The 55813-nt window shown below is 58.9% G+C and carries 59 protein-coding genes, 2 tRNA genes and 1 pseudogene (1 of these 62 cut by a window edge); 22 read left to right on the plus strand and 40 right to left on the minus strand.

Translation table 11 applies throughout. From position 1 onward, the window contains the following. Positions 1-97: 97 nt before the first annotated feature. Positions 98-760 (minus strand): GntR family transcriptional regulator, encoded by a 663-nt coding sequence (locus P775_RS09360; protein ID WP_099910750.1) that lies wholly within the window; start codon positions 758-760, stop codon positions 98-100. A gap of 31 nt (positions 761-791) precedes the next feature. Further along, positions 792-1496, minus strand: a complete 705-nt coding sequence (locus P775_RS09365; RefSeq protein WP_099910751.1) for a M48 family metallopeptidase — start codon at positions 1494-1496, stop codon at positions 792-794. Between the two features lie 133 nt (positions 1497-1629). Here P775_RS09365 and P775_RS09370 point away from each other — a divergent pair, with 133 nt between their 5' ends. From P775_RS09370 to P775_RS09380, 4 genes and pseudogenes are all read left to right on the plus strand, one after another. Then, positions 1630-1953, plus strand: a complete 324-nt coding sequence (locus tag P775_RS09370; RefSeq protein WP_099910752.1) for a TIGR02300 family protein — start codon at positions 1630-1632, stop codon at positions 1951-1953. Positions 1954-2051: 98 nt separating this feature from the next. Next, a tRNA-Ala gene (locus P775_RS09375) sits at positions 2052-2127 on the plus strand. 133 nt (positions 2128-2260) lie between these two features. After that, positions 2261-2383 (plus strand): annotated as a pseudogene (locus P775_RS29795) (DUF6538 domain-containing protein); the annotation flags it as partial. A gap of 66 nt (positions 2384-2449) precedes the next feature. Beyond that, on the plus strand, positions 2450-2905 hold the full coding sequence (locus P775_RS09380; RefSeq protein ID WP_281256068.1) for a substrate-binding domain-containing protein: 456 nt from the start codon (positions 2450-2452) through the stop codon (positions 2903-2905). Between the two features lie 253 nt (positions 2906-3158). Here P775_RS09380 and P775_RS09385 read toward each other — a convergent pair whose 3' ends face one another. Continuing rightward, positions 3159-3485: a hypothetical protein gene (locus P775_RS09385; RefSeq protein WP_099910753.1), complete on the minus strand. Its 327-nt coding sequence runs from the start codon at positions 3483-3485 to the stop codon at positions 3159-3161. A 60-nt stretch (positions 3486-3545) separates the two neighbouring features. On the opposite strand from P775_RS09385, the gene P775_RS09390 reads away from it, so the two are divergent. After that, positions 3546-4463, plus strand: a complete 918-nt coding sequence (locus P775_RS09390) for an IS5 family transposase (protein WP_099910867.1) — start codon at positions 3546-3548, stop codon at positions 4461-4463. Between the two features lie 432 nt (positions 4464-4895). Here P775_RS09390 and htpG read toward each other — a convergent pair whose 3' ends face one another. The 4 genes from htpG to P775_RS09415 form a co-directional block, all read right to left on the minus strand. Further along, positions 4896-6755 (minus strand): molecular chaperone HtpG, encoded by a 1860-nt coding sequence (htpG, locus tag P775_RS09395; protein WP_099910754.1) that lies wholly within the window; start codon positions 6753-6755, stop codon positions 4896-4898. A 462-nt stretch (positions 6756-7217) separates the two neighbouring features. Beyond that, positions 7218-7493, minus strand: coding sequence for a hypothetical protein (locus P775_RS09405; protein ID WP_218967654.1), 276 nt, complete (start codon positions 7491-7493; stop codon positions 7218-7220). A gap of 362 nt (positions 7494-7855) precedes the next feature. Continuing rightward, complete coding sequence (locus tag P775_RS09410; RefSeq protein ID WP_143520854.1) at positions 7856-8545, minus strand: VPLPA-CTERM sorting domain-containing protein; 690 nt, start codon at positions 8543-8545, stop codon at positions 7856-7858. A 66-nt stretch (positions 8546-8611) separates the two neighbouring features. Next, positions 8612-9301, minus strand: coding sequence for a TOTE conflict system archaeo-eukaryotic primase domain-containing protein (locus P775_RS09415; protein WP_218967655.1), 690 nt, complete (start codon positions 9299-9301; stop codon positions 8612-8614). A 243-nt stretch (positions 9302-9544) separates the two neighbouring features. On the opposite strand from P775_RS09415, the gene P775_RS28020 reads away from it, so the two are divergent. Both P775_RS28020 and P775_RS09420 read left to right on the plus strand, forming a co-directional pair. After that, positions 9545-9715 carry an RSP_7527 family protein gene (locus tag P775_RS28020; RefSeq protein WP_180287386.1) on the plus strand — a complete coding sequence of 57 codons (171 nt, stop codon included), beginning with the start codon at positions 9545-9547 and terminating at the stop codon, positions 9713-9715. 183 nt (positions 9716-9898) lie between these two features. Then, a complete protein-coding gene (locus P775_RS09420) occupies positions 9899-10129 on the plus strand; it encodes a YjiS-like domain-containing protein (protein WP_099910757.1) in 231 nt (76 codons plus the stop codon). Between the two features lie 359 nt (positions 10130-10488). On the opposite strand, the gene P775_RS09425 is transcribed toward P775_RS09420, so the two are convergent. From P775_RS09425 to P775_RS09485, 13 genes are all read right to left on the minus strand, one after another. Next, the gene (locus P775_RS09425) at positions 10489-12300 is read right to left on the minus strand and encodes a TniQ family protein (RefSeq protein WP_099910758.1); all 1812 of its coding nucleotides are present in this window, start codon (positions 12298-12300) and stop codon (positions 10489-10491) included. 17 nt (positions 12301-12317) lie between these two features. Beyond that, positions 12318-13262 carry a TniB family NTP-binding protein gene (locus P775_RS09430; protein ID WP_099910759.1) on the minus strand — a complete coding sequence of 315 codons (945 nt, stop codon included), beginning with the start codon at positions 13260-13262 and terminating at the stop codon, positions 12318-12320. After that, a complete protein-coding gene (locus P775_RS09435) occupies positions 13259-15400 on the minus strand; it encodes a Mu transposase C-terminal domain-containing protein (protein ID WP_180287387.1) in 2142 nt (713 codons plus the stop codon). The genes P775_RS09430 and P775_RS09435 overlap by 4 nt, the downstream gene beginning before the upstream one ends. Before the next feature lie 8 nt (positions 15401-15408). Beyond that, positions 15409-16212: a hypothetical protein gene (locus P775_RS09440; protein WP_143520855.1), complete on the minus strand. Its 804-nt coding sequence runs from the start codon at positions 16210-16212 to the stop codon at positions 15409-15411. 186 nt (positions 16213-16398) lie between these two features. Continuing rightward, entirely contained in the window at positions 16399-16635 is a 237-nt protein-coding gene (locus P775_RS29800; protein ID WP_099910762.1) for a helix-turn-helix domain-containing protein, read from the minus strand. A 372-nt stretch (positions 16636-17007) separates the two neighbouring features. Next, positions 17008-17295, minus strand: a complete 288-nt coding sequence (locus P775_RS09450) for a HigA family addiction module antitoxin (RefSeq protein WP_099910763.1) — start codon at positions 17293-17295, stop codon at positions 17008-17010. Between the two features lie 11 nt (positions 17296-17306). Then, the gene (locus tag P775_RS09455; RefSeq protein ID WP_099910764.1) at positions 17307-17576 is read right to left on the minus strand and encodes a type II toxin-antitoxin system RelE/ParE family toxin; all 270 of its coding nucleotides are present in this window, start codon (positions 17574-17576) and stop codon (positions 17307-17309) included. Between the two features lie 44 nt (positions 17577-17620). After that, positions 17621-18451, minus strand: a complete 831-nt coding sequence (locus P775_RS09460; RefSeq protein ID WP_099910765.1) for a protein NO VEIN domain-containing protein — start codon at positions 18449-18451, stop codon at positions 17621-17623. A gap of 175 nt (positions 18452-18626) precedes the next feature. Beyond that, positions 18627-18812 carry a hypothetical protein gene (locus P775_RS09465; protein ID WP_099910766.1) on the minus strand — a complete coding sequence of 62 codons (186 nt, stop codon included), beginning with the start codon at positions 18810-18812 and terminating at the stop codon, positions 18627-18629. A 426-nt stretch (positions 18813-19238) separates the two neighbouring features. After that, a complete protein-coding gene (locus P775_RS09470; protein ID WP_099910868.1) occupies positions 19239-19778 on the minus strand; it encodes a hypothetical protein in 540 nt (179 codons plus the stop codon). A gap of 446 nt (positions 19779-20224) precedes the next feature. Next, positions 20225-20842, minus strand: coding sequence for a hypothetical protein (locus tag P775_RS09475; protein WP_218967656.1), 618 nt, complete (start codon positions 20840-20842; stop codon positions 20225-20227). Positions 20843-20924: 82 nt separating this feature from the next. Beyond that, positions 20925-21254 (minus strand): putative quinol monooxygenase, encoded by a 330-nt coding sequence (locus P775_RS09480; RefSeq protein WP_180287388.1) that lies wholly within the window; start codon positions 21252-21254, stop codon positions 20925-20927. A gap of 4 nt (positions 21255-21258) precedes the next feature. Further along, complete coding sequence (locus P775_RS09485; RefSeq protein ID WP_099910769.1) at positions 21259-21900, minus strand: LysE family translocator; 642 nt, start codon at positions 21898-21900, stop codon at positions 21259-21261. A 444-nt stretch (positions 21901-22344) separates the two neighbouring features. On the opposite strand from P775_RS09485, the gene P775_RS09490 reads away from it, so the two are divergent. Further along, the gene (locus tag P775_RS09490; protein ID WP_180287389.1) at positions 22345-22839 is read left to right on the plus strand and encodes a GFA family protein; all 495 of its coding nucleotides are present in this window, start codon (positions 22345-22347) and stop codon (positions 22837-22839) included. An 84-nt stretch (positions 22840-22923) separates the two neighbouring features. Here the strand turns inward: P775_RS09490 and P775_RS09495 are convergent, their stop codons facing one another. Beyond that, entirely contained in the window at positions 22924-23235 is a 312-nt protein-coding gene (locus P775_RS09495; RefSeq protein ID WP_099910770.1) for a hypothetical protein, read from the minus strand. 31 nt (positions 23236-23266) lie between these two features. Here P775_RS09495 and P775_RS09500 point away from each other — a divergent pair, with 31 nt between their 5' ends. Continuing rightward, entirely contained in the window at positions 23267-23446 is a 180-nt protein-coding gene (locus P775_RS09500) for a hypothetical protein (protein ID WP_099910771.1), read from the plus strand. Between the two features lie 629 nt (positions 23447-24075). After that, the gene (locus tag P775_RS27540) at positions 24076-24879 is read left to right on the plus strand and encodes a GNAT family N-acetyltransferase (protein ID WP_143520857.1); all 804 of its coding nucleotides are present in this window, start codon (positions 24076-24078) and stop codon (positions 24877-24879) included. Positions 24880-25227: 348 nt separating this feature from the next. On the opposite strand, the gene P775_RS09510 is transcribed toward P775_RS27540, so the two are convergent. Then, the gene (locus P775_RS09510; RefSeq protein WP_099910773.1) at positions 25228-26583 is read right to left on the minus strand and encodes a hypothetical protein; all 1356 of its coding nucleotides are present in this window, start codon (positions 26581-26583) and stop codon (positions 25228-25230) included. Positions 26584-27166: 583 nt separating this feature from the next. Here P775_RS09510 and P775_RS09515 point away from each other — a divergent pair. Both P775_RS09515 and P775_RS09520 read left to right on the plus strand, forming a co-directional pair. Then, entirely contained in the window at positions 27167-29410 is a 2244-nt protein-coding gene (locus P775_RS09515; RefSeq protein ID WP_099910774.1) for an ATP-dependent nuclease, read from the plus strand. Continuing rightward, positions 29398-31371 (plus strand): UvrD-helicase domain-containing protein, encoded by a 1974-nt coding sequence (locus P775_RS09520; RefSeq protein ID WP_099910775.1) that lies wholly within the window; start codon positions 29398-29400, stop codon positions 31369-31371. The genes P775_RS09515 and P775_RS09520 overlap by 13 nt, the downstream gene beginning before the upstream one ends. Positions 31372-31389: 18 nt before the next feature. Here the strand turns inward: P775_RS09520 and P775_RS09525 are convergent, their stop codons facing one another. The 8 genes from P775_RS09525 to P775_RS09560 all read right to left on the minus strand — a co-directional run bounded on the left by P775_RS09525 (position 31390) and on the right by P775_RS09560 (position 38145). Continuing rightward, positions 31390-31827: a transposase gene (locus P775_RS09525; RefSeq protein WP_099910776.1), complete on the minus strand. Its 438-nt coding sequence runs from the start codon at positions 31825-31827 to the stop codon at positions 31390-31392. Between the two features lie 324 nt (positions 31828-32151). After that, complete coding sequence (locus P775_RS09530) at positions 32152-32706, minus strand: metallophosphoesterase (protein WP_099910777.1); 555 nt, start codon at positions 32704-32706, stop codon at positions 32152-32154. A 193-nt stretch (positions 32707-32899) separates the two neighbouring features. After that, positions 32900-32974: transfer RNA gene (locus P775_RS09535), tRNA-Gln, on the minus strand. 564 nt (positions 32975-33538) lie between these two features. After that, on the minus strand, positions 33539-34504 hold the full coding sequence (locus P775_RS09540; protein ID WP_099910778.1) for a GGDEF domain-containing protein: 966 nt from the start codon (positions 34502-34504) through the stop codon (positions 33539-33541). Positions 34505-34539: 35 nt separating this feature from the next. Next, positions 34540-35148: a heme NO-binding domain-containing protein gene (locus P775_RS09545; RefSeq protein WP_099910779.1), complete on the minus strand. Its 609-nt coding sequence runs from the start codon at positions 35146-35148 to the stop codon at positions 34540-34542. A 67-nt stretch (positions 35149-35215) separates the two neighbouring features. Further along, a complete protein-coding gene (locus P775_RS09550; protein WP_180287390.1) occupies positions 35216-36931 on the minus strand; it encodes a DUF4153 domain-containing protein in 1716 nt (571 codons plus the stop codon). A gap of 216 nt (positions 36932-37147) precedes the next feature. Further along, positions 37148-37864 (minus strand): HAD family hydrolase, encoded by a 717-nt coding sequence (locus P775_RS09555; RefSeq protein ID WP_099910781.1) that lies wholly within the window; start codon positions 37862-37864, stop codon positions 37148-37150. Then, entirely contained in the window at positions 37861-38145 is a 285-nt protein-coding gene (locus P775_RS09560; protein ID WP_099910782.1) for a DUF3572 domain-containing protein, read from the minus strand. The genes P775_RS09555 and P775_RS09560 overlap by 4 nt, the downstream gene beginning before the upstream one ends. A 107-nt stretch (positions 38146-38252) precedes the next feature. Between P775_RS09560 and P775_RS09565 the strand changes: the two genes are divergently transcribed. Next, positions 38253-39629: a diguanylate cyclase gene (locus P775_RS09565; protein ID WP_180287391.1), complete on the plus strand. Its 1377-nt coding sequence runs from the start codon at positions 38253-38255 to the stop codon at positions 39627-39629. A 31-nt stretch (positions 39630-39660) separates the two neighbouring features. On the opposite strand, the gene P775_RS09570 is transcribed toward P775_RS09565, so the two are convergent. The 4 genes from P775_RS09570 to P775_RS09585 all read right to left on the minus strand — a co-directional run bounded on the left by P775_RS09570 (position 39661) and on the right by P775_RS09585 (position 41729). Next, entirely contained in the window at positions 39661-40146 is a 486-nt protein-coding gene (locus P775_RS09570; protein WP_180287392.1) for a periplasmic heavy metal sensor, read from the minus strand. Between the two features lies 1 nt (position 40147). After that, positions 40148-40498 carry a hypothetical protein gene (locus tag P775_RS09575; protein WP_099910785.1) on the minus strand — a complete coding sequence of 117 codons (351 nt, stop codon included), beginning with the start codon at positions 40496-40498 and terminating at the stop codon, positions 40148-40150. Then, the gene (locus P775_RS09580; protein ID WP_099910786.1) at positions 40485-41072 is read right to left on the minus strand and encodes an RNA polymerase sigma factor; all 588 of its coding nucleotides are present in this window, start codon (positions 41070-41072) and stop codon (positions 40485-40487) included. Before P775_RS09580 ends, P775_RS09575 begins: the two co-directional genes overlap by 14 nt. 72 nt (positions 41073-41144) lie before the next feature. Next, positions 41145-41729, minus strand: a complete 585-nt coding sequence (locus P775_RS09585; protein ID WP_143520859.1) for an EF-hand domain-containing protein — start codon at positions 41727-41729, stop codon at positions 41145-41147. Between the two features lie 173 nt (positions 41730-41902). Between P775_RS09585 and P775_RS09590 the strand changes: the two genes are divergently transcribed. After that, a complete protein-coding gene (locus tag P775_RS09590) occupies positions 41903-42292 on the plus strand; it encodes a DUF983 domain-containing protein (RefSeq protein ID WP_099910788.1) in 390 nt (129 codons plus the stop codon). 23 nt (positions 42293-42315) lie between these two features. Next, on the plus strand, positions 42316-43035 hold the full coding sequence (locus tag P775_RS09595; protein WP_099910870.1) for an NUDIX hydrolase: 720 nt from the start codon (positions 42316-42318) through the stop codon (positions 43033-43035). 76 nt (positions 43036-43111) lie between these two features. On the opposite strand, the gene P775_RS09600 is transcribed toward P775_RS09595, so the two are convergent. The 4 genes from P775_RS09600 to modB form a co-directional block, all read right to left on the minus strand. Next, positions 43112-44020 carry a DMT family transporter gene (locus P775_RS09600; protein WP_099910789.1) on the minus strand — a complete coding sequence of 303 codons (909 nt, stop codon included), beginning with the start codon at positions 44018-44020 and terminating at the stop codon, positions 43112-43114. Between the two features lie 201 nt (positions 44021-44221). After that, on the minus strand, positions 44222-45265 hold the full coding sequence (locus P775_RS09605; RefSeq protein ID WP_099910790.1) for an aldo/keto reductase: 1044 nt from the start codon (positions 45263-45265) through the stop codon (positions 44222-44224). Between the two features lie 47 nt (positions 45266-45312). Further along, the gene (modC, locus tag P775_RS09610; protein WP_099910791.1) at positions 45313-46407 is read right to left on the minus strand and encodes a molybdenum ABC transporter ATP-binding protein; all 1095 of its coding nucleotides are present in this window, start codon (positions 46405-46407) and stop codon (positions 45313-45315) included. After that, a complete protein-coding gene (gene modB / locus P775_RS09615; RefSeq protein WP_099910792.1) occupies positions 46404-47099 on the minus strand; it encodes a molybdate ABC transporter permease subunit in 696 nt (231 codons plus the stop codon). Before modB ends, modC begins: the two co-directional genes overlap by 4 nt. A 207-nt stretch (positions 47100-47306) precedes the next feature. Here modB and P775_RS09620 point away from each other — a divergent pair, with 207 nt between their 5' ends. Beyond that, a complete protein-coding gene (locus P775_RS09620; RefSeq protein ID WP_099910871.1) occupies positions 47307-47768 on the plus strand; it encodes a GNAT family N-acetyltransferase in 462 nt (153 codons plus the stop codon). A gap of 68 nt (positions 47769-47836) precedes the next feature. Here P775_RS09620 and P775_RS09625 read toward each other — a convergent pair whose 3' ends face one another. After that, positions 47837-48694: an SDR family oxidoreductase gene (locus P775_RS09625; RefSeq protein ID WP_099910793.1), complete on the minus strand. Its 858-nt coding sequence runs from the start codon at positions 48692-48694 to the stop codon at positions 47837-47839. Between the two features lie 102 nt (positions 48695-48796). Between P775_RS09625 and P775_RS09630 the strand changes: the two genes are divergently transcribed. The 3 genes from P775_RS09630 (at position 48797) to metG (ending at position 52500) form a co-directional block, all read left to right on the plus strand. Further along, a complete protein-coding gene (locus tag P775_RS09630) occupies positions 48797-49189 on the plus strand; it encodes a winged helix-turn-helix transcriptional regulator (protein ID WP_099910794.1) in 393 nt (130 codons plus the stop codon). 240 nt (positions 49190-49429) lie between these two features. Then, a complete protein-coding gene (locus tag P775_RS09635) occupies positions 49430-50653 on the plus strand; it encodes an MFS transporter (RefSeq protein ID WP_099910795.1) in 1224 nt (407 codons plus the stop codon). 134 nt (positions 50654-50787) lie between these two features. Beyond that, entirely contained in the window at positions 50788-52500 is a 1713-nt protein-coding gene (gene metG, locus P775_RS09640) for a methionine--tRNA ligase (protein ID WP_099910796.1), read from the plus strand. Between the two features lie 137 nt (positions 52501-52637). Here the strand turns inward: metG and P775_RS09645 are convergent, their stop codons facing one another. Continuing rightward, a complete protein-coding gene (locus P775_RS09645; RefSeq protein ID WP_099910797.1) occupies positions 52638-53066 on the minus strand; it encodes an FKBP-type peptidyl-prolyl cis-trans isomerase in 429 nt (142 codons plus the stop codon). Between the two features lie 280 nt (positions 53067-53346). Here P775_RS09645 and P775_RS09650 point away from each other — a divergent pair, with 280 nt between their 5' ends. From P775_RS09650 to P775_RS09660, 3 genes are all read left to right on the plus strand, one after another. Next, entirely contained in the window at positions 53347-54030 is a 684-nt protein-coding gene (locus P775_RS09650; RefSeq protein WP_099910798.1) for a haloacid dehalogenase type II, read from the plus strand. Next, the gene (locus P775_RS09655; RefSeq protein WP_099910799.1) at positions 54030-54851 is read left to right on the plus strand and encodes an alpha/beta fold hydrolase; all 822 of its coding nucleotides are present in this window, start codon (positions 54030-54032) and stop codon (positions 54849-54851) included. Before P775_RS09650 ends, P775_RS09655 begins: the two co-directional genes overlap by 1 nt. A gap of 65 nt (positions 54852-54916) precedes the next feature. Further along, positions 54917-55813, plus strand: partial view of a threonine ammonia-lyase gene (locus P775_RS09660; protein WP_099910800.1) — the 5' portion only. The gene runs 78 nt beyond the window's last position; only the first 897 of its 975 coding nucleotides appear in the window; its start codon is at positions 54917-54919; its stop codon lies beyond the right edge, outside the window.

A 55813-nucleotide genomic window follows, 5' to 3' on the forward strand; every position in this document is an offset into this window, starting at 1 on the left:
ATCATGCTGCTGTTGCGCGGAAAATCCACTCATCCCGGATGTTCAGTTTTCACAAACAACCACTAGCAGCCCAAAAAGCGCGGGCTCCGATCGCCTGTCAGGTGGTCAGCATCCGCAATCCCTGCGTCACGTCGGAGCGCACAGCCAACCGCAGCCCCGGCTCGTCCCCTGCTTTCAGCGCGGCGATGATCAACCTGTGATACTGCGGCGCCTCATTGCGGCGCATGCGGGTGTAGAGCGCGCGCATGGTCGGCCCCAGCTGCAGCCATACGGTTTCCGCCATGGCCAGCATCGCGGGCGCTTGCGCGCGAAGATAGAGGGTGCGGTGAAATTCTAGATTGGTGCGGATATATCCCACCGCGTCCCGGTTGGACACTGCATCCGAAATGGTGCTGTTGATCGCCTGCATTCGGTCGATCAGAGCGATATGGGCGCGTGGAAGGGCGCGGCTGGCAAGTTCAACCTCGATCAGGGACCGTAAGGCAGCCAGCTCCTCGATCCGCTCATTGCTCAGCTCGGGCGTCTGGACCCTGCCAGAATTGGACATCGACAGCGCCCCCTCGGCCACAAGCCGCTGCACCGCCTCGCGCGCCGGGGTCATCGAGACGTCAAAATCGCGCCCGATTCCGCGCAGGGTCAGCGATTCGCCCGGCCCCATCTGCCCCACCATAATTCGCGACCGCAGTCCACGATAGACACGGTCATGCGCCGACACCTTGGTATCGACAGATTTTTCCGGGGGGCGAAAGGGACTGAGCATGGCCAGACTGTGATCACAAGCGTGAGCACGGTCAATCCTCAAACCGATAGCGGTGTAGGCCTGCGCCATGCTCGCCAAGCCACTGCCTCGGTGCCTGCCAGTCCCCGTGAATGCGACTTACTGTCTCCCAGAAAGCACGCGAATGATTCATCTCGGCCAAGTGCGCGACCTCATGTGCGGCAACATAGGCCAGCACCTCGGGCGGGGCGAGCACCAGCCGCCACGAATACATCAGCCCCCCGGCCGCCGTGCAGGACCCCCAGCGCGATCGCGTGTCGCGCAGCGTCAGGCGCGTGTAATCCAGCCCAAGCTGCGCCGCGTAAAGATCGGATGCCACCGCAAGACGATCCCGTGCCAGCGCCTTGAGATGGCCGTTAAGTCGTGCAGCCACACGATCCGGCGGACCGGGCACATGCAGCTCTGATCCTGTTTCAGCCTGAAATGTCCTGACAATACGCCCTTCCCCGGGAAAGACGCGGTGCTCAACACCCTCTACAGGCAGGAGGACGCCGGGGGCAATTTTCACGCTGCTGACCTGATCCGCCAAGTGACGGCGCAGCCAGCTTTCCTTTTCCTGCAGAAAGGCCAGTGCTTGCGCCTGAGGCAATCGCTTGGGTAGGGTCAGCGTCACTCGCCCGTCCAACTGTGAAAGCCTCAAGGAAATCCTCCGCGCCCGCGCAGAGCGGCGCAGCAGCACAGGGATCGGGGGGTTGCCCCAGAGCGTGATATCACCCATATAAACGCCTCGGAGGTTCGGGGCCAAGAAGCCTTTGACACTGGCATACTGTTATGGCAGTTGGCCCGGATCGTCCACAGGACCAATCCCATTGGACCAAGCCCATTGGACCAAGCAACGAGAGGGACTTCCCATGCCCAAAGAAGAATGGGGCGTCAAACGCGTCTGCCCGACGACCGGCAAGCGGTTTTATGACCTGAACAAGACCCCGATCATCAGCCCCTACACGGGCGAAGTCGTGGAACTGGATCACGGCAAGCGTGGTCAGATCTCCGCGGATGCGGCAGATGGAGCATCGCGCAAATCCAAGGTCGAAGAAAAAGAAGACGTCGATGTGCTGGACGACGACGATGATGTCGATGTCGAGCTGGACGACGATGATGTTCTCGAAGATGAGGACGACGATGAGAACGTCTCGCTGGACGACATCAAGGATGTTGCGACCGACGACGACTGATGTCGTGAAATGAATCGGCGTCGGCCTGGATTTTCCTCTTGATCCCGGCCGCCGCTTTGCGTAATTGCTCGCACACCGCCGGAAACGGAAACTGGAATGGGGCCTTAGCTCAGCTGGGAGAGCGCCTGCATGGCATGCAGGAGGTCAGGGGTTCGATCCCCCTAGGCTCCACCATTCACCACAAAAGTCCTTTTAGGTCAGTAAGTTGGTGATTTTACATGGTAATTTTGGGGAACTGTCACGCTGAGGTGTTACAGTGAGTACCCTAGAAAGCATGTCAGGACATACCTGACCCTATCGCCGTGGCGCTGTTTATTATCACCGCGCCGCCGTGCCCAAGGACCTAGTCGCAAGCTATCAAAAATGCGACGAGACCTTCTCTCTGAAAACCAAGGATCACACTGAAGCTTTGCGCCGAGTGCGCATCTAAGCCGTGCGAGTGGACCAGCGGTTTGACGAACACAGGCGCTGGCTTGCTGCGCAAAACGCACCCGTCGTGGATCACTTGTCTGCAGATCAGTTGGCAACCATCAAACAAGCGTATCCTCTGTCACGGACCGTGATGCGGCCAGTCGTGGGCGCGGGACATCCGCTGGCCACGGTACGGCAGCCGGTTTCGACCCACGAACTCGAACCGCATGTACAGCTCGTGCTGTCCGACCCGGTGGATCCCGCAGGTCAGAACTATGGTCTGGCCAGCGCGCGGCTCTGGCGGTTCGCGGATCTGAACCGACGTTATGACTTCGTGTTGGCGGGATTTGGCTGGTGCCGGATGCCGGAGCATCTGTTTGCCGATGCGCTGGGTGACGGGCGACTCGTCGAACTGGTGATCCAGGACGACACGGCGCCGCGCGACGGTTTGACTATCTTTGCCGCTCACGCCCGCGATCGTGTGCTCGGACCTGGAGCTACCCATCTATTATCAGCTTTGCGAAAGCGGTTCGCGGCTTAGAGCAATATTTCCCTCTGGGAATGGGGCGTGAGGCTACGCCAAAACCCGCTAATTTTCGATGCCATCCTACGTAACGCACTTATCGCGTGTGCCGTCTATGTTGCCATCGACGTGGTTCAGTATAACCGCCCGTCTCACCTCTTGACGCCTGCGGTGGTGTCCAGTTTCACGGCGCGGGTGCTTCGATGCGGCTGATCTTAGGTTCGGCGATTTGCTCAGTAACGGACGTGAACAAAGCTTCGGGACTCATGCCTCACCTCGGATCACCCTTCGATGTGAGGACGTTGCCTGCGAGCATCCGCTTCGCCGACATCCCAAATCGCGGGTGAACCTGGCACAATCGCTCTATGCGTTTCGCCTGCTCTAAGTTGGAAGCGCCACCCTCCTCGCGCAGCTGCTGAGCGGCGAGCATGTGACTGAGCACGTCATCGATCCGGCGGATGCGCAAAGCCGCATTCTTTATGGCTAATTCGGAGCCCTGCCATTTTTGCAGGGCGTTGGGTGCAGCGCGTTTATATGTAACATTATGGAAGGTCTGAAAAACCTCCCCTTTTTGGCATGATCTGGTAAACTTGGGCATCCCCTCCAAGGAGCCTTTGAGGTGCCAAAGCAACCTGCATTTCCCGGCCTGCGCGACGCGATGAAGAAGAAGCAGACGCGGCGCGAGGTTTTCCTGTCCGAGATGGAGGCAGTTGTCCCTTGGGGTCTGTTGCTGGGGTTGATCACACCGCACTATCCGAAAGCCGGACCGAAGGGCGGGCGCCCACCGATGCCGATTGAGACCATGCTGCGCGTCTATTTCCTTCAGAATTGGTATGCCCTGAGCGATCCGATGGCGGAGGAGATGCTCTATGACAGCGAGGCTATGCGCCGCTTTGCCGGGATCGAGCTGGGCGACGACCGGATTCCGGATGAGACCACCATCCTCAACTTCCGCCACCTGCTGGAGCGGCACGGGTTGACCGAGGCGATCTTTGCGGAAGTGAATACGCATCTCGCCGACAAGGGCTTCACCCTGCGCTCGGGCACACTGGTGGATGCGACAATCATCGATGCGCCGTCGTCGACCAAGAACAAGGCGAAGGCGCGAGATCCCGAGATGTCGTCCACAAAGAAGGGCAACGACTGGTTCTTCGGCATGAAAGCCCACATCGGCGTCGACGCCGAGAGCGGCGTGATCCACAGCGTTGAGACCTCAACGGCCAAGGTGCACGACAGTCAGGTCTGGGATGCGCTGCTGCACGGCAACGAGACCTCTGTGTGGGCCGATAAGGGTTATGTCAGTGCGGAGCGCGCGGCCGCGTTCAGTGGCCCTGGCCAGTTCTGGGGCGTCATGCGCAAGGCCCCAAAGGGCGGCAAGCTGCATCCACTCGAGGAAAGCACCAACCGCATCATCGCCAAGGTAAGGGCCAGGGTCGAGCATCCCTTCCGTGTCATCAAATGCCAGTTTGGCCATGTGAAGACCCGCTACCGCGGCTTGGCCAAAAACCGGGCTCAGCTCTTCACGCTGTTTGCGCTCGGCAACCTGTTTCTGGCGCGACGAAAGCTGATGGCATGAGCACGAGTCTGCCCGGAAACGGGTGTCAGGCCGAAAGAGCGGCATTGAGAGCATGACTTAGACCGCTTCCGCCTCCGAAAGGCCCCCCCCAAAGCGCTCAGGCGGCAGCCTCGCGCAGCCGGGAACGTTGATCAGACCTTCCTTATCTTTTGATGTCGTGCAGGTGTCGGGCCCCTGAAAAGCTCGGAGCGCCCGACCGCTTCGTAAACCTCTGTAAATATGCACCTCTTCTCTCAGGGACCACCGCGTAATTGGGGGATCACACGACTTGCGGGCTCGTCTGCGATGCTTCGCAAAGGAGGTCGCTGATGCGATCAGAGAGGTGAAAGTTAAATGGGAACACGGCAAGCCTTTGACCTATTGCTTCCCCTCACATGAAGGCAAACGATTTGAACCTAAGGTGTTTTTTCTTTCGCGCGCACGAATTCCCGCTCACAAAGCCTGTGCCATCACCACGCCGAGGCGGCGCGCAAACTCGGACGGGTCCGCCAGGTCCTCTCCTTCCACGATGCGCGCCTGATCCAGAAGCAGGTGAGCTGCGTCCTTGAGCAATGCATCCGATCCCGCGTCACTGCCTTTCGCGCGCTCGGCAAGCTTGATAATCACTTGATGGGTCGGATTCAGTTCTAATACTCGCGGCATGCCCTGTTGCAACTGTCCGTGCCGTTTGAGCAGGCGTTCAAGATTGACGTCCATGTCCCCTTCATCAGCAATGAGACAGACGGGGCTGCCCGTCAGGCGCTTTGAGGGGCGTACGTCTTTGACAGCGTCACCAAGCTCGGCCTTGAAAACCATAATCAAGGCGTCGAGATCGGCTGCGTTTTCGTCTTTGTCAGTCTTGTCGTCTGCCGAAGAGATTCCGTCCAGATCCGCCGCTCCGCGTGTGATGGATTTGAGCGGTTTGCCGTTGAACTCCGTGACGTGTTGCAACCAAAATTCATCGACGTGGTCAGATAGCAGCAGCACTTCAACGCCCTTGGCCTTGAAGCCCTCAAGATGCGGTGATTGTGCCACTTTGGCGGCGTTTTCGCCCGCAATGTAGTAAATCGCCTCTTGGCCGTCTTTCATACGACCAACGTAGTCAGAAAGGCTGATGACATCGCTCCCTTGCGTCGACGCAAAGCGGCAGACCTCGAGAATCCGGTCGCGCAAACCTGCATCTTCGACCAACCCTTCTTTCAGAACTGCGCCGAAGTTCGCCCAGAACACGGCGTATTCCTCGGGCGCCTTGGTCGCCTTTTTCTTGAGCTCGCTCAGGACCTTCTTGGTGATCGAGGTTTTGATCTTGGCCAGCGTAGGGTCGGTCTGGAGCATCTCGCGCGAGACGTTCAACGACAGATCCTGCGAGTCGACGATACCACGCAGAAACCGCAGATACGCCGGGATCAGGTCTTTCGTCGTTTCAGAGATAAAAACGCGGTTTACGTAGAGCTTTACATGGCTCTTGCGCTCCCCATCAAACAGATCGAACGGCGGAGTTGACGGTATGAACAGCAGGCTGGTGTGGTTGACCGTGCCTTCGACACGGTTGTGCATGACGTGCCACGGTTCATCGAAGGCGTGCGACGTGTGGCGGTAGAACTCAGTGTACTGCTCTGCCGAAATATCCTTGGCCGGGCGCGTCCAGATCGCAGAAGCCGCGTTCAGAGTTTCCTCGCCCAGCTTGACCGGGAAGCTGATGTGTTCGGAGTAAGTCTTGATAATGTGACGGACCCGTGCGTCCTCGGCGAATTCCTTGGCATCCTTTTTCAGGTGCAGCGTCACGATCGTGCCGTTCGCGTCCCGCTCGGCAGGCTCGATGGAGAATTCACCCTTGCCGTCCGACGACCACAGCCAGCTTTTTTCTTCGCCAGCCTTGCGGGTCAGCACATCGACCCGGTCTGCGACCATGAAGGTGGAATAGAAGCCGACCCCGAACTGCCCGATCAAGCCGACGGTATCCTTCTTTTCGGCCTTGAGTGCTTCGATAAAAGCGCCCGTGCCGGATTTGGCGATGGTGCCAAGTGTCTCCAGCAGATCCGCATGGCTCATCCCGATGCCATTATCCGACACCGATAATGTCTTGGACTTTGTGTCGATTGCCAGCGTTATGGCCAGCGCATCCGCAGCTTGTGCCAGCGCGGGATTGGTCAGGGCGGCATAGCGCAGCTTGTCGCAAGCATCCGAGGCGTTCGATACAAGTTCGCGCAGGAAAACCTCGCGATTGGAGTAAAGGGAGCCTGCCACGATATCGAGCAGTTGACCGACCTCGGTCTGGAACGAAAAAGTCTCTTTCACGCTTGCGTCGCTCATCACTCAAGTCTCCGTTTTGCTTGCTCGCTTAAACTGCCAGAAGATAAGAAATTACCGCCAAGTTTCAAGCTGCTCGCGCCCACCACTAAGGTTGTGATAAGTGGCATCCGTCTATGGCGCCCGCGCCGTCCTCTGCGTCAAAGAAATTGCTCCGCAGAACAACCGCGGTTCCGTTCCGGTGCAGCACGATTGAATGGGCGCCGGAGCGGCGCCGCCAGTGCAGGCGACCGACCAGCCTGTAAAGTGCTTTGGAGTCCGGGCCGATCAGGACCTCGACCACGGATGTGGGCCGTGCGGTCCAAAGTCCGGTGCCCAAAATGATCTGATCCGGCCATTCTGCGCGCATTTGCGTGACGGAGAATTTGGATTTTAGAAATAGACGGTAAAATGGGTCTTTTTCGTGGATAATCGGGATGAATTACCCGGGTTGGGTTACTGAGCGGAGCCAATGGGATAAGCTATCTATTCCAAAATGTACCCAAGAGCGCGATATCCAGTTCGTCGTTTGGCGGCCATTCTGGAGAGAACTGGCACCGCACTGTCGACATAGTCGACCACCAGGACGTCCTTCTTTGCATCATGTTGCCGATGTAACCTCCCGACATATTGCGCCAGAGTGCCCTTCCAAGAGATCGGCATCGTCAAGAATAGAGTATCGAGGCGGGCGTCATCAAAACCTTCACCGATGTAGCGCCCTGTCGCGAGGATCAGGCGCTCCTCATGATCCTCAACGTTCATAGCCGCCGTGGCGACCTTTCGATCTTTAGCTGACATGCCCCCACGAAGCACGACCAGGTTCTTGGTAAATCTGGAAAACCTATTTTGCAGATATTCAAGTCGGCATCAGCCGCCTTTGAAGCGTCAACTCGACTCAAGAGACAACGGTTCGATGCCGCTGTCGCTTGATGGGAAATCCTCGTCCTTCAGGGCGGGGAAGATGTTAACCAAACGGCTTGATCGCTTCACAAATCGGCGGCAATCTCAACCTTTAAGCGCATTTATTCCTTCGGTAGAATATCGTTCACGCGCGTCGACTAATTCAGCGGCCTGTTAAAAGGCCACGGCCGCACGAGCGACCGTGGCCTTCAAGCCTCGCAATGTCAGACGACGCGGCGTGCCGTTGCCAGGCGGCGGCCTCGACGCGATCCGACAGCGCCGAGCCCAGCAAGGCCGGTCAGCAGCACGACTGCGCCAGCGGGAAGCGGGACAGCGGAGACCGGTGCAAGATTTGTGAAATTGTCCGCTGTTGCTGATCCATAGAACGCAAGCCCAACACCGGTACCGGCGAACATTGTGGAGAGAGTCTCGGTGAAGCTTTCGCCATTGAAGCCGGCCGTGACTGTGCCATCGCCATTTTGCGTCACGAAAAAGGTGCCGCTGGTTGCAGGGTTTGAAAGGAGTTTAAGGTATTCCCCGGACACGGCAGGCAAGCTCCCGACCACCGCGCGGTAAAAGAAAATCGAATCGAAGCCGCTGGACCCATTGTTGTTCTGGATCTTGACCATCAAGGTGTCGTCAGCCGAGGTGACACCCAACGCAATCCCGATAAAGGCCGTCCCGCTAGCGCTGGTCGAGACATCTACCGAATAGCTATTTCCGGTTGCGCCATTGAGGGTCGAGAGCGCAAAATTGGTCCCCGATACACTTGTCCCGTTGTGGGTCGTGCTGCCAAGGACATCGGTCCAGTTGGACTTGTTGGTGTCATTGAAATCATCGACAATGGTGGAGGCACTTACTGTGCCGCTCGCCAGGCCAGATACCAAGGCTGCAATCGCAAAAAAACGTAACATATCCAAATCCCCAAAAAAATAAGACTCTAACAACATAACGCTGCGGTTGAATGTGCTACAATACGGTCAATTGTAGCGATACAATTTTGACTCACAAAATCCCCACCTGCACTGACGAATAAGTAGCATGGCATTGCCAAATTGTCTGTCTGGCCTAGCACTCCTTTGGCAGAATTTTGCTGATCTGATAATCTCCGGATTCACGGGAGGCGATGCCTTGTCGAAATCCGCCGCCAAAAACCAGCAGGTATCACCGGGCAGCAAAGGGTAAACACCAGCTACAAAATCTCCATTTCGGCCATCGTCGCCGCGCAGGTGTTTTTCGATGATGGATTCATCAGGTGGAATGAATTTCTGATGACCACATTCACCGCATTTGACCTTTGGCTTTCCACAAATGCCTTTCACCCATTCGTTGGCGCAAGCTGGGGAGTACCCGGATCTACCGGTCTTCTTGTTTTCCCATCTTGTGGGAAATACGTCAGGTCGACCGGCGAAAAGACGGCGAAAAAGTTTTACTTTCTCGCGGGAAGTAGAGTTGTTCGTAATTGGGGCGATTCCGAAACCAGGTTGTTGTACCGATGACCTCTCCTTGGAGGCAAGTCGAACCTCGAGTGCCGCTATCTGACGCTGAAGTTCACGTCGTTCTGCTTCAAGACTGGCCAGACGTTGCCGGACCTGCGCCAAGTCTGCAGCTATTTCACTTTGGTCATTCAACCGAAGTACCCACCCATTACGCTCAGTTGGTTCCAGCATAGTCGGACGCTACGCTTCGTATATGCCTTCAACGAAAAATCGCATGTTTTCTAAGGTAAGGCAGCACCAAAGTAGATTTGAAGCTGACCTCTTTCTTTGATTTTCCCGGAAGCCATGACATCGACGACTTTAATAGACACTTCGCCATGCAGCCATAGCATACCGTCTATGGTTAGGGATTTGGCATTTGGCCCATATCTTCGTGTCAAGCAAAGACGCAAAGTCAACACGAAAGACCGAACCATGAATACGCAATCACAATTCGAGACACCCACCCGGGTCGAAGTTCAAAAGATCATCCAGCAGGCGCACCGGATGCGCAGCGAATATCTTGCCACGTCGATCAAGGCCGGATTGTCTAACTGTCACGCGAGATTCAGTCGCAAGAAATCTGTAGGCGGCGCAACGGCCTGACCACTGCGGTCTGCGCCTGCAGATGCCATAATCACTGCCTGTCCGGGACAAGATCGCTCTCAGACTTGGTCCACACTGAGGGTCAAGTGGCGAACAGCAAGCCAATCCAGAACAGACCAGTCGCCATCATTCGCAATACGCGGTGGATCCAATTCCACAATTTGAAACGAAAGACCTAAGACCATGACACTTCAGAACATTCTCACCGTACATCCCTTCGAAGGGCTCCACAATACGATCCAACAGTTTAGGGCCGACCATGCAGAGCGGCGCAGGGCAAGAGCAGTCTACGACCGGACATGGCGCGAGCTTTCGGCAATGTCCGACCCGGAACGGGCGGATATCGGTATCCACAGCTCCGACATTCCCCGGATCGCGTCCGAAGCCGCTACCATGAGCCGCAAGACATCGTAGCTCTGAGACGGTTACTGCAGCTGCCAAGCTGCAACGCACATGGCAGTTGCCCGCCCGACCTGCTTATCACATCGTTCTAACAATACGCCCTCGCTGAACGTCCACTACGAAAAATGCTGCGCCGAGTCGCTGCGTGTCCGCTCACCGCCATCGCTACCGGTGGTGCCACGTCAACGCTGTAAAGATTTCTCAACATCGCGCTTGGGCGTCACCGGGACTGCTCCTCATTTAGATCTCCTGCGCATTTAGTATTGGGTGGGAGATAGTGTAGCTTCGGTCAGCCTACACAAGTCAGCACTCATAACAAGTTGGGCATGCACTAGGCTTCCAAGTTCAGGTAACGAGGCCCGAAAAAGGTGTCAGAGTTTCAAAATCGCCGCGCGCTCATACACCCGCGCATCACCTCCCGAAATTGCCGAGCCAAGCCCCGCGGCCTTGATCCGCATCATCATTGCCATCGGCGATACACCGAGGTGTTGGGCGGCTGTCTTCGGCGTTTGAAACTTCTCGAGGAATGCCTCGAGTTCGTCATAAGTGACGAGTTCGGCGGCGGCTCGCAGTCCGTTGCGACGTCGCCGCTCCGATGGGAGTAATCCAGCAGAAACAACTTGTCGAATTTCGCGGCTGCTTAGCGCCAGGCGTTGCCGCACCTCCTCCAACGTCATGTCGGAACGCTCTTGGCGACGTATCGCGGCGAGCAGCTCTTTATGGCTAATTCGGAGCCCCGACAGCCCGATCGCAGTTCGGTCAATATAGGAACCGGGCAGCTCACCCGCCTCGAGAAAGCAAAGGATTTGCCCCGCCGGACACCGCAAGACGAATGTGGCATGCGAAAGGCTGATCATGTCGTGGCGGACAGCATGGCAGGAGTGAAATGTCGCCTGAGCTTCCATTCCCTTGAGAAGATCATCCAGCACATCAATACTGAAACGCGGCTTCTTGAATGCCTTTGTCGCAATGCACGTGACCACCCTTTCTGACACAAGACCGTCGAACATGGTGATCCCGATGCCCAGAAATTTTGCGCTCTGCTCCGCCCCGAAGCTCGTCGCCAGTGTTGTTATATGCGCGGTGCATGCCCTGAGAAGTGATCTGACATTGAAACCGTCGGGAATACGCCCATCCGGTAAAAAGCCGTCGAGGATCAACGCACGCCCTACCCACTTTCTGGAGCGGTCGGTTGTCTCTGCAAGCTTCTTGATGCAGGCATCCACCTGCACTTGGGACGGGGCATAATGATGTCTGGACAACAGGCAGTAGTCGCCTTGATCCTTGATAAGGCCCAGCATGATGTCCCGAAACGCTTGCCGCTCGTCCCGCATTGAGGCCTGAAGCGCCCAGCCGTGGAACCAGGTCTTACTGAGCCTTGTCGAATGACGTCCGAGCGCTTGGTCGACCTCATCTAGCAGTTTCCCGTGGCCCACACGCGTGATCGAGAATCCCAGCTCAGTGAGCTCGCGCCGCCTTGCAGGTGGAGACGCATTGGGTCGTAAGGTGCCTTCGGCGATAAAGGCGCCCAGCCCCAGGCACCATCGCTCCAAGGTGTCGATCTGGATATCACCCAACCAGTCGATCATCAGCGTGTCAGCTTCAAGTCTCAGAAGAGCCGCGCGTTCGAAGTCCGACAGCGCTTGCCGTTGTACCCGTTCCTCCAATCGATGTAACCATCCACCCGACAGTTCGGCGCGCAGGACATGATCATAGCAGGTCGTGTAATCTGCGTAAGGCAGCTCAATCAGCGCTGTTTCGTGGTGGCTGCAACAGGGCATGAAACGTGGCAGCCATTGCCATCGGATCGCACAGCCGTCCGCTTGGCTACCCGTCGACGACAGATCCTCCAGCCAGCAGTTGGGGCAAATGGACAGATCGTGTTTGCGGATGGACCGGGTCAGAAAACGCTGCCCATGCAGGTCAGTGTATTTCTCACTGACCTTGCGTGGACTGTGTAAGATCAGGTCTGAGCCAGACGAGCCGGTGAGCGCCGCCAGGGCTTTGAGATGCTGCGGGTCACCTGCACAGATAGCCGCTTTGCCAAGTCCCATTGCCGTGCAAAACTCGGCGGTAGACCGCGAAGCATTTGCCGAAGCGTTTCGGGACAAGGTCGAGAATGCCGGCTCGCCCACCGTGGCAGCCAAGGCGATCGGGAGCGCAGAGATCGCTTGAGTTTCCATGTGCAAAGCTACTCCCCTCACCTGTCCAGGTTGACATCTGCGGGTATGCTGACGAAGTCTTCAGCGATGAACGGGTTCATCTCTGGAAGGCAGTCGAACCGTTGCGCGTGGGTTGATCGAAAATGCTCAATCTCCAGCACCTTGTTGCCTGCGACCAGTGCCGCTTTCAGGGCCAAGATGCAGATTTCACACAATTCGCCGAACGCGTAATAGGATGCGTGAAGCAGCCTCTCGGCGAAATCTCGTGTCTTCACGGTCTTGCTAAGTTCCAGGCCCACTCCCTGACAGTAGCACGCTAGAATTTTGATTGCGCGCGATGCGTCCACGCCAGGATCAAGGTCGGTCATATGCACGACGCTGTACCGGCGCTTGAACTGCTGGTCTGAGTTGAGGATCTCCGCGAAATCCGGGGTGCCGATCAGGATGGGGACGACCTGCCCTTTCTGGGGCTGTACCAGTGACTTGAGGGCGTCCCGCATGGACTGGCGGTCTCTGGCCCCGGCGGCACGAACATGCTGGATTTCGTCCAAGACCAGAACTCGAGTTTCCAATCTCTCGATGTAGGCGGCGACATACTGCCATATGTCCTCTGCGGAATCTCGGGCCTTCGGCGTCCAGCCATACTCCAACGAAATCAGCATGCGGAGCTTGCGGAGGGTCACATCGTCCCGAAGCGGAACGAACACGTGACCGCGCGGAGAATGCCCTACGGCCGTCCGTTGCAGACCGAGCGTTTCGAGAGCGCGCAGAACGCTCTTGGTCTTCCCGGTGCCGCTGCGCCCAAGAACGACGACACCCCGAGCGTCGGCGGGGTGTCCAAGTTCTCTTGCGGCCATAAACTCCCTAAGCGAGTTTTCTATCTGACGCGCAATGCGTTGCGCGTCAGCGTGGTCGATGAAAATGTCGCGGCGCAGTGCCTGAACTCTGCGATCAACGTCGCTCGGTCGGAGGGCGAGAGTCATAGATCCTCTCCTTCCTGCCACCAGTCGGTATCTTCCTCAGGGTCATCGAGATCGACTTCTTCATCGTCTGATGTGGAAGGTGCGTCGCCCGGTAGCGCTCCGCCTTGGCCAGCGTCAGGGTCGCCGATGACGTAGCCGATCCCGTCGTCAGCCAAATCGAGCGCGTCCAGTTCCGGTATTTCATTCTCGACGACAGACAGGCCGAGGTAGAGTTCCTTTTCCAGGCGCGCGATATCCTTCGCAGTTGCCTGTTGAGGTAGCACGCCCATGATACGCATGGCTTCATTTGCGCGGGAGCGCATTGCCTGAAGGGCGTCCGATATGGTGTCAGCAGCCAGGGCCGCTTGCCCGGCGTATCGGCGTCTTAGAATTTTCCCGACGGAAACCCACTCGTCGAGTTTCACCCCGTGGAAATTTTCGACGCTGCACTCGACCTCAAGCCATTCTTTCCCGGTGCAGACGCTGATCGTTCCTATGTCGTTGGGCTCTAGGTAAAGCGTGACCTTCGTGTTCTTTGCCCGGCGCCGGAGCTTTTGCAGTTCGCGGGAGTTGTAGGCCACCCCGAGCAATGTGATGCCTTTTGATGTTACCTTTCGATCGAGCGATATCCCGAAAGCCCTCCTCCGCATGGAGCGGGGCAACTGCGGGGGAAGTCCGACGGTGCCGCTAAGACGCTCCAGCGCCGCCGCAGGCGTCTCTCTGAAGAGCCCGGCATGGGGCGTGTTGTGGTAGACGTCGACAACATACCGAATGAAGATCAGGGCCAATTGGTCGTCCGTCAGGACGGCCGTTTCCTCCGTCGGATAATCGCCGCGTTCCTTGGGGTTTGCGAAGGTTTGTCCAGGCAGATAGGGCATCACCCTGTATGTGAAAGTCAAAAATGGGCGCTCGATCGTCCCGCGAAACTGTGGCTCTCCCACGGTGGGATAGGAGTAGGCGGCACATGTCTCATTGACCGCTCGAGTGGTCGCGCCTGCGCGGAAAGCAGATCCGGTGTCGCTTTCGACGCCTTCAAATGGAAATCCGTGCCAAATGGACTCCGCGCCTGCGGCAGCTGCCAAATCCGACTTGTCTCGTGTAGACATTTCCAGCGCTCGAATGGCTGACGCTGAATTTTGTGATGACGCAACGAGCAAACCCACGATGTATCTGGTCGCGACGTCCAGGACGACGTAAAGCCATCGACGCCCGCGTGGCAACCGGTCGATCGTCTTCTGATCGAGCCCCTCTCTGATAGGCCCATTCATAATAATCGTACGCGCATCAATCTCCCACTCGTCCACTTGGAATGTCTGACCAGGACGGGTTGCCCGATTGGTCTTGCCAACACCCAAGTAGCGGCGCTTTGCGATCGCGCTGCCCTCACGACCAGCGTCGACCTCCAAGCGATCAAAACGCTTCAGCCATTCCCACAGCGCTGTCTTTCCACGTGTTTGTAACAGCGGAAGCATGGCGGCCTCTCGTCGCTCGTTTTCGCGACGCAGCGCGTTGATCGTGTTATCAACGACTTCACGGCCTGTGTGGCGCTGGTTCAGGAGAAACTCTCTGAGTTGCTGTTGGATGAAAAGGTAGCTGTCTTGGTTGATATCGAGCTTGGAGGCCCTTCCGCGCTTATCGATAAGCGCATCCATACGGCCACCGGCTTTTTTGACAGCGCGGTACCACCGCAAGATGCTTGCCGGGGATGCGTCGAAGCCAAAGCTGTTGCCGTTCGAGCTGAAGTACTTAGCCCCGTAGATCTCATGGAATGTCTTCCACTCCTCTGCGGCATAGGCTTTGATGTGAGGGTAATGTTGTCCGACGCCATCGGGTCGAAGGGTCAGTCCACCTTCCGAATACCTCCTTGTCAGACCACAGACGAAAAACCACCGGTTACAGACAAGAGTTTGGTTCGTCCGCGATAAAGCAGAGAGGCCGATGTGGGGCTGAGGTCGAGACTTCGCCTCGTCCACGCTTTTAGATCGCTTCTCGTAGTCCCACTCTGGTTGCTGCACGATCTCATGCAGCGTCGGCCAGGTAAAACGCTCGACCGCGGCAGATCCGTCATCTCGTCGGAAGAACGCGTGCTGATCGTCCGATTCTTCGAAAAAATATGGAACCGAGTTGATATAATAGCGTGTGACCCTATCGAAGTTCATCCGGATTGTCATTGCGGCCTCCGAACGATCGAGTGGAGGTTGATGCTTCCGGTACTGACGAGGCCGAGGCGCCTTTCAAAGATGGCACGGACTGCAGCCCGGAACCCTCGCGAGCCGGTACGGCTGAGAATAATCAGATCGGTGATGGTGAACTCGCCGTCGAGTTTTGCCACCGTCTCTTCGAGGCGAGCGTCAGCTTCAGCATCCGGGCACAGAGAGAACCGCAGATAGGTCGCCGCATTCACGGCTGCAGTACGTGAAAAGCACTGCTCCGTAACCAAACGGACTTCATCCACCATGTCTGGCACCACGGCACGCCGAATCTGTTCCAGCTCGGCTAGAAAGCGACCAGATGCCAGGCGAGACGTTGGTTTCACAGCAACCGCAACTCTGCGTCCGGTCTTGTAGGTGATCAGCAGGTCGAAATAATGCGTGCCCTTCGTTCCGTCCGGCTTGCGAAACTTCACCGGACCGAATTGCTCTTGGACTTGGCGAACTCTCGGATCGATCAGCGTGACCACCAAGTTGCCGTGTTCAATTTTACTGTCCATGCCATAGATACGTGGCAAGCCGGTCTCAAGGTCGGGATACACGGCGAAGATTCTGCATGAAGATCGCGACCTTGGATTGATCCGACGCTGACCGCGGTAAGCGAGCACGGGGTAATCTTCGCGAATGACTTCCCCCATTAGATCATCCGGAAACGCTTCTGTGGGGCCGTAGGCCCTGCGGAAGGCTTCGGGCATCCCGGATAGGTCACGACCAACCGGCGTGACCGGGGCGTTTAGACTGCGTTCGATTGGCATATTCATGGCATAGCATCCCTGTTTCCGGGCCGTTGAGCGCCGGATTGCGAGGACACGCAGGAGCAAGCCGCTCATGCATGCCTGTTGACTTTTCGCTGCTGTGGTGGGATGAAAGAAGGGACCAACCTTCCAAGGGCTCTGCATGCTTCGCGCTGCGGGGCCTTTGTTCTTTCATCGGGGTCGTCGGTTTCGCTAGGTCATTGAGACAGCTCCTTCTGGTTGGGCAAGGAGCGAAGCCAGTTCCTCGGGGTCCTCGCCAAGTAGGCGTGCGATTTCTGTTATGACCGGGAGGCTCTTCCGGTGACCGCCAATGACCAAGCTGATCGTCGAAGGATTGCGCCCAAGACGGGACGCAAGTTCTTTGATCGAAAGGCCTGCCTCTATCCGCAGACGACATTTGATGATCTCGGCTGTGCCGCGAAATTTCATGTACGAACCTTGGGCAATTTTTGTTGACGGATACCCGAATCATGTGGGTTCGCGATTCGCAAGTCAACCACCATCCGCATCCATGAAAATTCAACCGTGTCAATATAGTTCAGAGTTATTTTGACAATTAACATGTGCGCGCGATTCCAGTTGCACTGACTATCTGCACTTCTGTAATCGATGGAAAACTAGGCGTATCCCATGGATCGGCACGAGGAAAAGACACGTTGGTCAGACCTGATAACGACCGATCAACGTTGTTGTCGCCTGATTTACCTTCGATCCCGCGAGGCATGGGTCCAAAACTGCGATGTTCATCGCTTCAGCCAACGCCAGATGGCCGAAGCCGCGGTGACTGGATCAACTTCTGAATCAGGAGAGCAGCGGCTCGATCCCACTCACGTCCACCTGCCTAGCCGCAGTGCGCATATCGAAATTGGTCTGCATGTTCATCCAATATTCCGGCGTCGTTTTGAACACACGTGCCAGCCGCAGCGCGGTATCGGGCGTCATGATGGTTGAGCCCTTCACCAGCCGCTCGATGAGCGTCCGGGGAACATAAAGGCGGTGAGCCAGCGCGATCGCGCCCATCTCAAGCGGATCTAGGTACAGTTCTTTCAGGACTTCGCCTGGGTGCATCGGGTCTTGAAGCAGGCTCATGATGTCTCATTTCAGCGGCAATCGACGATCTTGACTTCGGCGGGGCCATTCTGCGTCCAGACGAAGCAGATGCGCCACTGCCCGTTGATCCCCACCGAGTGCCGACCGGCGCGATCTCCCTTCAGTTGCTCAAGGTTGTTATCTGGCGGAAAACGCAGGTCTTCCACCGCAACAGCTGGGTCCAGCACCGAAAGCATCGCCCCCTGCGCCTCAAGAGGTCCGCCGGGAAATCCTTGCCGTACTTGCCTTGCAGCACGTTTGCCTTCGGTGCTCTGGATCATGTCCGCAATGTATCATTATGTGATACATGTGCGCGATGACTGTGTCATTGGAAGCTTGCCTGGAAATTAGTGGCGGTGAGGGTGACATGAGCTTCGAGCGGAGGCCGTAGTTCGAAGGCCTGAGGGGCGCGAGCGAACTCGTAAAGTCTGAACAGATACCAGTCATCCCGGCGTTCGTTTGCAACCTCCAGTTCGTTACGTGAGATGTGGAACGGTGTCCGCTCCAAACCGTTTGTCGTCTTCACCTCGATGAGGCGTTCGCGACCTTCGATTGTGAAACTGGCGATGTCATAGCCTGCGCCGTCGCCGTCCTCCTTGGAGACCCAACGCACACGCCGAGCTAAGGCGTCCTGGCCATGTTGCCGCAAGGTCTGACGTTCGTGATGAAAAACCCGTTCCTCACCCGCATGACCGAGAGCCCGATTGCGCTCGTCCCGCCCCGCGACATCGAAACGCCGCGCCACCCTCTGCATTTGCTCCAGCTCTTCTGGGGGCGGTGTATTCCGCAAGGTAGGTGCTGTTCCGACGTAGAGCGCCGGAGGCTCAGCCATTGTGGAAGCGTCTTTGCGGTGAAGCGCGAGCTCCCATTCTGGATGACGCGCCAGCCAGCGAGATGCGGCCTCTGCAAGAGACATCTGGAAATTGAACCGCGGTCGATAGCCTTTGACGATGGGAAGCCCTAATCCGACACAGGCCGCAGAGACGTTGCAGAGTTTGAACTCGATGGAGCCACGGCTCCGTCCTGTCTGATCTTGCAATGCCCGGTTCTGCGCAGCTTTGTTATAGCTGCGCACGGAGAGCTCATCGCTGAGCATCCCGAAATAAGACGCAACGACCGCGTCGTTCTCTGTGTCGGACCAATCACCTGAATTCATTTGGGCAGGTTATGTTGGCCCGGAGGGATTGTCATTGGTCTTAAGATGGGCAGCGATGCGCAGGGAGGCCCGGAACCTGTTCAGACAAGCAGAACCACCTCTGAAGCAGATCGAAAAATTACACGAAACCGCCCCTCTCAAAGTAGGTGAACGGCGATCGGGTCAGAATGCCGAGTCAATCCCCATCCTCGCATGGACGAAGCCAGTCCAAGGTGCCGTTTGACTTGCAGCGGCGAACGTTCACCACTCTCAGGACCGCCTGTTCAAACTGATGCTCGTCACCTGCTTCAAACGCGTGACGGATCAGATCAAACTGCTTGTCCAAACAGTTTCCCAAATCATAATCTGAGACATCATTCATTTTAGAGCTCCTCTTGCAGCCGTCAGTGAGATTTCCTCTTCATGGCACATTTGACAAATTCCTACTTCGTCAGGATCGCTCCAATCAAGGCTCAGTCCCTTATTCGTGACGATCATATAGCAACAAGAATCGATTAAAGTTTTTTTGCCATCATGGCCTTCTGCGAACTTCCCGCCAATCGAAACGATTCGCTGCGGGTCGCTCGACCTGCAGCAACGCGCAGAATACGCCCTTTGCAAAGTCGCGGTGGCAGCGCCCGCCGGAGCGACGCCACCGGCCCTTTGCGGACACCTGCCACCGACCCAGATTCTGCGCCGCGGCCCGTCGTTCCGGACATTCGACGCAGCCGAAAATCCGGGCGGTGGACAAGTCTCTGTCGTACTGAGTGGACACTGTTGATGCCGCACTGACCGGACCGGATAAGAACTATGTTTGCGAAGACCTGAGGTCTTCAAGGTAGCCACCAAGTTCGTCGCCATAGCCCCAGCCGGTATTGGCAACGCGTTGATATTCTTTCTCCAGAAGATCCAGCCAAGTTGCGGTCAGTTCCGGGTCGGCTTGCACGGATAATTTCTTCACGATCGAGCCAAACATGGACCCCATGCTGTTGTAGAACGTCTCATCCATATCACCGAACTCCAGCGTGACGTCATTGCCGCACTTGATGTAGTAGAACATTAGCTCCAGCGTTTCGCCGAGCTGTCCCCTAGCCTTGTTATAATCGGATATGGCACGTCGGGCGTCGCGGTATTTGATGGGTGCGTCCCACCGGCTGGGATTGATGGCTGCCTTGATCCGCTTCTTGTAGGGCGAAAGGTCGGTACCCCCATCCGAAACCAGGAATCTTGCATGCAGAAAATCCTGGTTCTTCGGGTCGGCGCGATACAGGTCTTGGACGAGGCCCATGAGCTGTACCCTCGAAAACCCCGACAACGCCCCCTTTATCGCGGTCCAGTTCTTTGTCACGATTCGAGCCCCTTCCAGTTTCTCCACGGCATCTTTTCTACCGACATTGTGAGGAAGGTGAAATCTTCAAGCCAGTGTGCCGGGGACGGTCCTAACCTGCCGTTCGCTTCCTAGCCGTGCGCTGCGGTGCAGCTTAACGAGACCGGCCATTCGTCCATCGTGCAGCATTTCGGAGGGGGAAGGTCGCCAGAGCGGACTTTTCTGCCGTTCGCCGCAAGCGCGAAAATTTGAACGTGGTCAAATTGGCATCAACATGTAAGGCGGAGAACGGACCTTCGCTGCGCCCGCAAACTAAAACGGGGAAGCCGAACAAAGCGGCCGCTCGGGGCCGCCGCGCAATATTTTTTGGGGTGCATCTGCAGCGAAGGTCGGCAGTGAGCCCTCTACGTTCATTTTCACCGATGCAGCCAAAGGCTGCTTTGCGGGTAGCGAAGCGCGGAACGACCCTACCGGGAACCCGCAACCCTGATAGCCCTTTCTGCTGCCAGAAAAGGAGACGAGATAACGGGGATACCCATGTCGCTGAGCCGTGCTTCAGCCAGACGCATGGAGGCTTGGGCCAATAAGATGCCGTCTGGCAGAGCAGAGCGGGACACCTCGGTTCGGATGGTCGTCGCTATGCTGTCTGCAAACCCTTCATAATCGCCGCGTTCAAAGTAGGGCCACGCGGCTGCACTGAGAACAACACGGGGCAAAACGACAGTTCCCGCACGATCTGCGCATGCTTTTAGGAGATCAAGTGTTGCCGCTTGCGTGCTTTCCAGGCAAATAGCGACCAAGATGTCTGGCCCAATCCCGCAGGTCTTTTCCATGACCGGACGGTCTATGCGAAGCACATGGTCGTGTGTCCGTGAAACCACATCCGCAATCGGCCCCAAGGTTGAGCAAGTGCACATCACCGCATCGGCCGTGGCAAGTTCGGACAGAGCCGCCTCGACCTTGGCGCGGACATGGTCAAGACCGTGCTGCCGCGCTTGATCAAGCAGCTCCGGCATGACCCTATGCGTGCGCGCGCCTTCATATCCCAGCTGATTCAGCAAACCATCGAAGGTTTCGACATGCACGGCGGCGGTGTGCAGAAATGCAATGTTCATCCAAGAATTTTCTTTCTGTTCGCGCGGTTAAGTGCTTTCTGCCTGCCGAGCATCAAGCGACGAAGGGTATGAACGGGATCCGTTCACGCGACGCGGCTTTGGCAACCAGTTCATCAACAGCATTCAGAAAATGCGGAGACGCGTTGTGCGCGTCCCATCCCGCCCTGTCTTCGTAAAGTTCATAGACGAAGAATTCAGACGGGTTTTCTGGCGACCGGTAGGGCATGAAAAATTTCATTCCGGGCTCTGCCATGGACGGACGGACAAGGGATTTCAGAATGTCAGCAACGGCGTCGGCTTCGCCTTCCTTGGCAACAATCCTGACGGAAACCACAAATCCGGTGTTCAGGTTAGCGGCGGTGGAGTCATCATATGCGGACATGTATTCAGCCTCTGCTGGCAAGCAGGCGCAGACCTGCGATGGCGAAGAACAGACCAAGCATCCCCTGAATAGCACGCCGCGCGCTTGCATAGGCGCGCACCATGATGGGCGTTGAAAACGCGACGGCATAAAGGATATGGATCACGACCGACATCAGGAATGTGCCAACAACAATGGCCGCCCCCACCCAAAGCGGCGCATCCTGTTTCAGCCCAAGGGATATGATGGCGATCCACGCCAACGCGGCCTTGGGATTGGTCATCTGAATGATGTATCCACGCTTGAGATAGCCGAGGGCGGTGCGACGCCCTCCGGCCAATTCCTTTGCCTCAATGTCGTGGCGGGACGCGGCGGATTTGAACGCCTTGTAGGCCAGCCACAGAAGGTAGAGGCCACCAAGAACCTTGATCGCGATCAGGGCCGAGGCATAGGTTGCCAGAAGGGCGGACAGACCAAAGACAGTCAGAACCGCCCATGTGAAAGATCCTGTCGCAATCCCCATTGCCAGCGCCATACCTGACGTGCGCCCAACGCTCATCGACGTGCCGATGACGGCGAGGATGTTTGGGCCTGGGCTTGCTATGGCAAGCAGAAAAGCCGCGTAGGCCATGAGGATGCCGGGAAGGTAAAGTGAAATGTCCTGCATGACGTGACCTTTCGTGTGGGACAGTTATGTTCCTACATTGTTCCGATGTGTGCGGTTTGACAAGCTTTACCAGTAACCGATTTTTCCGATGAAAGCAGTCATTGGTAACAACGCCGCGAACGATCAATTTGTCCGGACTGTTGCCGCTCGCCCTCCGGTTTGACGCTGATTTCGTTTGCAAGTGCAGCGAAGGTCGGCAGTGAGCCCAACTTGCGCAATGCTGCATCGACGATGAATGTCTGCTACCATCAGAGAACCAAAAACCTTTAACAACTGCTTCGGTTTTGAACGGGGTTTCTGGCAGCGTTAAACGAAGTATTTTGCGCATGTGCCAAAAAAAAAGGGTTTTTGGAACGGCATCGAAGGTCAATTTTTCTGCTCTGCCTAGATTGTCTAAAGGGGCCGTTATACGGTTCAGACCTGAGAAATATATGAGGTGAAACTATGTCAGCAGCGCAAGGGGGATGCCTATGTGGAGCGATCCGGTATGAGGTCTCGAACCAGCCCGCCAAGGTAACGATGTGTCATTGCAGGTTTTGTCAACGCGCCACTGGTAGCGCCTATATGGTTCAGCCGGCATTTGACGCCTCTGACTTTGCCCTCATCGCAGGGCATCCAAAGATATACACGCACGTCTCCGAGGGTAGCGGCAAAGAGATTTTTATTAATTTTTGCAATACCTGTGGCACCAAGGTTTTTCAGACATTTGAACGCTTTGCGGGGTCGGTTGGCGTGTATCGGGGGACACTAGATGATCCGAATTGGCTCAAAGTAACACCCGATAACTCCAAGCATATCTTCTTGGCCGTTGCTCAGAACGAAACGCTAGTTCCAGCACATACGCCTGTTTTCAAGGAACATGCCGCGCAAAATGACGGAACCCCTATTGCGCCGATGGTGTTTGATACACCGCAAAAACGAGGTGATTTAACATCGTAACGGCACTTGGCGCACAGTAGCGCAAATCGTTCAAAAAGGACCGTTTTGGGCAACTTTACTTTATCACAGGGGTTTTGACCTCGACTAGAATATCGCCGCGATCAGGATTGCGAGCAGAAGGAGCTTCAGCACCGACGCGATAAGGCTTTCTCGCCAAAGTGGGACTCGCAGGTATGAAGCAGACTTCACGTATGAAGCAGACTTCACGGCCCTGTCAGCCTCTTCCCGTATGCGACGAAACCTCGGATCAAACTTCTCGACGTCACCTTGATCTGGCCTGTAGAGCAGCGATTGTTTTGGCGCTTCATGGTGATGGTAGTCACGACCGACCTGGACGTTGTGGGACTGATCCCCAGCATCCAATTTCTGCTTCGGAAAATTGTCTTTGTCGCTCATAGTCCTGATACCAAGGTGTGAGGATCTCAGTATGACATGGATTTCCGCGAACTGGGAGGTTTTGTTCGGGGGCGTTGGCACGGCGGTCATTGTGGCGGTGCTCGGATACGTCCTTAGGAAGAGAAAAACCGAGCCGGAAGCCCCGTCTCAAAATCTCGAGGCGGGAGATCATTCAAAGAACATCCAGGTTGGAAGAGACTACAAAAAGTGAACGGATGAGGACAAAACCGGTAGGTTTTTGTCCCCGGCGAAAATCACCGTTTGTTGAACGGTTCAGCAGACCGGACATTGGTGCACGTGCCGCGAAGGTCTGAAAAGTCCGTATTCCGTTGAAAAACTCCGATGCGCGAAAAATAACCCTGAGAATTGGAATTCTGTCCTCTATATGAGCCATGTTACAAACATAGTTTTCTAGATCGCGTTTCCGCAGGAAAATATTCTGTTGATCCGGCATGTTTGTGCGGGGAGGCGAGTTTTTCAACAGAATATCCGTTATGCTGACGGTCGGGTGCTCTTGGATGATGCGCCTGCGGCGAAAGGCAGCTTCTGCGCACTGCCGCCGCCGATGCAGGCTGTAGCATCAAAGTTTGCAGCATCGCCTTGCCGAGCGGCAGCTTCCTGGAAGTCGGCCTGGGACTCTTGCGCCTGCAGCATCGATCTCGCTGCGTCTGGCATGAATGTCGTGAAAGGGCTGGCTGCCGTCGGCTGCAGCCAGCCCTGAGGCGGTTTCGGCCCGGTGCCTTCCTGCTGCACCGCCGCAAGGCGGCTGTGAGCCCTGAGTGACATTTTTCCGCGCGGCAGCTAACGTCGGCTTATTCAAAACCTTGGGTGGAGATACAAATGAGCGATGACGCCGACGACGTGTCCAACTTGCTTGAAGATGCTGAAGCCGAATATCTATCTGATCGTGTTTCAGCTTTGGTAAAAATGCCTGATAATCCTTATGGAGCAGACGTTTTTGGACATCCAAGCCAAAGAAGTTTTTTGGTGGCGAAAAGCCCAAGCCCGATGAACAATCGTATCTGCGGCTTTGATGTTAAGAGCGACAGATTGCCAACCGCCGAAATTGCACTTTTCGATCAGGCAGGCGCAACCGTTCATCTCCCCGTCATTGGAGCCCCAAAAGACGTTAAGAAGCAGGCTGAGGACTTGGGCGTTCGCGTACTTCGCGGTTGGACGCAAGGGCAGTTTTATGCCGAACTTTCGAACCTACCTCTTGCCGATGCCGCTGACCAAACCCGACCTCTCAATGCTAATGAATTAGACGCCTTTATCGAAATTCACTCTGGCGCATTTAGGTACTCGGGTACAAAAGTGAACATTACACATGAGATGATGCGAGGGCTTCTGTCCGAGGGCCGTGCTGAGGCCTACGCTGTTTGTGATGATGATGTACCTGTTGCTATTGGCTTGGTCTATTTCGCGACGAATCAAACAGCATATCTCGCAACCGCTGCCACGATACCTTCGGCGCGAAAAAGAGGCGCTCATTCATCCCTAATATCGCGACGTATTGAAGCTGCACGCCAACGCGGCTGCAAGCTTGTATCATCCACCGCGCTTATTAATTCGCAGAGCTGTCGGAACCTGAAAAGAGCAGGGCTATCCCAGTCGCATGTGCAATCTCTTTTGGTCTTGCAGTAGGTCCTTCAGCGCGGTTCGATTGTCGCTCAAATCTCCAACCAAAGCTGACATTGAACTCGGTTGTACGACAGGCAACTAAGTCCGCTCTACCGACCTTCACCATCTGAAAATGCTGCACGATGGAGGAATGGCCGGTCTGGTGCAGCCGCACCGCAGCGATTGAAAGCGCGATCAATGGCCGGTTTGGGCCGGAGTGGCGCCTTCTCCAGTGCGGCGCAGATACTATTTCTTCCGTTTCGGCACGCCACATTTTCCACCAGAGCTAGATGGCCAGATCCATTTGGGGCCATCGGAAGAGATCTGAACAGGTTGTGACCAATTACCCCCATGGCATTGATAGCATTGAGCTCAGCGCCGGTTTTTGACACTCAGATACCCCGAAAGTGTCTGGTTCCAAACACCGCCGTTTCGGACGGCTATTGAAGCATCAAACAGGCCGGGCAGCCAATCGGCAAGAACCTCATAAGCACGGTCGTTGTTGCGGGAGCCGTGATGCGGCGCGGTATAGATAATTGGCCTATTCGGTTGAACGAGGTGTTTTTCGAAATTTCTATCTGGCTGGTCGATTCCGAACGCCAAACGGGAATCGCCAAGAAAGATCGCGCTCGGTTCGGATTCTGTCTCCAGGCGTTGAAACACAAGAGAAGCAACATTCTGTTCGGTTAGCGTCAGTTTGAAGAACAGTATTAGCGCATTGGTTTCACGCTCCGCCTGCCTGAGTTCGACAGCATTCAAAGGCTGCAAAAATCCTTTTATACCTCCTGAGGGTTTGGCCCCTTTCTCAAATGCGGAAAAGTCAAACCAACGAACCGGTATGTCGAACATAACAGCGGCACTGGCGATGTTCCTAATCGCCTCAGCTGTATCAATAATGTTTCGAAACAGGCTTCTCGCGAGCTGTGAAGTTGGACTTCCGCCATCGAACACTCGTCGTGAGATCCAGTGACCAGGCTCACCGCTGCCATCGATAAAGACCTCATCGACGAAAACTTCGCCACCCAGTTGGTGATATGTACCGGTTCGGTCAGCAAGCGGCTCACCATGAATCGCGCTCGTTTCCAGGTCCGAGCGAATTGCTTCCCAGTCGTCTACGGTGAAGCCCCAACTGTTGGCAGCAAGTTCTGTGCGGCTGGAGCCGACGCTGCGGTCATCCTCCATACTGCGATTAGCTCTGGCCTGTTCCTCAGAACTGCCCGGCCAGCTACCTTCGACGTACATGTCATGCATTTCAGCTTGTATGGAACGCAAAGTTCTCCCCCGGAATGATCTCGAGGTCATCGATTCTACTTCTGTTTCACGATAGCTCTCATGCTCTCCAATGCGGTCTGCTGCAGTATTGGCACCCTCACGGAGCATTGTGACAAGCCGGTCCGGATTTGTCAGCGCCATCTCCACCGCTCCAGCCCAACCACCGGGTAGCCAGAACTCTCCGATAACATTTCCCTCGGCGAGCCATGTCTCGATGAAAGCAGGAAACCCTCCGGCATGGTCGTGGTCCCGATGCGTACAAATCGTGATATCTATCGTGTCCGTGATGTCGGGACAGAACTGCCTGATCGCTTTGTAGAGACCATTTTTCTTCGGGTTATTACTCTTCGATTGACCGCCATCGACCAGAATGACACAGCGTTTGCCCCCGTGGTCTGTTTCGAGGATGAAGCTCTCGCCACTGGAAAGTGGAAGCGCTGTGAATCTCGATGCCATGCTGCATACCTTTTAGCTATCAGCGGGTACTGTCTTGCTTGAATGTCTCTTTCCGCAGTACTCCCATGTGTTGTGATTTAGCACAACCATCGTTCAGCATTTGGCCGCCTTCATCGTTTGAAACTTAGAGTGCGGAGGTTTGGATGTGTTCGTGCTGGGTCATCTCTATTCCCCAAATGCTGCGCGCAGCACGAATGGCCGGTTTGCGGAAGCCGCACTGCAGCATAGGTCCTAACTTTGGAAGTCGGTTCTGGGCCGGTCGCTTCACCCGCACGAAGGGCGGAGAGCTGCCCTTCGCTGCAAACGCATGAGAACCCTTGGGCATCCAAGGGCGCGGCACTCGGGAAGATGGGCTGCGACCAAAAATAAGCGCCAAGGCCTCCGGCGTTGAGCCTCGAGGCCGGTGAGAGGCCCAACACCCACTATGCGATTTCCACCGCCCCCCCTATGATCCCGTAAAGCGAATAGCCTGACATGTGAAGACTGGCAGAGCCCCAGGCTGTAGAGCACGGCTACAAAACCGCAGGATAAGAATATATACAGACACCGGCGCAGCAATTCCTGCGAGGGGGATACCGATATTATGAAACTTGTACGCATTGAAGTCTTCAATTTTCGCAAATTGCGACGCGCCCGTCTGGACATGTCGGATAAGCAAACTCTCCTCGTCGGGGCCAACAACAGCGGCAAGACATCGGCCATGAAGGCGCTGCGCAAATTCCTTAAGGATCGCGGCGGTATCGACACGCGTGATGTGACAGCCTCAAACTGGGCCGCGATCGAACAGATCGCGGGCGCCTGGACACAGGAGGCCGAGGCGGATCTCAGCCCGCTCCTAGACCAGCTTCCGTTCCTCGACGTCTGGCTCCATGCGGACACGTCAGAGCTCCACCATGTCGCGCATTTGATCCCCACACTTACTTGGACCGGCGGCTTGCTCGGCGTGCGCCTGCGCCTTGAGCCCAAGAAAGGGGCCGACATCAAGGCGGGCTACCTTGCCGCGCGCCGAGACGCCGAGGCGCGGCAGCCGGATGGCACGACGGACAACGGTTTTGCGCTTTGGCCGCGCGACTTTCGGGAATATCTGGACAAACGCCTGAAGGACCTGTTCGAACTGAACGCACATCTTTTGGACCCTGCTAGCTTTGTAGCGTCCGGAGCAGTGGCGCCGCCGCCCCTGCCAGCCCTGTCAGAGGGGATTGGCGCCAACCCCTTTGCCGGTCTCCTCCATATTCGTGAGATTAACGCGCAACGTGGGTTCGCCGACGCCGGTGACGGGAAGGGCGATGATGGTGAGCTCGTCCATGCCGACAGCCGCAAGATCGCAAGCCAGATACAGCCCTATTTCCGCAAACATATTGACCCTGAAACGGACCCCACTCCGAACGACGTCAAAGCGCTCATGGCGATTCATGATGCAGAGACCACCTTCAATGCCCGTCTCAAGGATGGGTTCGCCAATGCCATCAAGGAACTGGAAGAACTCGGCTACCCCGGAGGACTCAATAATCCGAAACTCTTCATTGCCACGCAGATCAAACCAGTTGACGGGCTCGATCACCCCGCGGCTGTGCAATACGATATCTCGGGCGACACATCCGGGGTTAAGCTACCCGAAAGCTACAACGGCTTGGGCTTCCAGAACCTGATCTCCATGGTGTTTCAGCTCATGCGTTTCCGGGATGACTGGATGCAGGTAGGCAAGTTCAAATCAAAAATGGTGAGCCCGGACGACAGGGGCATCGAACCCCTGCAACTGGTGCTGATCGAGGAGCCGGAGGCGCATTTGCATGTTCAGGTGCAGCAGGTCTTCATGGCCAGGGCCCACAAGGTGCTGCGCAACCATAAAGATCTGGAGAAGGAGGACTCGGCTTTTACCACGCAGCTGGTCGTGAGCACCCATTCTGGCCATATCGCGCACGCCGCTGCTTTTGAAGCGCTGCGATATTTCAAGCGCGAGCTGCCAAGTCACGGAGTTGTGCCCACGGCCACTGTGGCGAATATGAAGGGGCTCTTTGGCGAGGACACACAAACTCGTCGCTTTGTGACGCGCTATCTGCTGAGCACCCATTTTGATCTATTCTTCGCCGACGCCATCATCGTGATCGAGGGTGCCGCAGAGCGGATTCTGCTGCCGCATCTGATCCAGCATCATTACCCTGTCCTGGCTGCGGCCTATCTATCCTTTCTGGAGCTGGGGGGCAGTCACGCGCATCGGATGCGGCCTCTGATCGAGGCGCTGGAGCTGCCGACGCTGATCATTACCGATCTCGACGCGGTGGCAGAGGTGGACAAAGGCGGCAAGGTCGTCAAACAATCCGCCCAGCCTTGCTACGGTGCCGCACAAACCACCGCTAACAACGTGCTAAAAACCTGGCTCCCCAAGCTGGATGAGGTCGACACGCTGTTAGCCCCTCTCCTCAAGGCCCTGTGTCATAAGGCCCCCGACCGCCCCATCGCCGTCAGCTACCAAACCCCCCAAAACGTCACAATTGGCGCGGTGTCCAAGAACGTCACGCCCAGCACCTTCGAGGATGCTCTTGTCCTGACCAACCCAAAAGCCGTGACGGACGCCGCAAGAACGGAATTCTCCTGCCGCATGACCCGCGCCTTTGCCAAATCCATCGCTGAGGCGCAGTCCCCTGAAGACCTCGCCAAGGAGCTCTTTGATCGGTTGGCAAAAAAACCGGAAAAGGCTGCCTTCGCACTGGACCTCCTTTATATCGAGGACATCAAAGCGCTGCGCGCGCCGCCCTATATCAACGCCGGCCTGACTTGGCTCGCAGGCCAGCTGAAGGGCGTGGAGGGCGTGTTGTGCCAGTTGTGACCGACGCCACCCGCGACGCTGGCGCTGACGCGACGATCCGCGCGTGCCTGTCCCTTGATCGGCCGCGCAGCTTCTTTCTCTTTGCCGGGGCGGGATCGGGCAAGACGCGCTCTCTCAAGGACGCACTGGAGGGGCTGGACACGCAAACCCTGACCACCTTGCGCAAACACAGCCGCAAGATCGCCGTGATCACCTATACCAACGCCGCCGCAGATGAGATCACGCGCCGCGTCAAGGCCGATCCGGTGTTTCAGGTTCAGACAATCCACAGCTTCGCTTGGTCGCTCATCGAGGGGCGCACGGCGGATATTCGGCGCTGGCTGGAGACCGACTTGCAGACAGAGATTGTAAAGATCCAGGCAGACCATGAGAAGGGCCGGGGGCGGGGCGACGCCCATGACAAACGCGTCAAGAAGATGGCATCCAAGACAAAGCGGCTGGAGCGCCTCGCCGAGATCCGCGCGTTCACCTACGCGCCCGTGGGGGACAATTTCGGCCGCGATGCGCTGCAACATACCGAGGTCATTGATCTCGCCGCGCATTTCTTGACTGAAAGCGAGACGTTTCAAAATATCGTTCTGGCGCGCTACCCGTTCATCCTGATCGACGAGAGCCAGGACACGATGAAACCATTGATGGAGGCGCTTTTGACCTTCGAGGCGCGCCATCGCGGCCGCATCGCCCTAGGGCTTCTCGGGGACACGATGCAGCGCATTTACACCGATGGTTTGCGCGATCTCGACCAACGGGTGGGGGATTTCGCGCAACCTGCCAAACAGATGAACCACCGCAGCCGCGCGCGGATCGTGGACCTGGCGAATGCGATCCGGCGCGACGATGATGGCCGCCAGCAGCGGGCGCGCGAAGACAAACCAGGTGGCACCGTGCGCGTCTTTCTTGCGCCAAGCGAAGGCACGGATCGCGCAGCCTTTGAAGCCTACACCCGGGCGGAGATGGCCCGCATCACCGGAGACCCCGCGTGGCAGAACGCAGAGGCGATCAAGACCCTCACGATCGAGCGTCACATGGCCGCCGCGCGACTTAGTTTTAGTGAGCTGTTTGAGCCCCTGAGCAAACCCGACAAGCTCAAGGACGGGTTTCGCGATGGCAGCTTGCCCGCGATGCGGCTTTTCACCCACCGGGTCTTGCCTTTGGTGACGGCACAAAAGAATGGGGATGCCTTTGCCGCGATGGCGGTGCTGCGCGACGGCTCACCGCTGGTCGATAAGAGAGGTATTCGGGCGGGGCGCGGGGGCCAGGCCACTGGCCTCGAAGCGGCACGGGCGGGCGTCGCAGCGCTGATGACGCTATTTAAGGACGAACGGGATCCGAGTTGTGCCGAAGTGTTGGCGGTCGTGGCCGAGCACCGGTTGTTCCCGATCCCCGACCAGCTTCGGACCTGTTTGCCTGACGACAGTCCCGTGGCCCAAAACATGGCCGACATCCTTGCCGAGCTTGGTCCCCTCTTTGACGGTTTAGACCTGACCACGCCCGAGGCCATACCACCCACCGAAACCACCTTCACCGAGGCCTGGATGCAGGCGCTTGTGGCCCCGTTTTCCCAGGTGGCGCGCTACCTCGCGTATGTCGAAGACCGCAGCCCCTATGGCACCCACCAAGGGGTCAAGGGGCTCGAATTTCCCCGGGTCATGGTGATCGCTGACGATTACCAAACGCGCTTCAATGGCCTTGCCTCTTACGAGACGCTGTTTGGTGTGAAACCCTTGGGGCCAACCGCTCAAAAAAAAGCCGACAATGGTGAGGAAACCACGATCGAGCGCACCCGCCGCTTGCTTTATGTCACCTGCACCCGCGCAGAAGAGAGCCTCGCGCTTGTGCTCTATTCCGAGGCCCCCGACACAATCCGCAGGTTTCTGATCTCCAACGGATGGATGGCCGAGGACGAGATCGTGATGGCTGTAGCCGACGGGACCTATCAGGAAGCTGCACTGCAGCGCTGAACTAGGGCCTGTTGATGTTCATCGTAGGCGAATGACGGTCGCGGCGACCGCGATGAAAGCGCTGTAGCTTTCGTCGGTTTTACAGCAGCGCATGGCGATCCCCCTGTATTCCTTGAGCTTTCCGAAGAAGTTCTCGATCAGGTGCCGCCACTTGTAAGTGTCGCGGTCAAACTCTGGCGGAAATCGGCGGTTGGATTTTGGCGGGAGGACCGCCTCGATCCCCGCGCCAGCCAGGGCATCGCGCACCCAGCTTGCATCAAAGGCGCGGTCGGCAAGGAACTGGTCGCAGGCCAACCCTTCGATCAAGGCCGCCGTGCCGCGCAGATCGTGGGCCTGTCCGGGCAGCAGGCGGAAGTCGATCAGGTTGCCGAGTGCATCGGTCACCGCAGGGTTGTGCGTGAGGGTTGCAGAGCCCAGCTCGAATTTCTGCTCTTTTGGTATTGCTTCGGCACCCATGCTGCGCCGTCATCAGGGCCCTCCCCGCCTATTCCACGGAAAAAAATCCTGTTCAACGAAAATCATCTCGGAAAATTGGAACGCCGTTCTCTCAATGGGCCATTTTTCAGACGTAGTCTCCAAATGGTCGTTTTTGCAGAAATAAATTCTGACGATCAGGCCCTTTCGGGTAGGGAAGAGAGTTTTTCAAAAGCATCCAGCCGCAGTGTCCGACCGACAACTTTGGCTTTGCCTACTGCAACTGTCAGCTTTAACAGGCCACCTGCCTTCAGCGAGAGTGGTCGGTCTGGCCCAGAAACACCGATCTCATTGCAGCCATCCTTGTCAGCTGAGTTCGTTCCCGTGCTCCACATCTTGCCAGTGTTTATTCACCGGAAGCTTTGCGGCACGCTTGGCGATGTCTGTGATCTGCACGGGGCGAAATTGCCACTGATCCACGCCGACATTCACGCTGTTGCGTGAGCCGGGCCATTGGTCATGCACGTGCCCGAACAACTGCAGGGCGCCCCTACGGGCACCGTTCCAGGTAATCATCGGATAGTGGCACAGGACGAGGCTCTGATCGCCGTCCTGGATTTCGGCCATGTACTCTGTGCTGGCCCAGGGCAGAGAGATGACGGCTTCGTCGTCGTGATTGCCAATGATCAGATGCTTGCGACCGGGGAGGCTGTGAAACCAACTCTCGAACTGCGCCGTATCTTCGGCGCGACCGAAGGCGAAATCGCCCAGTATCCAAAGGTCGTCATCATGGCCAACGCAGGCTTGGAAATTCGCGATCAGGGCTGCGTTCATCTCGCCGGTCGAGGCGAAAGGGCGTTTGCAGAACTCGATGATGCGGTGATGGCCGAAATGCAGATCGGCCGAATACCAGTTGGCCATTTCCGTGCCCTCCGTGTTCGTCAGGCTTCAGTCTAGAAGACAGACCGCCACGGCGCAAATGTCTGCCAAGAAAGCAAGGGTCTGGAGGCCTCGGCGCTCAAAACAGCACTAAGTGCCAGTCTTGCCCGGACGAAGTGCCAAGTCAGACCGGATAAGTTCCAATCTTGGGCGAACGTCACACTTAGGCGGAAACTGGCTGGGGTGGTAGGATTCGAACCTACGATACACGGTACCAAAAACCGATGCCTTACCACTTGGCTACACCCCAACTGTCGGGCTACTTACGCTGAGATTTCCGGGTGATCAAGCCCTGTACGCCCAAAAAATTACCCTAATTATCACTTGGGTGGTTTGGTCTCAGATCGCGGCGGCAAGACCGATATGCTCGGCGCGACAACCGGTGCAAAATCCCATTTCAAATAAATGGAAATTTCAAACGCCTGTTACTCTCTGTCCATACTGGACCCTCCGATAATAGCCGCCGACACAAGAAGATCGGCATCTTCCTAAAATGTCGTTGCAGCGGATCCCGCCCATGTCCGTCATCATCATCGTCACACAGCAATTTCGAGCATACTACACCGCCCTATTCGATCTGCGTACGCCCGGCCAGCAACATCCGCCAACGAGCAATCAGTAACGGAAATACTTCCTGGTTCTGACCTATCACGGAGCCTGTTCTGAAAGCGCTGCTCTGTCGGGTCAACACCCCGGATGCAATCAGGCAATGCGCGGCAGTGCCAGTGCCTCCAGATCAAGTCAAAGCATCACGCATCGCGCTCCACCATCCAGCAGGGCAGCGATTGCGGTGCCTGCCGGAACTGTAAAGGCTCTAGCCAGTCCCTGGCGCATTGCCTTCTGCAGTCTGAGCCATCGTTGCGTCGTAAAATCTATGCTGTGCCCTACCACCGCGTTTTGCGACATAGAGTGCTTGGTCAGCCTCGTGCATAAAGTTGGCAAGGACGGCATCCCGGCGGCCGTTCGACAGTGTGATTCCGATGCTGCCGGAAATCTGACACCATTGGCCCTCATAGGGCATGGAGCGCTCCAGACGGGCGATGATGCGCTCTGCCATGTTGGACAACCGTTGCCGATCACTAAGGCCGACGAAGATCATCAAAAATTCGTCACCTCCGACACGAGCCGCCGTATCATCTTTGCGAGTTTCCCCCACAAGGATGCGGGCCACCTGCTGCAGGACGTAATCGCCCGCAGCATGGCCTAGGGAATCGTTCACTTCCTTGAAAAAATCCAGATCCAGATGCATCAGGGCAAAATCACGCCCCCTGCGGGCCAGACGCTCCAGGATATGATCGGTCGCCCGGCGATTCTTCAGCCCGGTGAGTGTGTCGGTAAAGGCCTGCTCCTCAGCCGCGATACGGGCACCCTGCAAGCGTTTGTTAAGGGTACGGGACGCTTCCATCGCGGCTGATTTCGCTTCGACAAGATAGAGCATTTCGATAGTCAAATCAGTTGCTGCGAAATCCGAACCGCTGAGGTCATAGTCCCGCACGGCATCCACCACCGAAATCCCAAAGGACAGATTGACCACAGCGCCCCCCAGGCCATCCGGGACAAGCACCCCCTTGAGGGTTGTATGGGGCGGGTCGCGGAACCGCAGATGCAGCTTGCTGCCTTCAACAGCCAGAAGTTCGACCATGGAACGGAGAAGGCGGGGCCGGTAGACCTCGAAAAGGTCAAGAAAATTCAGGCCGACCAGCCCGATCTTCGGGCGCAGCTTCTGCAGGGTTGGCCCCGTCTGCGCGATATCACCCGTCGGCGTCAGACAAACATGCATCGGGCACAGGACCGTCAAAGCCTTCTGAGATATGGTCAAGAGGCTGACCGCCTTCTGTCCAACGCTGTGCCCCCCAGATCGAACTGGCGACCTTCTGCGTATTCTCTTTCGATCAGGGTGATGAAGATACGTTCGCAATCCCCGTTCCAACCCTGGTAGTCAAGAATGACAAGCGCGCCATAATCATCAGCCATGGCACGCAGCACGCCGACGAGAACGAGCCCGAAGCCCCGTATTGTGCCGCTGGAGGTGAGGGAGTACCGATCCTGCGTATATTCGGTTAGCTCAAGCCCCGGAAGGTCCAGATCGGAAACGGCCAGCCTCGCACGATCTGGCAAATCATCCAACGAATGCAGGAATTCCGTAAAGGTGACACCGCCAAAGCGCAGCAGCCGCCGCAAGGATTCAGTGTTCGGGTGGGACACCAGGTAGGTGCCAACATCTTCGAGGATCGCATCACAGGGCTTATTCAGATATGCTGCGGCCACATCCAGCAGGCTGTCCGTAAGCGCATTGTCGTAATGCAGCATCGCTTCGAATTCCGGTGGATCGATGTCGGCCAGGCGCGCTATTTCGTTCCAGGTCCCATGCCCATAGGTGTCCTGAAGAAAGCGTTGAAGCGTATTGTTGATCAACCCGTGCATCTGGCCTTGCCGCTCATATTCTTAGGCGGCAGGCTCGCATTCAGGACTTAAGAAACGGGAAACATTCTCAATTGTGCGGAAATAGCGCATGCGTTCCAACGATCAGCGCCTTTATTCCGGGCACAGCGACGCGGGCCTTTCCCGCGTGCAAATCTTCAAGGATCGCAAACGGCAGATCAAAGTTCCGGTCCTTGCTCAGATCTATCGCGTAGCCCCAGAACTGCAGCCGTCCATCAACCACACGGAGGCTTCTTGCCGTCACGCTTCCCTCCCCTGTGTTCAGAAGCAGAATGGCGGACGTCTCCGCCAGATCGGGCATAAAATCGCCAAAGATCAGCGCGCAGCCCGGCCCACCCACCACAGCCCGGCCACAGGCCTGCTGCCACTGGGCAAGCGTGTCGTCGTCAAGCATTCCCAGCTGCGCCTCAGTCAGCGGCTCGCCGCCCAGAACTGGCATCTGTGTAGCGACACTGGCACGAAGATCTTCCGCAACCACCGCCCGCTCCCCTGCGAGCATCGCGAAACCTGGGGCCAGCGCTGGATCTTCGCGGAGCTGTTCCAGCGCCTCTTCACCCGCCTTGCCCCAGTCCTGAGCCATCTCCCGAAGGGGCACATCGCTCGCAGGCAGGATGCCATCCCTGTAACGTGCAAGCTGATCGCGGGCGGCGATCCGTTCCGGGACCAGAAGCGGACTCAGCCAGACCACAATAACCGCCAGGGTCAGCAGCGCCAATCCGACATTCGCCTGCCGAATGCGGCTGGACCAGTTGCGCCGCAGCGCCACAGCAGCACCATAGGACAGCCCGTACAACAGCACCATGCCTGCCACCGTCGCCGCCATCAGCCGCTCGGGCGTCCAACCATAAGAATGCAGTCGTAGCCACAAGGCATAGATCGCCAGCGCCGCCAGAATCGGCACGAGAAGCGCCAGAATTTGGACGATGGCGCGCATCCAAGGCAAATGCACTTCTTCGGTGCTGTCACGATCCACCGCAACGGTAATCAATACGATGGCGGCCAAAGCTGCGCTCATCAATGTCGCGGCCGCCGAGAAATTGCCCACCAGATGCGACAGCCCCTGAATCGGTAACGCCAGCAAGAACACAAGCACCACGACCAAGACCACCGGCAGCAAAAGCCGAAGCAGTTGCAGCACGAGGAAGGGGGACAGATAGTCACGCAGCTCATGCACAACCGCAAGCGCAAGGCCAAACACCGCGCCTGTCAGCACCCAAGGCAGCGGCTGATACCGCAGGATCGTCGACATCAGCTCCAGCCCTACAAGGTTCAGCAAAGCATCCGAAAGCGCGAGCAATCCCCAGAACAGCGCCGTGAACAGAACGGCAGAGAGGTAGCGCACAAATATCCGCCAGCTGAGGTCGAACAGCGCCGGATAATCTGACCATCCACCGGTCGACCGCAACTGCGCAGCCACAAATGGGGTCGCCACGAACAGGAAGAGCCAGAAACCGACCAGCGGATAGCCCGCACTCAGAAACGCATCGACAGACGCATATCTGAACGATGCCCAGTAGAGCAGCCCCGCTCCAAGGCTTGAGAGACCAATGGACCACGGCAGGCTGGGCCAGAACCGCGCCGGGCCGACCAGTGCCAGCACCATGAAGAAGGTGCCATAGCTCGCAGCCGCAAACAGCATGAACAGCCGCAGTTCCCCGATCATCTGATCGTATAGAACAGACCAGAACAGCCAGCCAGCCAGCCCCGCTAGCGCGCCCAGAAACGTGATCTGAGGGCGCAGTCGTGCCGCAGGGTCCAGTGCCATGTGTTGTTCTCCTGTCATGATCTTGGGCACGATGCCGTGTCACGGTCGCCGGGGCAAGCTTTGCCCGACGCAGAGTTGCGAGCCAAACGGCTGCTTGTGGCACCTGAATCCGGCGCGGGAAGTATATGGCGCCTTGATCATAAGATATTCCGCACCAGTGAATTGCCGCTTGAGGACGAATACGTTCATCCGAAAGCGCATTCCCGTCACAAGGCGCTAGGACAAGGATGCAATCCAAGCAGGCAGATGGCCAATATCTGGGAGCACCACATCTGCAAGCACCTCAAGCGCCTCGGCTTGCGCAGGCCCGGTCAGCACGCCGACGCACAACATGCCAGCGGCACGCCCCGCCACAAGATCATGGCTGCTGTCACCGACCATCACACACCGCTCCGGCGCGAGCCCCATCGCTCGGGCAAAGGCCAGCAACGGTTCGGGGGCGGGCTTTGCGCCATGCCCGCTGTCGAAACCGGCCACAAAATCAAAGAGATCGATCACTCCCGCCGTCCCCAGATGTGCCAGTGCGCCGTATTCGGTGTCATTCGTCATCACGCCCAGCTTGAGCCCCATGCCTGCCAGCACGCCTAGAAACGGGACCAGCGGCACCGCAGGCACCAGCGGCGCCTCAGAGGAGGTCAGCATCAGATGTCGTTCTATGTCGCCGACAGCACGTCCGGGAAGGGCCGAGGCCAAACAGACTGCAGCCTCGTGGTTTGTCCCGGCAATGATCGGGCTGTCGGGCAGGAACCGCGCCGTCTCCAGATCATAACGCGCCACATCGGCCAGCGCGTGCAGCACCTTTACATCGCCTTCGGCCAGGTCCCGCAGCGTGTGACCGGCCCACACATTCCAAGTCGCGCCAAAATCGAACAAGGTGCCGTCCTTGTCGAAGAGCACGCCCCCAACCGGTCCGCCCATACTGCGCACCGTCATGTCCAATGTACCTGCTCACCACCTGGCAGCATCGCGCGGGCCTGCATCAACTGATCATAGGCCAAGGATTGCTCATCACAAAAGGCAACGACCCAGGCATCATCCATCAAAAGAAAATCCAGAACCGAGCCCTGAAAAACTGGATCAGCAAGACCTTGCCGGAAATCCTCTTCAGAAGCACCTGTCGCGCCCTGAAAAACCGGCAAAAGCTCATCATTCGCCGCAAGCCAGGCCACAGCCTGCAATCCGATCATTTCGGCACGATCACGCGCAAGGGCCATTCGTATAAACTCCGAAAGGGTTTCTTAACCATTCTGACTAAAGACTTACACTGTCACACGTTGCAAGCTTTGCCTCGCATGACGTTATGAAAGGGTGGTTTTGCAGTATGACCGGCCGCATTCTGATCGTCGATGGCCTTCCAACGAACCGCATCATCCTGCGGGTGAAACTTGCGTCTGCCTACTATGAGGTGGCGCTTGCAGAAAGCGGGTCTTCGGCAATCGGCATGATCGCGGTGCGCCAACCTGATGCCGTGATCGTGTCGATGGACCTTCCTGATATGAGCGGACCAGAGCTTTGCGCCCGGATCAAGGCCAATCCGCTATGGTCCGAAGTGCCCGTCATCATGGTACATGGCGCGGACGAGACCGAAACCCGTATCGCGGCCCTGTCCGCTGGTGCAGATGATCTGCTGACACGTCCGATTGACGAACTTGTTCTGCTTGCCCGGCTGCGCAGCCTTCTGCGCGCCCGCGATGCCCAGGCCGAACTGCGATTGCGTGATGACACCCAGCGTGCCCTCGGCCTCGCCGAAGAGGGCGCGGGTTTTGTCGTTCCAGCCCGCGTTGCCGTTGTGCCCACCGGCCCGCATCGGATCCTGCAGCCACTGCTGAGGGATCTGCGCAGGGCGTTGCCCGACCACATCAATCTTGTCCCACTGGATTCAGTGCTTCGGGATCTCGACCAGCCTCCCGAAGTGGTGGTGATCCTCGAACATCCATCAAGCGAGGGCGAGGGGCTGAGCCTGCTCGCCAATCTGCGCGCCAGCACAGAAACGCGGCACGCCGCGATCCTTTACGTCACCTATCCGCATCAGCGGCACAGCGCGGCCTCTGCCCTTGACCTTGGGGCGAACGATCTGATGTGCTCTGGTCCCGAACCGCGCGAGATGGTGCTGCGCCTGCAAGAGCAAATTCGCCGCAAGCGGCATGTGGACCGTCTGCGTGACAATGTCCGTGACGGTTTGCGCGCCGCGCTGACCGATCCCCTGACGGGCCTGTTCAACCGGCGCTACGCCCTGCCCCACCTTGCGCGGATGGCGGAACGGGCCGCACAACAAAGGCGCCCCCTTGCTGTGATGGTCGCCGACCTCGATCACTTCAAGCGGGTAAATGACTGCCATGGTCATGCCGCCGGGGATGCGGTACTGACTGGTGTGGCCCGCGAGCTTGCCAACAACCTGCGCGCGGCGGATCTGCTGGCGCGGCTGGGCGGCGAAGAATTCCTGATCGCGATGCCCGACACCGACTGCGACAAGGCGCTGCAACTCGCCTCTCGGCTGTGCAAGCTCGTCGCATCGCACCCCATCCAGATCAACCCGAACGGGTTTCACTTGTCGCAGACTCTCAGCATCGGCATCGCCATTGCTCCGCCCACCAGAATAATTGCAATATCAGAACTGATTGCCATGGCAGACCGCGCGCTTTATTCTGCCAAGGCCGATGGCCGCAATCAGGCGTTGCTGGGGACCGAGGCGGCCTGATCCTGCAAATTGTCGACCAGCAGGCCCCGCATCACTCCCGATCCAGACGCCCCCAGCGCTTGTCCAGCCGATCAATCTGATCCGAAAGGCGCTGCGCATAGGCGGCGCGATCCTCGGGTGTCATGTTCGCCACGAAATCGACCATGACGCGCTGCCCGCCCAAAAACCGTTTCTGGGCACGTTCACTTTGCCGCTCCAGCACCGTCATCAGCGCCGACTGATCAAAAGGTTCAGCGCGCAGGGCGGCAACGGCCGCGCGGTAATCTTCGGTCACCTGCCCGCGCGCATCGCGGTGATCACGGAAATCGCGTCGCAGCGCGTCGCGCATATCCGCACGGTCGCCTTCGCTCAGAGCGCGGATATAGGGCATACCCTCGGGTCCCCCCTTTCCGCGCGCATCTTGGTCGTGCCGCCCACCGATCAGAGCAAAGCCGCCAATTGCGCCCACCAGCGCTAGGTTCAGCGCCAGAGAGACGATCAGCCCCCCCCTCAGCCAGCGTGTCTTTCCAAGATCCATATCAGCCCTCCAACATCGCATAGTCATATCCACTCACCGGATCGACATTCTGTATCACCGTTTGATCCTGCAATAGGGTCAGCATCAGATCCGGCGGGCTCACACCCATCCAAACTCCGGCACAGGTAGCGGCTGTCAGCCCCGCCACCGTGCGCCATCCGCCGAGAAAGCCCAGCAGATCACGCCAGGGTAATCTGCGCTCACGTGCGGTTGCCGTGGGCTGCAGACGCAGCGCATCCGCCTGAAGACGCGCCATGAAATCCCCCGAAGGCATCTCGTCCTCTTGCCGCGCCGCGTCGAAAAAGGCGGCCAGATCGTCGGCGCCGGATGAGTTCGTGTCATATGTCATCATGCAACCCCAGTTCCTCTCGCTGCCCCAGCAGCAGTGCTTCAAGTGCCCGTTTGCCCCGCGCGGTCAGGCTTTCGACTGCTCGCGTGCCCAAGGCCATGATCTGGCCAATCTCCGGATTGGCCAGACCTTCGATATGCCGCAGCACCACCGCTTGCCGCTGCCGCTCAGGCAACTGCATCAGCGCGGCCTGCAAGGCGTCCGCCCGAGCCCGCCGATGCATCGACGCCTCGACCGAAGGTCTGCCGTCAGCAATTTCCGGCACCGAGTCGAGGTCGGTGCCGCGCTGTTTGCGCAGCCGGTCTGTACACAGGTTCGCCGTGACCCGGTAAAGCCAGGTTGTCACCTTGGCCTCTCCCGTGCGCCAGTCCGGGGCGGTCCGCCAAAGGCGCAACAGCGCCTCTTGCGTGACATCTTCGGCCTCGGCGCGATCAGCCAGCAAGCGCTGCGCATGCGAAAACACCCGCGGCCCCAACCGCGCTGTCAGCGCTCGCGCCGCACTGGCATCGCCGCGCGCATAAAGCGCGAGCAAACGGTCGTCGTCATACTCGCTCATTGCGTCCAGGGGCATCATCATAACTCCAAAGCGCTACCTGCTCCGCCATTTTTGCGCAACGCCTGGCAAAAAACTCTGCCAGGCGCAATTGTTTCAACGCTTGTCGTGATCTTTGTGCGGGCCTTTACCGTGGTGGCCGCGCATCATCTTGGCTGCTTCGGCGAATTCCTTTTCGCTCAGGACACCATCGCTATTTTTGTCCAGACGCTTGAAAATCTGTGCAGGGTCACGACGGCCCCGTATCTCTTCCAGGCTCAGCATGCCGTCACCATCCTGGTCCATACGTTCGATCATCTTCGCATTGCGCTCGGCGATGCGTTCGGCAGCAGCAGCATTCATTTCCTCCACGCTCAGCATGCCGTCGCCATCGCTGTCCGCCTTGGCGAAACGCTCGGCGGCGCGGGCGGCCATTTCTTCCGGCGTCAGCTTGCCGTCTCCATTGCCATCAAAGGCGCCAAACATCATGCCACGATGCTCATCGTGATCGCCCGGCCCCGTGCCCTGCGCCTGTGCGGCGACTGCGGTCAGGCCCATGGCGGCAACCAGCGCTCCGGTAATCCAGTTTGTGGTTTTCATTGCAGTTTCTCCTTGTCCTGCCTCTTGACGACCAGTGCCCTTTTGGCCCCGGTTCTGCAGTGTCAAACGGCGGACGGCAGAGTTTCCGTCGCGGATCGGCAAGAAAATCACCAGACTGACAAATCAGGCAGGGCGCACAACGGCTAAAATATGATCCAAAATCCCCCACAGCTTTAGCCGCCAGACGCGACATCCAGACGCAAGGACAGTATGTACCCTTTCAAACGGCCCGCATGATGCCCCATGTAAGAGGAAAGCTGTACGCGAGGACAATTATGACCGACATTACCCAGCATCACGACGAGCGTCCAATGTGGCCCGCCGTGTGGAATGGTTGGCGCTGCCGCTGCCCCAACTGTGGCAACGGCCCGTTGCTGCGCGGCTATCTGACCATGCGCGACAGCTGCCCTGTCTGCCGGGAGGATTTTCAGCCCGCCCGCGCCGATGACGGACCCGCCTATCTGACAATTCTGATTGTGGGTCACGTGATGGCGCCGCTTCTGCTGATCGTTTTCACCACCTTCCGTCCCGATCCGCTGATCCTGTTCACAATCTTTGCCGTTGGCTGCGTCTCGCTTTCGCTCTATCTTCTGCCCCGACTGAAAGGGGTGATCGTGGCGATCCAATGGTCGCGCTTCATGCACGGCTTTTCACAGGCCGCATGATCCGCCCCCAGCAAGGGGCACAGATGCGCGCATTCAAAGACACCGTGACACCGGTCGACAAGGCTGAAATCCGCAACGCGGCCACGGTCATCCTGCTGCGCGACCGCGCCACACGGCCCCGCATCCTGATGGGGCAGCGTGGCGCTGCGGCAGCCTTCATGCCCAACAAGTTCGTCTTTCCCGGCGGCGCGGTGGACAACTCAGATGGGCAAATTCCTCTGGCCGCACCGCTGAGCGCCCTTTGCGCCAGACGCCTGTCAGAAGAGGCCTACCCCGATCTGGCACATGCATTGTCCGTGGCAGCGATCCGCGAGCTTTGGGAAGAAACCGGCCAGATCCTTGGGCAGCCTGGCGCCTGGCCCGGACATCCGCCCGCAGACTGGGCCGATTTTGCCGCCACCGGCCATGTTCCGCAAGCCGACCCGCTGCAGTTCGTGTTCCGTGCCATCACCCCGCCGGGCCGACCCCGCCGGTTCGATGCGCGTTTCTTTCTGGCGGATGCCGCGACACTCGCCTCCGATCCGGACGATTTTTCGGCAGCCTCGGATGAACTGAGTCTGCTGCAATGGATCGATCTGGACGAGGTACGCAATTTTGATCTGCCTTTCATCACCGAGGTCGTGCTGGCCGAGGTTGCCGCACGGGCGCGATCGGAAACGCCACCTGTGTCTGTTCCGTTCTTTCGCAACAATGACGAGGAGAGCCTGTTTCTGCGCCTGCGTGGCCATCCGATGCTGGACTGAATCGGCGCGTTTCAGGATGCGCCGCCCCCGTCCTGGGGACTCCACGGGGATATTTAAGGGCCGATGAAGGCGGGTATCAGGGTTCTATCACAACGATCAGTGCGAGGACCGATAGGGTGATAAAAGCGATACCAAGGAGTTCGCGGCGGCTGATTGTTTCGCGAAAGAACAGCACAGAGACGAAAAGCGAAAAGATCAGCTCGACCTGGCCAAGCGCCTGCACATAAGCGGCCTTTTGCAGTGTGTAGGCGGTAAACCAGCAAAGGCTGCCTGCCATTGAGGTGAGGCCGAGCCAGAGCGCCATCCGGCGCGCGGCCCAGACAGCCCTGATCTGGCCAGGTTCACGCAGCCGCAACCAAAGCGCCATAAAAATGGTCTGAGCCATGGTCACGCAGACCAGCGTGACACCGGCGCGCACCAGCGGATCGGCATGATCAATCTGAAGAGACGCCGCGCGGTAGCCCACGGCCGAAATGGCAAAAAAGAAGCCCGAGGCCAACCCCAGCGCCACGGCCCTGTTGCCTATTCGCCGCCAGAACGACATGCCGATCTGCCCCGCGTCCGACAGCAGCAGTACGCCCAAAAGGCCCACGGCAATGGCGATCCAGCCGCCAAGGCTGATACGCTCCCCGAGGATCAAGGCGGCGACAAGCGCAGTCTGGATCACCTCGGTCTTTTTGAAGGTGATGCCGACCGCAAAATTGCGCTGATGAAACAGCGCGACAACGCAGTTCGTTGCCAGGATCTGCCCCAAGGCGCCCGCCATGGCATAGGCCCAGAAGGCGCCGCCCAGCACAGGCGGCGAAATGCCCTGTGCCCATAGATACAGACCGACAAGGACCAGCGCACCCGGCGCCGCGAAGGCAAAGCGCGCAAATGTCGAACCTGTCGTGCTGAGACCGCCCATGTTCAGCACCTTGTGCAGCAAGAAGCGCAAGGTCTGAAAGACGGAGGCAGAGAGGGTTACAGCGATCCAGAGGTCCATGCGCCTCTATTGCCCGCCAGTCACGGTTTGGCCAGAGGGGATATGGTAGGTTTTTACAACCCGAATTCTGCAAACAAGTGTCCGCGTCACATCTGCACATCATCCTACAAAAACCGATCTTTTCTGGCCCCTTCATCTGCCCCCAAATATCCTCGGGGGAGCGCGAGGGGGCAGACAGCCCCCTCGTTCCGACAGTGCAAATCAGTACGGCATCGGATGCTCTTTGTGCACCTCATCAAGACGCACCAGCAGTTCGGGTGACAGAGTGACATCCTTGGCGCCCAGCAACCGCTCCAGCTGTTCGACCGTGGTCGCGCCAAAGATCGACGAGGCGACAAAGGGGCGACGCGCCGACCAGGCCAGCGCCATATGCACCGGGTCCATGGCGAACTCCTGCGCCACGGCCAGATAGGCATCGACCGCCAGAAACGCCCGGTCGGATTTGCGCCCGCCCAGATCGCCGTTGATCGCCATGCGCGACCCTTCGGGCAGCGCGCCGTTCTGATACTTGCCGGTCAGAAGACCCGCAGCCAAAGGCGAATACGGCAGCAGGCTCACATCCTCATTCACCATCAGCTCGGCCAGATCGGTATCGGCCAGACGGCACATCAGCGAATATTCGTTCTGAAGCGCGGCAACGCGCGGCGTGCCCGTCTCTTCGGCCACTTTCAGCCACATCGCCGTGCCCCAGGCGCTTTCGTTGGACAGGCCGAAATGCCGGATCGTGCCACGCTGGACCTCGTCCTTCAGCGCGCCCAGCGCGTCGTGCATGTGCTGCAGGGTCGACACCTTGTCCTGCCCTGAAGGGTCAAAGCTCCAGTTCTTGCGGAACATATAGGAGCCGCGATTGGGCCAGTGAAACTGATAAAGGTCGATGACATCGGTCTTGAGCCGCTTCAGCGATGCCTCGATACAGCCGGGGATGGTGTCGGACGAAATCGGCGCACCGTCGCGCACGAACCCCTGATCCGCGCCGGAATGCTTGGTCGCAAGGATCCAGTCATTGCGCCGCCCGGTAGCCGCAAACCAGTTGCCGATGATCTGTTCGGACAGGCCCACCGTTTCGGCCTTGACCGGGTTGACCGGATACATCTCGGCCGTGTCCATGAAATTGATACCGGCGTCATAGGCCATGGCGATCTGGCTGTGGGCGACGGTTTCATTGGTCTGGTTGCCAAAGGTCATCGTGCCAAGGCACAGCTCGGACACCATCAGGCCGGTACGGCCCAGCGGATTCATCTTCATATCGGGAACCTTTCGTTCTGCGTTGCGGCGTAAAATAGCCACGCAGGTCAGCTCTGCAAGCCCAGACCGATATCCGTCTGCGCCACCGCCACCGATTTCAGCACTGCAAAACAGGCGCTGCCTGTTTGCAGGCCAAGCGCATCGGCAGAGCGCCGGGTGATCCGCGCCAGCAGCGTGTCATTGCCCGCGCGCAACTGCACGATCACCCCCGGCCCGTCGCCGCGCCGCAGGCTCAGAACCTCGACCGGCAGAATGTTCAGCGCCGAAATGCCGGTGGGCCGAGTGATCGCCAGCATCACATCCTGCGCCAGAATGCGCACCCGCAACTCTGATCCGATAGCTGCCTCGACCTCGGGCAGGCACAAAACGCCGCCGGAAAACTGCAGCTCTGTCACCCCGTCATCGGAATGGCGCAGCACCCGCGCTTGCAGAACCGCGCCCGCATCGCGCACCCCCATCACCCGCACCATGCCCGGATCGGCAAGCAGCGCACCCGCGGGTCCCGCCTGCAGCACGCGCCCCTCCTCCATCACGACCACATGGGTGGCCAGCCGGGCGACCTCTGACACATTGTGGCTGACATACAGGATCGGCACACCGGCTTCGGTGCGCAGGCGTTCGAGATAGGGGAGGATCTCGGCCTTGCGTGCGCCGTCCAGCGCGGCAAGCGGTTCATCCATCAGCAGCATCACTGGATCGGCCAGCAGTGCGCGCCCGATGGCCACCCTTTGCGCCTCTCCGCCCGACAGCGCGCCGGGCTGACGATCCAGCAAGGCACCGACGCCCAGCAGATCAACCACCCGCTTCAGCCCCTCCTCAGACCGGTTGCCGCCAACACGCCTTGCATACAGCAGGTTCTGTCGTACGGTGAGATGCGGAAACAATCGCCCCTCTTGGAACACATAGCCCATCCGCCGTTTGTGAACTGGCACATAATTCCCCTGCCGACTGTCAAAGAGCACCTGATCTGCGACCACGATCCGCCCTTGGGACGGCGTCAGCAATCCCGCCACGGCATTCACCACAGATGTCTTGCCCGACCCGGATCGGCCGAACAGCACGGTCACACCGTCGGGGGCGTCAAATTGAACGTCCAGACGGAAAGCGCCCAAGGAATGGCGGATATCGACAGACAGGCTCATCGTCCGGAAATCCTGCGTGCGACGCGCCGCGCGAACCATTCCGACAGCAGCAGCGCCCCCATGGCGAGCGTGACCGAAACCACGACCAGCCGCATAGCCGCCTCCTCTCCCCCCGGTACCTGCAGAAAGGCATAGATGGCCGAGGGAACAGTGCGCGTCTGTCCAGGAATACTCGACACAAAGGTGATGGTCGCGCCAAATTCCCCCATCGCCTTGGCAAAGGCCAGTACCGCCCCCGCAATTATCCCCGGCGCGATCAGCGGTAACGTCACGGTGGCAAAGACCTTCCAGCGTGACGCGCCAAGCGTGGCTGCCGCCTGTTCCAGCTTTGGGTCCACCGCCTCAATCGCAAGGCGCATGGCACGTACCATCAGCGGCAAGGCCATGATCGCTGCCGCCAGCGCTGCCCCCGTCCAACGAAACGCCAGCACGATGCCGAACCACTCCTCCAGAAGTCCCCCCACCGGCCCGCGCCGCCCGAAGGTCAGCAGCAACAGATAACCGGTGACCACAGGCGGCAGGATCAACGGCAGATGCACCAGACCGTTCAGCACCTGCCGCCCCGGGAATCGTCCTCGCGCCAGAAGCAACGCCAGACCAAGGCCAAACGGCAAAGAGGCCAGCGTCGCCCAGAACGCAACCTTCAGCGACAGCGCTACCGCCTGCCATTCCTCGGGGCCCAGAAAGTCCATGCTCTTGGCTGTAACCTACTCTGCGGGCAGGACAAAGCCGTGTTGTTGCAGGATCTCTCCAGTTTTGCTTCCGCGCAACCAATCCAAACTGGCATGCCTGCCCCAAAAACAACGGTGCGCTCCTGCCCCAATGGTCTTAAAACGATGCGAAATGCCACGGTCGGGGTCCGGTCAAGCGTTCTGCAAGCAAAACGAATAGAGGTGAAGATGAAAATCAGAGATGCAATCGCCACGGACGCGGCACAGATCAGCGCCTTTTTGCAAGAGCTGACCGCTCTGGGCAAACGCACCAACCGCAGCGATGAGGATTTTGTTCTGAGCAGTTACATCAACGGCCCGACCAAGGTGAAATGTGCCGTGGCCGAGGATGCGGATGGCACGATCCTTGGGCTTCAGAGCCTGTCCCGCGCGACCGAGGACAACATCTACGGTGTCACCCCCGGCTGGGGAATCATCGGCACCCATGTCAGCCCCGAGGCCGCACGGCGCGGTGTAGGCCGCGCCCTGTTCGCCGCCAACCGGCAGGCCGCGCAGGACGCAGGTCTCGACAAGATCGACGCCAGCATCGGCGAGAGTAATGCCGAAGGGCTTGGCTATTACGAGGCGATGGGCTTTCGCACCTATCGCACACCGCCGGGCAAGATCTGCAAATGCTTTGATCTGACCTGAAGCGGCGCATTCCATCGCAAAACAGGGTGCCCAAGGGCACCCTGCACACTTGTTAAGACCCCCTGGCCTCAGGCCTTCAGCGTCGCCGCGACGAAATCCGCCAGCGGCGTGGTGGGCCGCCCGATCAGCTTGGCCAGATCGCCGCTGTCGCCATACAGCCCGCCCTTGGCCAGCCCGGCATCGGAATCGGCCAGCATCTCGGCCAGCCCCTCCGGCAGGCCGAATTCCTTGAGCTTCGCGGCATAGACCTCTTGCGGCATGTCCACATAGGCGACCTCTTTGCCCGATTGCGCGGCAATTTCGGCGGCCAGTCCGGACATGGTGAACCCAACGTCCCCGGCCAGCTCATAAACCGTGCCCGGCGCGATATCGTCGCGGGTCAGCACAACCGCTGCGGCCTCGGCGTAATCCTTGCGGCTCGCGGCCGACACCCGACCCTCCTGCGCCGCGCCCAGAACGGCGCCATGCTCCAGCGCCATGCCCACGGCGGATTCGTAATTCTCAAGATACCAGCCGTTGCGCAGCAGCACGACCTCTAGCCCCGATGCCGCCAGCGCCGCCTCGGTCGCGCGGTGTTCTTCCCCCAGCATCAGAACCGACTGCGGCGCGCCAAGGAGGCTGGTATAGACGATCCGTGTGACACCCGCCGCCTTGGCCGCGTCGATCACTGCCTGATGCTGCGGCACGCGCTTGCCGACTTCGGACGAGGAGATCAGCAACACGGTCTCAACCCCGGCAAAAGCAGCCGCAAGCGTTTCGGGGCGATCATAATCGGCCTCGCGCACGGCAACGCCCAGTGCCGCCAGATCTTTGGCAGCCTCGGGGCGACGCACAGCGGCGACGATGGTTTCGGCCTTCGTGCGCTCCAGCAAAGCCGTGATGACATGACGGCCCAGCTGGCCTGTGGCACCTGTAACAGCAATCATTTTGGTCTCTCCTTGTGAATTCCAGTGACACCACCCAGATAAACATGGTACAAACGAAAAGTAAGTACGCACATAAATGTTAGTTTTGGGAAAGTCCCACCAATGCCCTATCACTCCGCCGAACCCGTCTCTGACCTGCTGCGCCGGGGCGAGGTGCTGTCAGCCAAATGCCCCTCGCGCGAGATCCTGAGGCATGTGACCAGCCGCTGGGGCGTGCTTATCCTGATCGTGCTGCAGGACGGCACGCTGCGGTTTTCCGACCTGCGCCGCAAGATCGGCGGAATAAGCGAACGCATGCTGGCCCAGTCGCTGCAGGCGCTTGAGGCAGACGGCTTCGTCAACCGGGTCTCGCATCCGGTGGTACCGCCGCATGTGGAATATTCCCTGACCCCGTTGGGGCAGGAAGTTTCGGTCAAGGTGGCGGACCTTGCCGACTGGATCGAGGTCAGCATGCCCCGCCTGATGGCCACGAAACGCCCCGCGACCGACGCCTAAAGCGTCCCGCCTTAAACGTGACTCGCGTGTTCGCTGCCTGTCGGCTGCGCCTCCAAAGCGAAAAGCGACGAGTGTGTTTCAGGTGAAAGGCGGGATGCTCTAAAGCGCGAGATGGACAGGCACGCCTGCCCCACCTGCCCGCTGAAGGCAGGGCCCGGAGGACACACCCCACGCCCTAAAACGACACGAAAGGTCGCAACCCGTCTCGACAGAGCCGCCACGCCATGACCTAAGGTCCTCATGCGCCTGCCCCTTTCCTTTGTGGCCCTCTTTTTGTCGGTCATCCTTCTGCAATTGTCCTCGGGCGCGCTTGGCCCTCTGGACGCGCTGTCCGGCTTTGCCCTGCACTTCTCGACCGCTGAAATCGGCATGCTCGGCTCGGCGCATTTCCTCGGCTTCTTCATCGGCTGCTGGTTCGCGCCGCGCCTGATGGGCTCGATCGGCCATTCACGCGCCTTCGCCGCCTTCACCGCCGTTGGCGCCATCGGGCTGATCGGGCATATGCTGATCCTGAACCCCTATGCCTGGGCGCTGATGCGCATCGCCTCGGGCCTCTGCATCGCCGGCTGCTACACGGTGATCGAGGCCTGGATGCAGGCCGAGGTGACCAATGAAACCCGGGGCCGCGCCATGGGGTCCTACCGCGTGGCGGATATGGGCGCGTCGCTGGTGGCGCAGCTGCTGATCGGCGTGCTCGATCCCGCGCATTACGTCAGCTACAACCTGCTGGCGCTGCTGTGCTGTGCCGCCCTGCTGCCGCTGACGCTGACCACCTCGAAACAACCCGACACCCCCGCCGCCCCGCGCCTGCGCCCCCGCCTGGCTTTGGACCGCTCGCCTCTGGCCGCCGCCGGGGTGATCGTGGCGGCCCTCTCCTCGGCCAGCTTCCGCATGGTGGGGCCGATCTACGGTCAGGGCGTCGGGCTTGAAGTCGACCAGATCGCCTGGTTCCTCGCGGCCTTTGTCCTTGGCGGGGCGCTGTCCCAATACCCCGTGGGCTGGCTCGCGGACAAATTCGACCGCCGTCTGGTGCTGATCTGGCTCTCGGTCGCGGCGATTCTCAGCTGCGCGCTCACCGCCTCGCTCAGCAACCTGCCCACCATCGGCATCATGCTCACGGCGACGATCTTCGGCCTCACCACCTTTCCGATCTTCTCGGTCGCCTCGGCCCATGCCCATGACTTTGCCGACAGCTCTGAACGGGTCGAACTCTCCGCCGCGCTGATGTTCTGGTACGCCGTCGGCGCCATCGCCGCGCCCTACGTGGCCTCCCTGCTGATGAACGCCTATGGCCCCCCGGCCCTCTTCATCCTGATCGCCCTCGGCCACGCCGTCCTTGTCGTCTTCGGACTGTTTCGCATGCGCGCCCGCCCCTCGGCCCGCCCGCGCACGCCCTACGTCTACGCCCCGCGCACCAGCTTCCTCATCGGCCGCCTCATGGCCCGCGCCCGCGACCGGCGCTGACACCCCCCTTCACCTGTCCCTAAATATCCTCGGGGGAGCGCGAGGGGGCAGACAGCCCCCTCGTTCCCGCCACTGGCCACGCCGCGCAACATCCGTTAAGGCACACCAAATCCTGACATCAGCGGAAGCAAAGCATGGCACGCCACCTCATCACCTCCGCGATCCCCTATATCAACGGGATCAAGCACCTCGGAAACCTCGTCGGCTCGCAGCTGCCCGCCGACCTCTATGCCCGCTACAAACGCGCGCGCGGCGATGAGGTCCTGTTCCTCTGCGCAACGGACGAACACGGCACCCCCGCCGAACTCGCCGCCGCCAAGGCAGGCAAGCCGGTCGCCGAATATTGCGCCGAAATGCACGATGTGCAGGCCGAAATCGCCAAGGGCTTCCGCCTCAGCTTTGATCACTTCGGCCGCTCCTCCTCGCCCCAGAACCACGTGCTGACCCAGCATTTCGCCGGCGTGCTCTATGACAATGGCCTGATCCGCGAAGTGTCCGAAACCCAGATGTATTCGCCCACCGACGGGCGCTACCTGCCCGACCGGTATATCGAAGGCACCTGCCCCAACTGCGGCTTCGACTCGGCGCGCGGCGATCAGTGCGACAATTGCACCAAACAGCTCGACCCGGTCGATCTTATCAATCCGCACAGCACGATCTCGGGCGCCACAGACCTGCAGATGCGCGAGACCAAGCATCTCTACTTGCGCCAGTCCGAAATGAAGGTCCAGATCGAGGCCTGGATTGATTCCAAGACCGACTGGCCCATCCTCACCACCTCCATCGCCAAGAAATGGCTGACCGATGGTGACGGCTTGCAGGACCGTGGCATCACCCGGGACCTCGACTGGGGTGTGGCGGTGAAACGCGGCACCGAGGATTGGCCGGGCATGGAGGGCAAAGTCTTTTACGTCTGGTTCGACGCCCCCATCGAATACATTGCCTGCGCGCAGGAATGGCAAGAGGCCGGAAAAGGGACAGACTGGGAACGCTGGTGGCGCACCGACAAGGGCGCCGAGGATGTCCGCTACACCCAGTTCATGGGCAAGGACAACGTGCCCTTCCACACCCTGTCCTTCCCGGTCACAATCCTCGGCTCGGGTGAGCCTTGGAAGCTGGTCGATTACATCAAATCGTTCAACTACCTGAACTATGAAGGCGGCCAGTTCTCCACCTCGCGCGGGCGCGGCGTCTTCATGGATCAGGCGCTGGAAATCCTGCCGTCGGATTACTGGCGCTGGTGGCTGCTCAGCCATGCGCCCGAAAGCTCGGATGCCGAATTCACCTGGGAAAATTTCCAGACCGCGGTGAACAAGGACCTTGCCGATGTGCTGGGCAACTTCGCCAGCCGCGTGACCAAATTCTGCCGTTCGAAATTCTCCGAGGCCGTGCCCGCAGGCGGCACCATGGGCCCGCGCGAAGAACAGCTGATCGCAGATATCACCACGCGCCTCGCCGACTACCAGACCCAGATGGACGGGATCGAGGTCCGCAAGGCCGCCGCCGCCCTGCGCGCCCTCTGGGTGCTTGGAAATGAATACCTGCAAGAGGTCGCGCCCTGGACCACGATCAAGACTGATCCGGAGCAGGCGGCCATGCAAACGCGTCTCGGCCTGAACCTGATCCGGCTCTACGGTGTGGTCTCCTCGCCCTTTATCCCCGATGCCGCCGCGCAGCTGCTCGCGGATCTCAACGCCTCTGACGCGCAATGGCCCGCTGACATCGCCACGGAACTCACGGCCCTGCCCGAAGGCCATGCCTTCACCGTCCCCGAGGTCACGTTCCGCAAGATCACCGATGACGAACGCGCAGACTGGCAAAGCCGCTTCTCCGGCATCCGCAGCTAAAGCGTGTTGCGTTAAATCCAATTCATCCGCCAGCCTGACCGCAGCGCCAAACAAAAATGCCGGACCCCGCAGGGCCCGGCATTTTTTAATCAAACCGGCGTGGCCAAAGGCCACTCCATCAGATCAAGCCCGACAGATCAGGCGATTTCGACCAGCTCGATGGCAAAGGTCAGATCCTTGCCCGCCAGCGGGTGGTTCGCATCCAGCGTCACTTCGGCCTCGGTCACGTCCACAACCGTCACCGGCATCACTTCGCCCGTGGGTGTCTGCACCTGCAGCTGCGTGCCCAGATCCAGCGGGATGTCTGCCGGGATTTCGGTGCGCGGCACAGCCTGACGCGCCTCGGGGTTGAGCTGGCCATAGGCCTCGTCCGCCACGATCGCGACGGTCTTCTTCTCACCGATGCTCATGCCGGGCATCGCCTTGTCGAGACCGGGAATGATCTGCCCGGACCCTACGGTAAATTCCAGCGGATCACGGCCCGCCGAGCTGTCGAATGTGGTGCCGTCGTTCAGTGTGCCGGTGTAATGAATGCGTACAGTGTCGCCTGCTTTGACTTCTGTCATCTGAAAATCCTGTCATGTCTGGAAAGGTTACTTTGCGAGGCCGCGTCCAGCGCGGGTGCTCATGCTCATCCCCCAACTTAGGGGTCGCCCGCGGAAATTGCAAACAGAAGCCCGCCAAAACACCTGTAAAAGCGCGATATCAGACAGTTTCAGCCCCTTTTTTCCACCTTACCGACACCCAGAACCACCGGCCCGGCCCAGCAAACCGGGACCTATTTCGCCCTTTCCCCGGATGCCCCGGCATGACAATCTGCCGCTGACGCGACGCCAAGGAGACCCGATGGCCATCACCACCTGCATCTTCGACGCCTATGGCACGCTGTTCGATGTCGCCTCCGCCGCCCGGTTGGCCGCGGGCGAGCCGGGCCGCGACGCGCTGGCCGGATGCTGGAAGGCCCTTTCCGAGGACTGGCGCCTCAAGCAGCTGCAATACACATGGCTGCGCGCGATCACGGGCGAGCACGGCCCGTTCTGGACAGTGACGCAGGACGGGCTCGACTGGGCGCTGGAACGCCACGGCCTCGACGGTGACCCGGAACTGCGCGAACGCCTGCTCGCGCTCTACTGGGAACTCGCCGCCTATCCCGAGGTTGCTCAGATGCTCGCCACGCTCAAGGCCCGGGGCAAGACCTGCGCCATCCTGTCCAACGGCAATCCTGACATGCTAGACGGCGCCGTAGACAGCGCCGGGATCGAACTCTGGCTCGATGCCGTGCTGTCTGCCGAAACCGTGCAGATCTTCAAACCTGCCGCCCGGGTCTACGACCTCGTCGGCCAGCGCTTCGGCTGTTCACGTGAAGAGGTGCTTTTCATCTCTTCCAACGGCTGGGATGTGTCCGGTGCTGCGCGCTATGGCTTCACCACCGCCTGGGTCAACCGGTCGGGTGACCCGGTCGACAGGCTGCCACATCGCCCGGCGCACATCCTCAAGGACCTTGTCACAATACCGGATCTTGCAAACTGATGCCCACGTTCACCACATCCGACCACGTCACCCTGCATTACGCAGACGAGGGCACGGGCCTCCCCCTGCTCTGCCTTGCCGGCCTGACGCGGGATCTGCATGATTTTGATCACGTTGCCCCGCATCTCACCGGCGTGCGCCTGATCCGGCTCGACTACCGTGGGCGCGGCCTGTCCGAATGGGCGGACCCCGACACCTACACCATCCCCGTCGAGGCGCGCGATACGCTCGAACTGCTCGACCATCTTGGCATCGAAAAGGCCGCGATCCTTGGCACCTCGCGCGGCGGGCTGATCGCCATGATGCTGGCCGCCACCGCCAATGACCGCCTGTTGGGCGCCGCCCTCAACGACATCGGCCCCGAGATCGCGACCAAAGGCCTCGATTTCATCAAGACCTACCTTGGCCGCAATCCGCCTTGGAAAACCTGGGACGAGGCGGCGCAGGCCCGCGCAAACACTCATGACGGCTTTGACAACGTGCCGCTGACCCGCTGGCGGGAAGAGGCCGAAAGGCTCTACCGCGAAACCCCCGAGGGGCTGGTCATCCGCTACGATTCCCGCCTGCGCGACGCCGTGCTGAACTCCGGCGCCCAGCCCGCGCCGGACCTCTGGCCGGTGTTCGATGCCCTTGACGGCCTGCCGCTCTGCACCCTGCGCGGCGCGAATTCCAATCTGCTCACACCCGAGACATTTGCCGAGATGCAGCGCCGCCGCCCCGACATGATCGCCGCCGAAGTCGCAGACCGTGGCCACATCCCGTTTCTCGATGAACCACAGGCGCTCAAGGCCCTCACGGACTGGCTCAAACGGCTGCCCTGAAACCGGCCTCCTTCGCTTCTTCTCTTCACAAATACGCAAAATCCACCCTCCCCAAGAGCACCGCCATGAACATCGACATGATCAACGCCGCCGCCCAGCGCCTTCAGGGCCACGTCCGCCGCACGCCCCTGCTCTCCTCTCCGTTTCTGGACGAGATTGCAGGCCGCAAGGTCTTCGTGAAACCCGAATGCCTGCAGCACACCGGCAGCTTCAAGTTCCGGGGCGGCTGGTCGGCCGTCTCCGCCCTCGCGCCTGAGGTCCGGGCCAAAGGCGTCATCGCCTTCTCCTCGGGCAACCATGCCCAGGGCGTGGCCCTCGCCGCGCGGGAACATGGGGTTCCGGCGGTGATCATCATGCCGTCGGACGCACCCCGCATGAAGATCGACAACACCCGCGCCCTCGGCGCCGAAGTGGTGCTTTATGACCGCGCGGGCGAGGATCGCGATGCCATCGGCGCACGGCTCTCGGCGGAACGCGGCCTGACCCTGATCAAACCCTTTGACGAACCGCAGGTCATCGCCGGGCAAGGCACAACCGGCCTCGAAATCGCCGAAGACGCCGCCGCCCTCGGCATCAAAAATGCCGATGTGCTCGTCTGTTGCGGCGGCGGCGGGCTGACCTCCGGCATTGCCCTCGCGCTCGAGGCCCGCGCCCCCACCCTGCGCGTGCGCCCCGCCGAGCCCGAAGGATTTGACGACGTGGCGCGCTCCCTTGCCTCGGGGCAGATCGAGCGCAACGCCCGCACCTCGGGCAGCCTCTGCGATGCGATCATCACGCCCCAGCCCGGCAACATCACCTTTCCGATTCTGCAGCGGCTCTGCGGCCCCGGTCTGGTGGTCAGCGAAGACGAGGCACTGCACGCCATGTCCCTCGCCTTTGCCCGGCTCAAGATCGTCGCCGAACCCGGCGGCGCCGTAGCCCTTGCCGCCGCGCTGTTCCTCGCCGATCAGATCAAGGGCGAG

This window comes from Puniceibacterium antarcticum, assembly GCF_002760615.1.
Lineage (GTDB): Bacteria > Pseudomonadota > Alphaproteobacteria > Rhodobacterales > Rhodobacteraceae > Puniceibacterium > Puniceibacterium antarcticum.

Excerpts from the sequence above, each read along its gene's own strand:
- modC (WP_099910791.1), bottom strand. The coding sequence starts at position 46,407 with ATGAGCCTGTCTGTCGATATCCGCCATTCCTTGGGCGCTTTCCGTCTG.
- P775_RS09525 (WP_099910776.1), bottom strand. The coding sequence starts at position 31,827 with ATGGGTGCCGAAGCAATACCAAAAGAGCAGAAATTCGAGCTGGGCTCT.
- P775_RS09625 (WP_099910793.1), bottom strand. The coding sequence starts at position 48,694 with ATGATTGCTGTTACAGGTGCCACAGGCCAGCTGGGCCGTCATGTCATC.
- P775_RS09420 (WP_099910757.1), top strand. The coding sequence starts at position 9,899 with ATGACACTTCAGAACATTCTCACCGTACATCCCTTCGAAGGGCTCCAC.
- P775_RS09430 (WP_099910759.1), bottom strand. The coding sequence starts at position 13,262 with ATGACTCTCGCCCTCCGACCGAGCGACGTTGATCGCAGAGTTCAGGCA.
- P775_RS09455 (WP_099910764.1), bottom strand. The coding sequence starts at position 17,576 with ATGATCCAGAGCACCGAAGGCAAACGTGCTGCAAGGCAAGTACGGCAA.
- P775_RS09385 (WP_099910753.1), bottom strand. The coding sequence starts at position 3,485 with ATGCCCAAGTTTACCAGATCATGCCAAAAAGGGGAGGTTTTTCAGACC.
- P775_RS09490 (WP_180287389.1), top strand. The coding sequence starts at position 22,345 with ATGTCAGCAGCGCAAGGGGGATGCCTATGTGGAGCGATCCGGTATGAG.
- P775_RS09565 (WP_180287391.1), top strand. The coding sequence starts at position 38,253 with ATGACCGGCCGCATTCTGATCGTCGATGGCCTTCCAACGAACCGCATC.
- P775_RS09510 (WP_099910773.1), bottom strand. The coding sequence starts at position 26,583 with ATGGCATCGAGATTCACAGCGCTTCCACTTTCCAGTGGCGAGAGCTTC.
- P775_RS09605 (WP_099910790.1), bottom strand. The coding sequence starts at position 45,265 with ATGAAGATGAATCCGCTGGGCCGTACCGGCCTGATGGTGTCCGAGCTG.
- P775_RS09480 (WP_180287388.1), bottom strand. The coding sequence starts at position 21,254 with ATGTCCGCATATGATGACTCCACCGCCGCTAACCTGAACACCGGATTT.
- P775_RS28020 (WP_180287386.1), top strand. The coding sequence starts at position 9,545 with ATGAATACGCAATCACAATTCGAGACACCCACCCGGGTCGAAGTTCAA.
- P775_RS09530 (WP_099910777.1), bottom strand. The coding sequence starts at position 32,706 with ATGGCCAACTGGTATTCGGCCGATCTGCATTTCGGCCATCACCGCATC.
- P775_RS09390 (WP_099910867.1), top strand. The coding sequence starts at position 3,546 with ATGAAGAAGAAGCAGACGCGGCGCGAGGTTTTCCTGTCCGAGATGGAG.
- P775_RS09465 (WP_099910766.1), bottom strand. The coding sequence starts at position 18,812 with ATGAATGATGTCTCAGATTATGATTTGGGAAACTGTTTGGACAAGCAG.
- P775_RS09655 (WP_099910799.1), top strand. The coding sequence starts at position 54,030 with ATGCCCACGTTCACCACATCCGACCACGTCACCCTGCATTACGCAGAC.
- htpG (WP_099910754.1), bottom strand. The coding sequence starts at position 6,755 with ATGAGCGACGCAAGCGTGAAAGAGACTTTTTCGTTCCAGACCGAGGTC.
- P775_RS09365 (WP_099910751.1), bottom strand. The coding sequence starts at position 1,496 with ATGGGTGATATCACGCTCTGGGGCAACCCCCCGATCCCTGTGCTGCTG.
- P775_RS09440 (WP_143520855.1), bottom strand. The coding sequence starts at position 16,212 with ATGAATATGCCAATCGAACGCAGTCTAAACGCCCCGGTCACGCCGGTT.
- P775_RS09415 (WP_218967655.1), bottom strand. The coding sequence starts at position 9,301 with ATGCTGGAACCAACTGAGCGTAATGGGTGGGTACTTCGGTTGAATGAC.
- P775_RS29800 (WP_099910762.1), bottom strand. The coding sequence starts at position 16,635 with ATGAAATTTCGCGGCACAGCCGAGATCATCAAATGTCGTCTGCGGATA.
- P775_RS09515 (WP_099910774.1), top strand. The coding sequence starts at position 27,167 with ATGAAACTTGTACGCATTGAAGTCTTCAATTTTCGCAAATTGCGACGC.
- P775_RS09545 (WP_099910779.1), bottom strand. The coding sequence starts at position 35,148 with ATGCACGGGTTGATCAACAATACGCTTCAACGCTTTCTTCAGGACACC.
- P775_RS09645 (WP_099910797.1), bottom strand. The coding sequence starts at position 53,066 with ATGACAGAAGTCAAAGCAGGCGACACTGTACGCATTCATTACACCGGC.
- P775_RS09370 (WP_099910752.1), top strand. The coding sequence starts at position 1,630 with ATGCCCAAAGAAGAATGGGGCGTCAAACGCGTCTGCCCGACGACCGGC.
- P775_RS09410 (WP_143520854.1), bottom strand. The coding sequence starts at position 8,545 with ATGTTACGTTTTTTTGCGATTGCAGCCTTGGTATCTGGCCTGGCGAGC.
- P775_RS09425 (WP_099910758.1), bottom strand. The coding sequence starts at position 12,300 with ATGGAAACTCAAGCGATCTCTGCGCTCCCGATCGCCTTGGCTGCCACG.
- P775_RS09450 (WP_099910763.1), bottom strand. The coding sequence starts at position 17,295 with ATGAGCCTGCTTCAAGACCCGATGCACCCAGGCGAAGTCCTGAAAGAA.
- P775_RS09460 (WP_099910765.1), bottom strand. The coding sequence starts at position 18,451 with ATGAATTCAGGTGATTGGTCCGACACAGAGAACGACGCGGTCGTTGCG.
- P775_RS09600 (WP_099910789.1), bottom strand. The coding sequence starts at position 44,020 with ATGGACCTCTGGATCGCTGTAACCCTCTCTGCCTCCGTCTTTCAGACC.
- P775_RS09580 (WP_099910786.1), bottom strand. The coding sequence starts at position 41,072 with ATGATGATGCCCCTGGACGCAATGAGCGAGTATGACGACGACCGTTTG.
- P775_RS09540 (WP_099910778.1), bottom strand. The coding sequence starts at position 34,504 with ATGCATGTTTGTCTGACGCCGACGGGTGATATCGCGCAGACGGGGCCA.
- P775_RS09650 (WP_099910798.1), top strand. The coding sequence starts at position 53,347 with ATGGCCATCACCACCTGCATCTTCGACGCCTATGGCACGCTGTTCGAT.
- P775_RS09360 (WP_099910750.1), bottom strand. The coding sequence starts at position 760 with ATGCTCAGTCCCTTTCGCCCCCCGGAAAAATCTGTCGATACCAAGGTG.
- P775_RS09630 (WP_099910794.1), top strand. The coding sequence starts at position 48,797 with ATGCCCTATCACTCCGCCGAACCCGTCTCTGACCTGCTGCGCCGGGGC.
- P775_RS27540 (WP_143520857.1), top strand. The coding sequence starts at position 24,076 with ATGAGCGATGACGCCGACGACGTGTCCAACTTGCTTGAAGATGCTGAA.
- metG (WP_099910796.1), top strand. The coding sequence starts at position 50,788 with ATGGCACGCCACCTCATCACCTCCGCGATCCCCTATATCAACGGGATC.
- P775_RS09595 (WP_099910870.1), top strand. The coding sequence starts at position 42,316 with ATGCGCGCATTCAAAGACACCGTGACACCGGTCGACAAGGCTGAAATC.
- P775_RS09500 (WP_099910771.1), top strand. The coding sequence starts at position 23,267 with ATGACATGGATTTCCGCGAACTGGGAGGTTTTGTTCGGGGGCGTTGGC.
- P775_RS09635 (WP_099910795.1), top strand. The coding sequence starts at position 49,430 with ATGCGCCTGCCCCTTTCCTTTGTGGCCCTCTTTTTGTCGGTCATCCTT.
- P775_RS09495 (WP_099910770.1), bottom strand. The coding sequence starts at position 23,235 with ATGAGCGACAAAGACAATTTTCCGAAGCAGAAATTGGATGCTGGGGAT.
- P775_RS09570 (WP_180287392.1), bottom strand. The coding sequence starts at position 40,146 with ATGGATCTTGGAAAGACACGCTGGCTGAGGGGGGGGCTGATCGTCTCT.
- P775_RS09555 (WP_099910781.1), bottom strand. The coding sequence starts at position 37,864 with ATGACGGTGCGCAGTATGGGCGGACCGGTTGGGGGCGTGCTCTTCGAC.
- P775_RS09620 (WP_099910871.1), top strand. The coding sequence starts at position 47,307 with ATGAAAATCAGAGATGCAATCGCCACGGACGCGGCACAGATCAGCGCC.
- P775_RS09550 (WP_180287390.1), bottom strand. The coding sequence starts at position 36,931 with ATGGCACTGGACCCTGCGGCACGACTGCGCCCTCAGATCACGTTTCTG.
- modB (WP_099910792.1), bottom strand. The coding sequence starts at position 47,099 with ATGGACTTTCTGGGCCCCGAGGAATGGCAGGCGGTAGCGCTGTCGCTG.
- P775_RS09405 (WP_218967654.1), bottom strand. The coding sequence starts at position 7,493 with ATGAACGTTGAGGATCATGAGGAGCGCCTGATCCTCGCGACAGGGCGC.
- P775_RS09485 (WP_099910769.1), bottom strand. The coding sequence starts at position 21,900 with ATGCAGGACATTTCACTTTACCTTCCCGGCATCCTCATGGCCTACGCG.
- P775_RS09575 (WP_099910785.1), bottom strand. The coding sequence starts at position 40,498 with ATGATGACATATGACACGAACTCATCCGGCGCCGACGATCTGGCCGCC.
- P775_RS09590 (WP_099910788.1), top strand. The coding sequence starts at position 41,903 with ATGACCGACATTACCCAGCATCACGACGAGCGTCCAATGTGGCCCGCC.
- P775_RS09435 (WP_180287387.1), bottom strand. The coding sequence starts at position 15,400 with ATGAACTTCGATAGGGTCACACGCTATTATATCAACTCGGTTCCATAT.
- P775_RS09560 (WP_099910782.1), bottom strand. The coding sequence starts at position 38,145 with ATGGCCCTTGCGCGTGATCGTGCCGAAATGATCGGATTGCAGGCTGTG.